Here is a 57,671-nt window from a genome sequence, read left to right as displayed (position 1 = left end):
ACCGCAGCACTGTGTATGGATCGGTTGGCGTGGGGCATCGGGAGCCCAACCGGAACGATTATACGCAATCAACGCCGGAGAGTCGCCCCAAAGCCGAGCGTCTAATTGATTATGAAGCAGGCTACAAGATTCAGACCGAGCAGATAGCCTTTACGGTTAATGCCTACTACATGAATTATCAGAATCAGCTGGTTTTATCCGGGCAGCTCAACGACGTAGGCGCTTATAACCGGGTAAATATTCCGGTCAGCTATCGCGCAGGTCTTGAACTCGAAGCCGGTATACGACTGGCCAAACAACTACGCTGGAACGTTAATGCCACCTTCAGCCGGAACAAAATCCAGAACTTTACGGAATATCTCGACAACTTCGATAACGGCCAGCAGGAAAGCCGTCAGTATAGCGAGACAGATATTTCGTTCTCACCGAATGCTATTGCCGGATCACAATTGCTCTTTACGCCCGTCAAAGGTCTGGAACTGGGCTTACTCTCAAAGTACGTTGGGAAACAGTATATGGACAATACCTCGAATGAAAACCGGCAATTGAACGCCTATTTCACGAACGACATTCGGGTCATTTACTCTATCAAGCCGAAATTTGCCCAGGAGATTGCGTTCACACTGTTGTTCAATAACGTTCTTAATGAGTTGTACGAGTCAAACGGCTACACATACGCTTACATTTCGGAAGGCAAGGTAACGGCCGATAATGGCTATTATCCGCAGGCAGGCCGGAATTTCCTGGCTGGGGTGAGAATACGTTTCTAAACCGGCTCTTTATGACATAGGGCTAGATTTGACTTTGCCTGGTAACAAAATCAAATCTAGCCCTATGTCAAAAAAAGTTAGCGGGTTAACCAGGCAATCAAACTTATCCAATTGCCCGTTCAAGATCCTGTATCAAGTCCTCAACGTCCTCAATACCCACGCTGAGCCGGATGAGGGTGTCTTTCAGGCCGTTCTTTTCGCGTTCTTCTTTAGGAATGCTGGCATGGGTCATGCTGGCAGGGTGCGTACATAATGACTCAACTCCGCCAAGTGACTCACCCAGTGAAAATACCTCAAAACTTTCCATAACCCGTACAGCTTCAGGGATCAGGTCGCCTTTCAGTTCGAACGATAACATACCCCCAAAGCCACGCATCTGCTTTTTGGCAAGCTCATGACCGGGGTGAGATTCCAGTCCGGGATAATAAACCTGGCTCACTTTAGGGTGTTGCTGTAGGTATTGGGCCACTTTCTGCGCGTTTTCGCAATGGCGCTGCATCCGAACGTGAAGGGTCTTAATACCACGAAGTACCAGAAAGCAGTCTTGTGGTCCCGGTACGGCACCGCAGGCATTCTGAATAAAAGCCAGCCGCTGCGCTGTTTCGTCATCGTTCAGCACGATAGCCCCCATTACCGTATCAGAATGGCCGCCCAGGTATTTCGTGACCGAGTGCATGACAATATCCGCGCCCAAATCCAGAGGATTCTGTAGGTATGGTGAAGCAAATGTATTATCGACAACGAGCTGGATAGTACGCGGTTTTGTAATAGCCGCAATTGCTTCAATATCGACCAGGCGTAGTAATGGATTGGTCGGCGTTTCGATCCAGACCATTTTTGTAGCCGGTGTGATTAACGCTTCGAGCTTAGCCGGATCTGACAAATCGACAAATTTGAAGATAAGCCCAAACTCACTAAAAACGCGTACCATAATCCGGTAGGTACCGCCATAGAGATCGTTGCTGGCAATGATCTCATCACCGGGTTTAAATAGCTTCAGAATGGCATCAGTAGCGCCCAGCCCCGACGAATAGCAAATACCATGCTTGCCATTTTCAAGAGCGGCCAGATTATTCTGCAATACGGTTCTTGTAGGATTCTGCGTTCGGGCGTATTCATAGCCTTTATGCTTGCCCGGCGACTCCTGCACGTAGGTCGACGTTTGATAAATGGGCGTCATGATGGCACCCGTTGTGGGGTCCGGCTCTATACCGGCATGGATGGCTTTCGTTCCGAATTTCATGCCCGAAGGTAACAAAAGTAAAGCGCACACAATGCGGGTATCTGTAAACGCCTTGCAATCTGTAGAGAGGATATCCCGCTTTGCCGAAACCACATCCGCCCTTTGGGAGTTTGTTAAGACGTGAAATCATCCATTCTTAAAAACCTTACAGGACCGGCTATTGCAGGCATTGTTATGTCTGTAACGCCAATCGTATTTACGTCTTTACTGACTTATTATGCCATTCTTCATGAAGCCGCCATTGCAAATTTTACGACCTGGCAGTGGGGTGTCATCACACTTGTCTGTGCCATCACCTCGGCCGCTTTAACACCACCGACGATGCTGGCCCTGATTTTTGGCTATTTTTTAGGATGGCAGGCTATACTTCCTCTTTTTACCATCAATCTGGGCGGCATTTTATTCATCAATCTGCTCGTTCGCTGGCTCGATCATGACCGGTTTCTCGAATTCCTGCGTCAGAATCCCAAAGCCCAATCGGTACTGGATCGCATTCTCAACAAAGAGTTAGAAGTTATTTTTTTCGCCAAGCTCTCCCCTATTCTTCCCTTTGGGCTCACAAATCTATTGTTTGCTCTTTCGGGCGCCCGGTTAAAAAATATTGTTCTGGGTGGCCTCCTGGGTATGATGCCTCGAACCTTACTGGCCATCTGGTCGGGGCACGAAGCCCGCGAAATACGAACATTACTGGAAAATCCGAATCAAAGTAGCTGGACCCAGATTATCGTGGTCTTTCTGGTTATTGTTTCGATTGCCGGGTTGTGGCAGGTCATTCAGCGTGCCTTGAAATAGCTTTTCTACACAAGTCGTTGGCCAGCCAACTCAATCAGGTGATTATGGCCAGTTTGTAAAACCGTCAATTCATAGCGACGGAGCAGTTTTGTTAGTGGAATGATATATCGGCCCGGCACGAGACGATCAAAAGCGCCCGTAAAAAAACGAACCTGAATTGGTTTCTCGTTAAGCAAATTGCCGATCTGGTTCAGATCCGGCCTGATAAGCCGGAACTGGGTCCAGCTTTGATAAACCAGATCGCGCTGCTCTGGCGTACCCAGCGAAATTTCAACGAACCGCATAACCGTCCGATTTAGTAAGCCCAGACGCGTTAGGCTATGCCCAAGCGAGTTTAGCAACGATAAATGAGTCAGCATATATCGGAAGAGCCAACGCCCAACAGACGAGCCCGTAGCCAGCCAATACCACTGATTATAGGTGATGCCATCCGGTGCAATCAGGATTAGCTGGTCGACACGGGTTGCAAACGCTTCGATCATTGTCAGGGCAAATCGTCCACCCAGACTAAAACCTATGATCGAAAATCGATCAATTTGCTGCGAGTGAAGAAAAGCTCCGATCAAACTTTGCCACGCGGCTTTGGTTAACAGTTGCGTATGGCCATAACGGCTGTGTCCGTGAAAGAATAAATCAATGGCAATAATCGTGTATTGTTGGCCAAGAAGCTTCTCAAGTCCTGCAAATACATGCCCCGTTTGTCCAAAACCATGAAAGGCGATTAGCGTAGCGGGGCCGTAACCAACTTGTCGATAAGCTAATTGGTTATTTTCAAGCGTAAAAAGTTTGATCTCGCCAACTCTATTCATACCGGCAAAGTTGCAAAAGAATGATGGAAAGCGTTAATCGCATTATAGACTTCATCTTTACCAATTACGATCGATGCAAATCTTCGCAAATCTGGCCGAATTCTCAGCACATACTGGTCAACCGCTGGGAGAAACGCCGTACAGGACCATTACGCAGGAAGCGGTTAATCTTTTTGCCGAAGCCACTGGCGATCACCAATGGATTCATATAGACCCAGAACGGGCAGCCCGCGAATCACCCTATAAAACACCCATTGCCCATGGTTTTCTAACCCTCTCCTTAGCTCCCCAATTGTTAGCGGAGCTCTATTCCATCGAATCGGTAAAAATGGGAATTAATTATGGAGCGAATAAAATTCGCTTTACGAATGCCGTACCAGTTGGTAGCAAATTGCGAATGAAAGCGTGGTTACATCATGTAGAACCACAAAATACGAACGAAAGTACAAAGGGCGTTCGAGCAGTGATCGAATGTGTATTTGAAGTAGATGGCGAACAGAAACCGGCCTGTATAGCAGAACTGATTGTATTGCTCTTCGAATGAACAGTATGCACGCATACTATTCATTCGACTTTTATTTACCTTTACAGTAGTAGGCTTTTCGCTTCGAGGTGTGCCACCGCAGCCGCGGACGGTCGCAGCCGCGGACGGTCGCAGCCGCGGACGGTCGCAGCCGCGGACGGTCGCAACGGCGGACCATGGTTTGTTTGCCTAATATTAGTAACCACCGTCCGCGGCTGCGGTGGCACACCTCGAAGCGAAAAGCCCAGGTATTCACAACAAGCGACTACGATTCACTAAAACCAAGAAATTCAGATGGCAACGGCAGCTCTGGAGTTACAGGGATTGAATTTTAATTTGTCAGAAGAACACCGGGCCGTACAGGAAGCTGCGCGCGATTTTGCGCACAATGAACTGCTGCCCGGCATTGTTGAGCGTGATAATGAGGCTCGTTTTCCAACCGAACAAGTAAAACGGATGGGCGAATTAGGCTTTCTGGGTATGATGGTTTCTCCTGAATACGGCGGTGGTGGCATGGATACGGTTTCTTACGTGCTGGCCATGGAAGAAATCTCTAAAATTGATGCATCAGCTTCAGTAGTCATGTCAGTCAATAACTCACTTGTCTGTTATGGGCTCGAAGCGTATGGTACTGAAGAGCAAAAGCAGAAATACTTAACCAGACTCGCCACCGGAGAAACTATTGGTGCTTTTTGCCTCTCGGAACCCGAAGCAGGCTCCGATGCGACGTCGCAAAGCACACTAGCCGAAGACAAAGGCGATTATTATTTATTAAACGGCACAAAGAACTGGATCACGAACGGCAACTCATCTGGCATCTGTCTGGTCATTGCCCAAACTGACCGTGAGAAAAAACACCGGGGCATTAATTGCCTGATCGTTGAGAAAGGAACACCCGGTTTTGTGGTCGGCAAGAAAGAAGATAAGATGGGAATTCGGGCTTCCGATACCCATTCATTACTGTTCACCGACGTTAAGGTCCCTAAAGAAAACCGCATTGGCGAGGATGGCTTTGGTTTCAAGTTTGCCATGTCGACCCTAAATGGCGGTCGGATCGGTATTGCCGCCCAGGCGTTGGGTATTGCAGCCGGGGCTTACGAACTATCCCTGAAATACGCACAGGAACGGAAGGCGTTTGGCAAGCAAATATTTGACCATCAAGCGATTCAGTTCAAATTAGCGGAAATGGCGACCAAAATTGAAGCAGCTCGTTTACTGGTTTACAAGGCTGCACGGCAAAAGGATGAGCATAAAGATTATGTTCAGGCAGCGGCTATGGCCAAGCTATTTGCGTCAGATGTAGCTATGTGGGCCACTACCGAAGCGGTTCAAATCCATGGTGGGTATGGCTATGTGAAGGAATTTCACGTAGAGCGTTTAATGCGGGATGCAAAAATTACTCAGATTTATGAAGGTACATCCGAAATCCAAAAATTAGTTATAGCCCGAGAACTCGTTCGCTAAGTATTTTCTTAGTAAAATAGAATTTTTCCAAAGACCTAGTGCGTGTTCAATACGAATTCGCACTATTTTTTTTATTTTTTGGAAACTTTTATACTTGTATTAGTTTTGTACAAATTATTAGTTTTGTGCAACTTTGAGCGCAAGTAGCATTCACACGCACTCTACTTTCAGCTATGGAAGACTACAATAAAATAATTGAATCGCTGGGCGTAAAATTTATTAAGGCCCGTAACATTCGGATTTTGCAGCCGATCACCATCAAAAACTTTTATGATGTTGAGAATACACTGCTGATCTTATATAATGGCGAAGTGTCGATCGGCGAAGACCGGGTTAAGGTTGAGGTAGGCGATATGCTGTTCATTCCGGGAGGAAAGCATGTCACGGTTACCTACGGAGACCCCACCAGCTCTAAAACTGTCTCGAATGAGGAGTTTATGACGCACCGGGAATCGTACTGGGAAGGGAATCACGATCCCAAGCTCATTGGCCATCTGCCTAATTCATTTGGCTATGTGTCCTTTGAGGCCAAGGTCTTCGATTCAGTAAACTTTTTCAACTCGCTTGATGTGCCTCCGTTCATCATTAAGCGCGAAGATCATCTGGCCAATACAATCGACCAGATTCTGGCTGAAGACATGACTGATCTGGCCGGAAAAGGACGTATCGTTAAGATCAAGACCGAAGAAATAGTCATTGAAGTTGTTCGGTACATTCTGAAAAATCGTCTGTTTGTTGAGCAGCTGGTTACCAATAGTACTTATTTTAAAGACCCGCGCTTAATCGATATTTTCGCTTATATCAAGGAAAATCTGGGGGGCGATCTGTCAAACAAGGTGCTGGCTAACGTCGCCAACGTTTCTGAAGATTATGTAGGACAGTACTTTAAAATGCTGACGGGTATCAATCCGCAGGATTATATAGAGTACCAACGGATGGAAGCGGCTGTGGGCCTTTTGCGTACAAGCAAAAAGAGTATCCGGGCCATTGGGGCTGAAGTAGGGTATAAAGATACCGCTTACTTCTGCCGTCGATTCAAGATGATGTTTGGTATTCCAGCTGGCAAGATGCGTCGTCGCGAATCGCTGATGAACGTCTAACGTCAGTTGCTGGATAAAAATAGACAATCCACTTTCATTGGGCAGATTGCAATCTATCCAATGAAAGTGGATTGTTGCCTTACTGCATATTAACTTCTATTGGCAGCGTATAGAAGACGGCAACAGGTTCTCCTTTTACTTCACCCGGACGCCAGCGAGGCATTTGCTCGATAGCCGCAATAATGGTTGTCATAAAGTCTTCCATTCCCTTCTGCGCTTTTTTGTCAAGTGGTTTTGTTGAGATCCGCACATCATGCACGCTGCCATCTTTGTCAACAATAAATTTGGCCGCAACCGGACCCGTATTTTGATTTTTCCGCATCAATGAACTCGGAAAACGAATATTTTCTGCCAGATAGCGGCTCAGGGCAGCTTTACCACCCGGAAATTCAGGCTGACGCTCAACGGTAGTATAGACTAACTGGCTGTGCGTTTGAGCGAAAGCACCCGTTGACGGAAGTAGGCCGGTCGTACCCATAAGGCACAAGAAGGCAATTACAAAAGTTTTCATGGATTAAGCTTGTACGACTGATTGGTTAAACGCGTGTACGATGGCCGACAACTCAGGCAACAACTCCGGATTATGTTCGATACCGTTTCCGACAACGATCACATCGGCACCGGCTTTCAACGCATTGTATGCTTTCTCACCGGAATTGATACCGCCCCCACTAGTATCGGGACATCAACTACAGCCCGAACAGCAGCAATCATGTCTGTCGGGACTGGCCAACGAGCCCCACTACCTGCGTCTAAATAAATTAATTGTAACCCCAGCATTTCTCCTGCCATTGCTGTGCAAGCGGCAACATCAGGCTTATCGTGCGGTAATGGGGTCGTTCCACTGATGTACGAAACCGTTGTTTGCGTACCACTATCGACCAGCATATAACCGGTAGATAATATTTCCAGACCACTTCTCTTGAGTAGCGGGGCCGCAATAACATGCTGACCAATTAGAAATTCGGGATTTCGGCCTGAAATAAGCGAGAGCAGAAGAATAGCATCGGCCGACGGTTCGATATGTAGTGGGTTCCCAGGAAACAGCACTACGGGTATGTCGGTGTGCTCGCGAATAGTAGCAATGATCTCTTTGTGTACGTAATCAGTAACTAAACTACCACCAACCAGAAAAAAATCAATAGAATGCTGGTTCGTACGATCTAATAGAGCCGAAAGCTCGTCTTGCTCGATCTTATCCGGATCGAGCAAGACAGCAAATGCTTTCCGGCCCAATGATTTATAAGTGCGTAGAGTAGTCTGCAGGCTTAGTGGGTGCCTTTTCGTGGTATTGGCTTCCAATCGTGGGGTCTGCGGTTGGGTTGATCGCATTATTCTGACGGATACGGGCTAAAAAGCCGGTTAGCTGCTCACGAGCAATATTTGTTAAAACGGTAGTTATCAAACCACCGATTAAGCCACTCGCTGCTGCTGTTTTTTGTGTCTTTTTCGCCTGCTGCTTTATTGCCTTATGAGTTGGATGCGTCGATGGTTCCTCTTCATCATACTCCTCTTCGTAGTCAATATCCTCATCTGGCTCGCCATATTTTTCGGCGCGTCGGTACTCATCTGACTTAGGCAGGATGGCATTTACGACCAAATATACGGCTAAACCAACACCCGCTACAAACGCGGCAGTTTTCCCGATTTCGGCTGCATCGTCTTTCATCGAATCAACACTATCAGTAATTGATGATTTGAATCGCTCGGTAGCAGCCATTAACTGCGCCCGACGAGCTGTCGTATCAGCAAAAGGAACCTTAGGATCTTCCATAATTTTTCTTTTCGACTTGGTATATGTAACTTATAATCAATTAGTTATTCAGGATAGCGACTACTTTCGTTCAGGCTCGCACGCGTTTTTTCCATTAACTCATGAATGGCTTCTGATTTTTCTTCTGCCTTTTTTTCCTGACTTTTTTTAATGGCTTTATAGGCCGCTACCCGTATTTTCGATTTAACAAAACCGCTGGCTGTAGCCCAAATTATTGTCAATAAAAGAAAAAAAACGGCTACTATCACAAAACCCATGTACCGGCTATTTGTCACCTCATTCAGGTACGCAGCCAGCAAACTAAATAAGAATATGATCGTCATCGTGCTTAGAAGTGCCAGCACAATACCATGAATACCGACCACAACTCCTTCTTCCACTTTGCCTCTTGTTTCAAGCGTAAATAGCTCGATTCGAGCCTCCAGATAGCGGAAGATATTTTCCCGAATTTCTTCCAGGCGTTCCAGCATGATTGTCGATGTTTAGATTTGCTCTGCGTTATTTACAAAAAACCGTCCATTTTGTTCAGAAATTGTCCATTTCTGACCATCTAATCGCTTTGTAATGCTGCCGTTAGCTCAAGATTGCCGGTGTATTTTTAAGGTCGTAATCCGTATCGGATTAGACTGAGGCATTTGTTGTTAATTTAATTGCGTAACTGTAAAAACGCTAGCTATAAACAAGACATTTTTAAGTAGGCCTTTCGCAAAGAGCCGGGCCACGGTTTATTTATCCATCAATAGTAACCGTGGCCCGGCTCTTTGCGAAAGACCTAGATCTATTAAATACAAAAGGTCTGGCAGATTAACTACCAGACCTTTTGAAAATCCTTACTTATAGGCGTCAGAAGGGTATACTGTCCATCTTAAATGATGACAGGTTTACGAAAACTTCCAATCACATCAAACGTTAGTTTGACTGGCGCAACTTGGCCTCTATCGTTTGTTGCGTATGCGGTACTGCGCGGAGACGCTCTTTTGGAATCAGTTTTCCGGTATCCTTACAGATCCCGTAGGTTCCATTTTTAATCCGTACCATAGCCGCGTCTAATTGCTGCGTAAATTTTTGTAGCCGAGCTGCTAACTGACTAAGGTTTTCACGTTCGCTGGTATCGGCACCATCTTCAAGCAATTTAGAATTGCCTGATGTATTATCGGTACCACTATCGTTGCGTTTGCTAAGTGTTTCCTTAATATAATTCAACTCACTACGGGTCGCTTCAAGTTTCTGACCGATCAGTTCTTCGAACTCTTTAAGGTCTTCTTCCGAGTAGCGTTTTTTTTCTTCCTGAACCATAGTTAATAGCTGTAATAAACAGGGTGTGTAATAATTCCCAAAATTAATGCTTTCTGACCTGATTTTCAATGTATCGACAGACAAGAATATCTTTTCTTATAATTTTTATTAAACTGCCATTTCTTTATATCCCCGATTTTTCTTTCGCACAGGCGAATATCAGGAAATTACAATTTTGGTGTTGACCTGAGTAGTGAATTATTATTGGGAAATAAATTTTAGATTAATTTGAGAAAAAATATACCTTTCATAATAATACATCGCTTTTAATTAATTTTGTGACACACTTCATCAATAGAAATGGTTTAACAGAGTGAAGTAAAACTATGGCCATGGCATACATTGAACCAGCCCCAATAAAAGATAAAGAAAATCCACTTGAGTCCATGATGTCGCGATTTGATGCGGCCGCCCGTCTTCTGGGCATTTCGGACGAAATGTATGATATCCTGAAAGTACCAGCCCGACAAGTTATTGTTGGGTTGCCCGTTACGATGGACAACGGCGCCATCAAAGTTTTTGAGGGTTATCGAGTTATTCACTCCAACATTCTGGGACCAGCCAAAGGCGGTATTCGCCTTGATCCGGCAGTAAATCTGGATGAGGTTCGGGCATTAGCCGCCTGGATGACCTGGAAATGCGCCGTCGTTGATATTCCCTATGGTGGCGCTAAGGGCGGTATTGCCTGTAACCCACGCGACATGTCGGCAGGAGAAATTGAACGCCTTATCCGGCAATACACGGTTGCTATGCTCGACGTGATTGGGCCTGACCGCGATATCCCAGCCCCTGACATGGGTACAGGACCTCGCGAAATGGCCTGGATTGTTGATGAATACTCAAAAGCGAAAGGCATGACTGTCAACAACGTAGTGACAGGCAAACCATTAGTGCTGGGTGGCTCCCTTGGCCGAACAGAAGCCACCGGGCGTGGTGTTACGGTAGCAGCACTGTCTGCAATGGACAAACTGCGCATGAATCCGTATCGGGCTACAGCTGCCGTACAGGGCTTTGGTAACGTCGGTTCGTTTGCGGCAGAACTTCTCCATGAACGGGGAGTTACGGTAGTTGCCATCAGCGATATTTCTGGCGGGTATTACAATGCATCGGGTATTGACATTACGGCAGCCGTAACGTATCGGAATGGGAATAAAGGCACACTCGAAGGTTTTAGTGGAGCGGAGAAAATATCAAATGAAGAACTACTCTCGCTGGCCGTTGATGTGTTAGTGCCAGCGGCCAAAGAAGATGTGATCACGGATGACAATGCGGCTTCAATACAGGCTCGCATGATCGTTGAAGGAGCAAACGGCCCAACCTCGGCTTCAGCCGATGAAATTATTAATAGTAAAGGCATTCTGGTTGTTCCCGATATTCTGGCTAATGCCGGAGGAGTTACGGTTTCCTATTTTGAATGGGTTCAAAACCGAATTGGTTACAAATGGACGCTGGACCGTATTAATCGCCGGGCCGACCGAGTGATGAAAGATGCCTTCGATCGTGTATTCGAAACCTCTCAACGGTATCAGGTACCTCTCCGTTTAGCTGCTTATATCGTAGCGATCGACAAAGTGTCCAGTACCTATAAATTCCGTGGCGGTTATTGATTTTCTCTAAAATGTATGATGTGTACTATATGATGTATAATTTTGCTCATTCATGATGCATCAGAAATACATCATATAGTTCACATCATATCTCTTTCCATGCGCTTACACCGCGAAGGTTACACCATAATGATTACCACAGGGCTGGTTTTGCTGGCCTTGAACCTACTGGCATATTTTTATCTATTCTCCGATAATTCAACTGCCATCACGCTATTAGCCATAGCCAGCTTAATTCTGTTTGGGCTGATTGTACAGTTTTTTCGTGTACCGACCCGGCAATTAACTGTTCACGAATCGCAGGTGATCGCACCAGCTGATGGTACTGTCGTAGTCATTGAAGAAACCAGCGAAGACGAATACTTTAAGTCTCCTCGGCGGCAGGTGTCAATCTTTATGTCGCCCTTAAATGTGCACGTAAACAGAAACCCCATAACGGGCATCGTCCGCTATTTCAAGTATTATCCAGGAAAGTATCTGGTAGCCTGGCATCCAAAATCGAGTACCGAAAATGAACGGACTACGATTGTCATTCAAGCTGCGAATGGCGCTGAGGTTCTTTTCCGACAAATTGCAGGAGCGGTTGCCCGGCGTATCATCTGGTATGTGAAAGAAGGACAACCTGTTAAGCAGGGCGACGAAATGGGCTTCATTAAATTTGGCTCGCGTGTTGATGTATTCCTCCCTCTTGACGCCGAAATCAATGTAAAGATCGGCGATAAAACAAAAGGAGGAGTCACTGTGCTGGCTGAATTAAAATAAAGCCTTCTGGATGCCGGAAGTTGAGCGATATGAACCAGGCATCCAGAATAAATACTATCGCTATACACGAAGGCTCAGCAATTCTCCTCGCTCTGTTTCAGTAACAACCAGGCCTAAATCACCGGCAGGATCGAATACGCAATTGGATGGATTCTGACCGGGCAATTTGATCTCTTTCTCCAGGTTTCCATCTGGCGAAAATACCCGGATTACACCGGCCCCATATACGGCTACGTATATATTCCCATCAGGCCCAACCGTAAATCCATCGGGCCCCGGAATCGAGTCTCCATCGGGAACGTCAATAACCGACGTCCATACACTGATATTCTCCCAGCTTAGACTCGTAGCATCCCAATACCCCTGCCAGATACGCTGCCGGTGGGTTTCACCGATAAGTAATGTCTGATTATCGGGCAGTATGGTCAATCCATTAGGGTAATTCAATCCGTCAGCAATAATCTCGGCCAATCCCTCCCGCGAATAAACGCCAACATACCCTGTCTCATCGTCGTCGGGGGCACCAGGGCAGGTAAAGAGTAAATTTCCCAGGTGGTCAAAATGCAGATCATTCGGCCATTGTAGCCGTTCAGCACCTATTCGATCGATGATCGTTTCTATTTGTTTCGTTTTACTATTTAACCGCCGAATCGAATGCTGGCCTGAATCGCAAAACCAGATATAACCATCACGAACTGCGGCTCCATTAGGTCGTCCTCCCGTCTTGATTCGCAGGGTTTCCCCAGTTGAATCCCGGCAAAATAACCCCTCTCCTTCCTGCTCTACGCACCAAAGACATCCATCTTCATCAAACACCGGACCTTCGGGAAAGCGTAATCCTGTTGCCAGTACACGTATTTCGTCCATACGTTCCTTTCATTTAATTCGATAAGTTTTTCAAGGTTGCCGTTGTCAACGGATCAGGTCATATAAACGACTATCCGTTCACATGAAAAAGTTCGAATGCCCGGACTTTGTTTAAGAAATCTTTTAAACGACATACTTTCTGCCTATAACATTCTGAAAAACAAAGCTTTTTAAAAATAACCGACAACCGTAATACATAATTTTACCAAGATTTATTTGTATCTTCATCCTCCATCTCAATTCATTCGTATGACATTCGACTACATTATTATTGGAGCGGGTTCAGCGGGTTGTGTACTGGCCAATCGACTTTCTGTTGATCCATCCCTGTCTGTACTTCTTCTGGAGGCAGGCGGTCCAGACAAAAAGATGGAGATTCGTATTCCGGCGGCTTATACAAAGCTGAATGGGACCGCAGTTGACTGGGGTTTCTGGACGGAACCCCAATTAGCACTTAATGGCCGCCGAATGTATCAGCCACGCGGTAAAACACTTGGAGGATGTAGTTCGACCAATGCAATGGCTTACGTCCGTGGTAACCGGCTTGATTACAACGATTGGGCGACACATGGAGGAAATAAAGGATGGGGCTATGCTGACGTTCTACCTTATTTTATCCGGTCGGAACACAATGAGCAGTTTAGTCAGTTAGATTCTTTTTATCATGGCCATGAAGGGCTCTTAAACGTGACCTATGCGACCAGGTACAAAACGCCCCTGGCTGGTGCTTTCGTTAAATCCTGTATTCAGGCGGGTATCCGCGAGAATCAGGATTATAATGGGAAAGAGCAGGAAGGAACGGGGTTCTTCCAGTTTACCATTAAAGATGGCAAACGCCACAGTGCGGCTTCAGCCTTTTTAAAACCGGTGCTAAGCCGATCAAATCTGACAGTAATCACACATGCGTTAACGAAGCAGATTTTACTAAAAAATGACCGGGCAACGGGTGTTGAATTCATAACGGGTAAAAATCAGACTCAAATAGCGACCGCAACCAAAGAAGTTATTCTATCAGCGGGAGCGTTTCAGTCTCCCCAATTGCTCATGCTTTCAGGAATCGGCCCAGTCGATGCATTGCGCCAGGGGAAAATTGCCGTAAAGAAAGAACTCAATGGTGTGGGGCAGAATTTACAGGATCATCTTTTTACGGGTGTCAGTAGCCTGTGTTCGCAACGGGGCGTTTCGTCAAATTTTCACCTTAAGCCGGTCAATCAATTGAAGGCTATAGGTCAATATTTTCTGTTCGGGAAGGGGCCATTTACGGTTAGCCCACTCGAAGCAGTCGCTTTTCTGAAAACGGACCCATCGCAGGATCGCCCCAATCTGCAGTTTCACTTCGCTCCGATTCATATGGGCGACGACTACACAACCGACGTGTACGACCTGACAACATACCCCACCACCGACGGTTATACGATCCTGCCTACCTTATTGAAGCCCAAAAGTGTAGGGTATGTCGGATTACGGTCAAATAACCCACTTGACGCCCCCTTGATCCAGCCTAACTACCTGGAGCATGAAGATGACAAAATGGTGCTCATCAACGGTATTCGGCAGGCATTAACCGTCATGCAGGCAGACGCCTTCGATTCGTACCGGCTTCGGATTCAGACACCCACCGATTATAGCTCCGATGATGCACTCTGGCAACATATCCTGCAACAGCTTGAAACAGTGTATCACCCGGTAGGCACCTGCAAGATGGGCCCAGATCAGGATGAAATGGCTGTAGTTGATACGAATCTGCGCGTTCGGGGAGTTGAGGGATTACGGGTCGTTGATGCCTCCATTATGCCAACCATCGTATCCGGCAATACGAATGCGCCTGTCATTATGATTGCAGAAAAAGCGGCTGATCTAATTTTAGGAAAACCAATGATGAAACTACCGAAACACATCCTTTCGGAGTCATAAACTATTTTTCAATTCGTTTTTGCAGCATTATATTTTTACTACGAATTAATATGCAAACCTCTATAAATTAGATCAATAGCTCGCTAATAAGTCTATATTTCGCTCAACAATCTCAAGCACGACAATATCGGGATGCTCATTCTGAACCAGGTCCATTTTAAACCGATTGCTACGCACCAGATAGGATTCCCCAAAATGATTCGGGATAAATTGATTCATGCTAAAACTAAACGAATCGCCAATTAATAATAGTTTAGGTAGAGTAGGTTTCTGTCCGATAAATCGCGAAGAGGGTAAGTTCATATCGGCATTCGGCGTATTTTCTATTTGCCGGGCGGCTAAAGAAGGAATTGGCGTAATTCTATAGACAACCGAATCTTTCAGCTCCTTATTTAAGGCTAGCATGGTTACTAAATCCCCTCCCATACCATTCGTTGCTTTCACTCGATAATCAGATAGCTTCGCATCGGTTAACTGAGGGAAGTCTTTTTTAACGTAATCAACAACAGTTAACGAAGCGATTAACGATCCGTAGTCATTCCAATGTGTATCAGTTTGCGAGTAAACGACATGGTTTTTTTTAGCCATTCGCAGCGCGTTACGGATATCAATGAATGGCACAGTCGTATGCCGAGTCAGGTATTGTTTAAATAAATCGAGATTAGACGGCCCATTCTCGTGAATGTAGTCGGGTAAATTTTCAGGATAGATAGTATAAGAATCAGGAGCAACGAGGACATATAATCGCGTTCCGTGTTTAGCTAGTTGCTTTTGAAAATGGCTTAATCTCTGGCCTATGGCATGCATAGAACTTTGCGACATTGGCAATAAGCCTCGATGTTTATCAACCGCATGATTGAGGCTATTTCCGGGATAAAACCAGCCGTGTTTACCAACTACAACTTTTTCGGGTAACGGCGATTGACCAAGGATTACTAATTTCCAATAGCTATAGACATGAAAAAGTGCATTACGCCACCCGAAATTCTCTTTATAATACTCATCAAATTCGTGAATATATGATTTAACATGAGGAAATCTAAACGTTGGAAACGGAGCAAGAATACGCTTTTCTGTACTTTTAAACCCGGCCGATAAGTCCAGGCATTGATCAATTATTGGGAATAATAGTAATGTTCCAAACCCAAAGGCAATCATAAAAAAAACGTACGTTTTTTTTATGATTGCCTTTGGGTTTGGCTTTTTAATTTTATGTGGAACTGAGCTAACCATACCTCGGCTTTATTACAAAATTTGATCTTCAGGCCCTCTATAAAAAGGCTTAAAATCGAAAATAAATAAACGGATTATATGTATCGGCAGCCAGATACATAATGGTTGTTACGAATAGGGCAAGCAGGCCAACTGTATACAATGAATCAGATACTAACCGGGCAGGAAAATAAGGAGCCCGACGCATCCACCATTGATGAAAACGATTATATATCGGTGTGGCCAGTAATATGCCCAATAGCAGTATTACTACTGTCTCTATATTCATAAAGTATGAAGGCGCGAACGCTTCAACGGTTACAACTGGGCCTACACCTATCATTTTCTGCAAATAGTTAATCGCATCAGACAAATTATCAATCCTGAAAAACACCCAGCCTACTAAGACCACCAGTAGAGTATAAACATGCGCAACAGGTGGCCATACCCGTAACAGTCGCTTACTGAGGCCAGCCCGCTCAATAAGCAGAAATAGACCATGATATAGTCCCCAGACGATAAAATTCCAGCTAGCGCCATGCCACAGTCCTGTTATGAAAAAAACTAGTAGCAAGTTACCATAAACACGAACCCTGCTTCTCCGATTACCTCCTAATGGAATGTAAAGATAATCTCTAAACCAACTTGATAATGAAATATGCCACCGACGCCAGAAATCCTGAACGGAATGAGCTATGTATGGGTAATTGAAATTCTCTTTAAAATCGAAGCCCAGCATCTTGCCCAGGCCAATAGCCATATCTGAGTAGCCAGAAAAATCGTAATAGATCTGGAGTGCATAAAATACAATACCCAGCCAGGCCGTTGCAGTCGAATAACTGGTAGTTGGCGCACTGAAAATGACATCAGCGACACCAGCAAATGTATTGGCTATCAGAATTTTTTTAGCCAATCCAATAATGAATCGTTCTGCTCCACTACCAAATTTTTCGATGGTTACAGTGCGCTTCGTCAACTCAGGCGCAATATCTGCATAACGGACAATCGGGCCGGCAATCTGGTGTGGAAACATGGCTACATACGTTCCATAATCCAGAAAATTCCGATTAGCCCGAATATGCCCCCAGTATATATCTAGGGTGTAAGAAATTCCCTGAAACGTATAGAAACTAATGCCAATTGGAAGTGCGATTTCGGCCAGATTAATTTCATCAGCGCCCGGTATCATCAATAATTTAGCAATACTCTTTAATGAGTTAAACAGGAAGTTAGCATATTTATAATATACTAACAAAGAGAGGCTTCCAATCAGGGAAAGTAACAGGCCAGTCTTACGTTGCCCCTGCTCAATAAGTCTCCCGGCAAAGAAATTAATAAAAGCAGATAGCAATAAAATCAGCACAACCAGAGTTTCACCCCAGGCATAAAAAAACAGACTTGCAAAAAACAAAAAAGCATTGCGCCAATCCCTGGGTATTATATAATAAATAACCAGAAAAGTTGGCAGATATAAAAACAGAAAAATAGCCGAACTGAAAAGCATAAACCTCTTATTTACAAAGCATAGAAATCGTCTCAGGCAAGTCACCTGATAAAGATTTCAGCACTAGGATATCTGTCAGAAACTGAAAAACATATTGCTTACTTTTTTTGAGTGAATAGAGAGTCATCACGTCCCGTGAAAACTTATTGCTCAAAATCTGTGAAAATTTTTCCCACAGCTGTAATTTAGTCCAAAAGTAATTTTTTTTGCAGGTACATAAAACAACCTGACTCTACAACAATCTTATGATTATGAGTACATTGGCAAAAAAAATATCACAAGTCATTGCTGTTTTTTGCTTAAATGTGCATCGTAATATTCAATTTTTTTTAAATAATACAAACAATTGGCATATTTTTAGTGACACTGCTTTTACTATAACGCTAACAATATTGGTGCACAAGGGATTAAGAAATTATAGGATTAATAGGCTCAGTTTGCACTATGCATCCCTGATACTGCTTTCTATCAGTGTAAGTTATTGGCTACCTGGTTGCACCCAGCTTGAATCGATCAATCAGCTTACAAAGCCAACTAAACCACCCGCTACTGACTGCACTACACCTGATTGCGTGACAGTTACCAAAGTCAATCCCACTCATAAACCACCGACAACAGTGCCACAGGGGCTTCCTATCCCTGTTTTTAGCCTGACGAACGATAGTATTGCCTATGGCACCAAAATCCCAATAAGTGCTACAGATATGCCCTCTGGAGCCCTGATTGAGTATTCATACGATAATGGAAAAGCATGGACCGTCGGCAATCAGGTTCCCGTTTTCAGTAGTAATGTTATTCTTGCCCGAACTCGTGTCAACGATCTGGTTTCTGCAGTAGCACAGGCAAATTACGTGCCTTACTTCCAGCGAATGCTGGTTATCGGTAATAGTATTATGAGTCATGGGCCAGCTCCCGAACTTGGCTGGTATAATACGAATGGTATGGCGGCCTCAGCTCCGGAGAAAGACTTTGTTCATTTACTGACGAGTCATTTAGCAACCCTATATCCCAAGGTGAGCATTAAACTCCAGAACGGCGGTAATTTTGAGCGTGAATTTGGACTGGCAACCTATAGCCTTGACGAATTTAATGAGCCTTTACAAGTATTTAAACCAGACCTGATTATCGTTCGTATTGGCGAAAACGTTGACGAAGGAGAGGTTCTGGGGGGCCGTAACTTTGAAAAACAATTTCGCGCGTTGCTCGATAAATTTGCCTCGTATGCACAACCCGCTAAAATCGTCTGCACAACCAGCGTATGGCCGCGCCCTCAGGCAGATGCCATTATCCGAAAAGTTACGCTCGAAAAAGGCTATCCATTAGTAGACCTAAGCGAAATGGTCCCTCAGAGTAAATACTTTGCCAGCCAGTACACCAATCCGGGCGTGGCGGCCCATCCCAACGATCTGGGTATGCTACGCATCGCTGATCTGATCTGGCAAAAAATCCCATAAGTCGTTCTAATAAAAAAAGCATCGCCACAGGAGCGATGCTTTTTTTATTAGAGGGGTATTTTCCTCAAAAGAATGATAACCGAATAACCAGCGGGCTGCCATAAATGTATTGTGAAACGCCCTGTGGATCGTTATAATTCAGGTTATAAAGTGCGGTTAGATTTACGCCAAACCGGCGGGAAATAGGCTGCGAATACGTAAGACCAACCAAAGGCGCCGTTACACCTACACTATTTGATCGGCTGGTTTGGTCGTCTTTAACCTGAATAGAGCTATTTTCTACCTCACCATGCAAATATAGATTTGGCAAAATAGACGGAATAAATTCATACATCGCAAAGCCTCTTACACCAAACTGGTTGTAGGTGGTCGGTGTATAATAAGGGGCTTTATAATGGGTGTAATTGTATGTTCCTCCAATACCGACAATAAGGCGCTCGGTGGCCTGGTAACCAACAACCGGCGACACACCTAAACTAAATGGATTGCCGAACCGGAAACCGTTAATACCCCCGCCAAACCGTAGTCGCTGCGAAAAGGGTAACGGCTGCCCATCTACAGTTTGTGTTTTAAAAGGATCTTTACCCTGATCACGGCGGTCTTCAGGATCTTCTGTGAGTTGCCCGAAAGCAACGCTACTGCTTAATAACGCTATGATAAACAGTAACTTTTGGATATGACTCATGATAGATTTATATAAAAAAGAAGCTGGCTTAGACTATGAATAAAACACGATTAGTTGACTTAGTTGACATCTTGCTATCCAGCGTCCCGAAAGTAACGAAATCAAAAGGTAAATTCTTTTACTTCGGGATCGTTTAGCAGATGTTTAATACATTTTTCATGATTCTTTACGGCTCCGTGCACCCGCCAATGGCCCGCGATTTCTGTTCCAATCCGTTGCTGATGCCTCAGTGTTGGTGAGAGGTTACACGTTTCAAAAAATGTTTCGTACTCATCCAGTGTCCGGTTTCGAAACTGGGTCACGATTTTATAGTCACGGGTCTGGTTAAACTTCTGAATTTGTTTGGTTAAACCAGTCAGCAACAAAAGTGAACACATAATAAGCACAAATCCTGTAATAGCAATATCGTAGTGGCCGCTGCCTACGCACATACCTAACGCCGATACCGCCCAAACAGTAGCTGCTGTCGTGAGACCTTTTACCCGATTATCTTCCCGAAAGATGATGCCGGCCCCCAGAAAGCCAATTCCATTGACAATGTTAGCAGCAATACGATCACCGGAATTCCCGATACGGCCGGAGATAAGCGTGAATAATGCAGAACCAACACAAATCATAATCATGGTTCGAAAACCCGCTGATTTGCCATGATACTCACGCTCAGCCCCAATCAGGCCACCAATAACCAATGCAGCAGTTAAGCTAATAATGTCTTCTATGACGAAATCCATTGCTTTCGTTACCTAATACGGCAGTAAATGCCTGGTTGTTGCATTTATCGACAAAAGGCTGATCAATCCTGGCAGAAGTCATCTTAAGAATATCGGTCCAGAGAAACCATATTTTCAAATAAACCGTTAAAATTTAGATAGAGTTTACCCTACTGACTTAGAATGACTCCAACCACGAACACCGAACAACAACAGTCGGTTGATCACCTTGACCCCAAACAGTTTATTATCATTAAGGGGGCGAAAGTACATAATCTGAAAGGAATTGATGTTGCCATTCCACGCAATAAATTAGTTGTTCTCACGGGTCTGTCTGGTTCCGGAAAATCATCGCTTGCCTTCGACACGTTGTTTGCCGAGGGGCAACGCATGTATGTCGAAAGCCTGAGCAGTTATGCCCGACAGTTTCTGGGCCGGATGGAAAAACCCGAGGTCGAATACATCAAGGGTGTTTCGCCAGCCATTGCCATCGAACAAAAGGTATCGACCCGAAACCCCCGCTCTACGGTTGGAACCTCGACTGAAATTTATGACTATCTAAAACTTCTGTTTGCGCGGGCCGGCACTACCTATTCGCCCGTATCAGGATATGAAGTGCGTAAAGATACGGTTACGGACGTTGTCAACTTCATGTACAGTTTTGAGGCAGGCCAACGGGTTATGATTTTGGCTCCGCTACGTATTCGGGAGGGTAGAACGCTGATCTATGAGTTGACGATCCTGCTCCAGAAAGGCTATACCCGAATTGTAGCCGATGGACAAGTCTTGCAAATCGAAGATTTTCTGGAAGGCGAAAATGCGGATAAAGTTAATTTACCCCACTCCTCTCTGGAAATTCTCATCGACCGCGGCACTGTTATCTACGACGATAATGGCAATCCCGACGAAGATAATCAATATCGTTTTTCCGATTCTGTTCAGACGGCTTTTAACGAAGGCGAAGGCACTTGCCGGGTAGAGATTGTTGGCCGGTCCGGCGAATTAGGCGAATCACGCGTTTTCTCCGATAAATTTGAATTAGACGGTATTGTCTTCGAAGAGCCGAGTGTAAACCTGTTTACCTTCAATAATCCATACGGTGCCTGCCGACGGTGCGATGGATTCGGAAAAGTGTTGGGTATTGACCCTGATCTGGTTATACCGGATAAAAATCTTTCGGTTTTTGAGGGAGCGATAGCCCCCTGGCGCAGTGAGAAAATGAGCGAGGAGTTTTTGAAGCCATTGCTTAAGAATGGCATTCGCTTCGATTTCCCGATTCACCGTCCTTATAAAGACCTTACTCCCGCCGAACAGGAACTGCTCTGGTCGGGCAACGCCTATTTCGATGGGTTGAATTCTTTTTTCGACTACGTTGAAAGTCAAACCTTCAAGGTACAGTACCGCGTGATGTTATCACGTTATCGAGGAAAAACAACCTGCCCGGAATGTCGGGGTTCGCGTTTGCGTAAGGATGCGGGCTATGTAAAGGTAGCCGGGAAGTCAATTACTGATCTGGTTTTGATGCCTATTACGCAGGTAACGGCATTCTTTCACGAGATACAGCTTCCTTCGCATCAGCAACAGGTAGCCAATCGCATCCTGATCGAGATTCGTAACCGGCTGAATTACATGGAACGCGTTGGACTGGGTTACCTGACCCTCAACCGTCTAACCAATTCGCTGTCTGGTGGCGAATATCAGCGCATCAAGCTCGCTACATCGCTTGGCTCGGCCTTGGTCGGTTCAATGTATATTCTCGATGAACCCAGTATTGGCCTTCATCCACGTGATACGAAGCGGCTGGTCAGCGTTCTGGAATCCTTGCGTGATATGGGCAACACGGTCATCGTTGTTGAGCACGAAGAAGAAGTAATGCGAGCCGCCGACCAGCTTATTGATATTGGACCTGATGCCGGTTCACTTGGTGGCCATCTGGTGTTTCAGGGAACGTGGGAGCAGATTATGCAGAGCGTAGGGCACGAAGCCTCGAATACGGAGAATGGTCATGAGCCTGCTCAATCTATGCAATCGCATACCCTCGATTTTCTAACCGGACGCGAGACGGTTGAAGTGCCCACATTCCGTCGAAAAGCGACGAACTTTATTGAACTGAAAGGAGCCCGTGAGAATAATCTCAAAGACGTAGATGTGCGGTTCCCGCTCAATACACTTACGGTCGTAACGGGTGTATCGGGTTCAGGCAAGAGTACGCTGATTCGAAAAGTACTCTATCCGGCTTTGATGCGGGAAAAGGGCGATGCAGCAGAAGAAGCCGGAAAATATGATAGCCTGGGTGGTTCACTCAGCCGCGTGTCGGCTATTGAAATGATTGACCAGAATCCAATTGGCAAATCGAGTCGATCAAACCCGGTAACCTATATCAAAGCGTATGATTACCTGCGGCAGGTTATGGCCGATCAGCCTCTTTCCAAATCACGTGCCTACAAACCAAGTCATTTTTCCTTTAATGTCGATGGTGGTCGCTGCGAAGTATGCCAGGGCGAAGGCGAAGTGAAAATCGAGATGCAGTTTATGGCCGACATTTACCTCAAATGTGAGGGCTGTGGCGGCAAACGTTTCAAGCAGGAAATACTGGAGGTCACCTTACAGGACAAAAATGTTTCTGACATTTTAGACATGACCGTGGATGAAGCCATCGACTTCTTCCGAAAAGCAGACCCTAAAATGGCCGATAAATTACGGCCATTGCAGGATGTTGGTTTGGGTTATATCGGCCTTGGTCAGTCGTCCAATACGCTTTCTGGCGGTGAAGCCCAGCGTGTAAAGCTGGCATCCTTCCTGGGTAAGGGTAATCCCAACAAAGGCAGCACGCTATTCATTTTTGACGAACCGACAACCGGGCTTCATTTTCATGATATCCGAAAATTACTGTCGGCGATCAATGCTCTTGTCGATCAGGGTGACTCGGTTATCATTATCGAGCACAACATGGAAGTCATTAAAAGTGCTGACTATATTATTGACCTCGGCCCGGAAGGTGGAGACACTGGCGGTTATATCACGTTTACGGGAACTCCCGAAGAAATGGTCAAACTACCCGAAGGAAACTATACTGCTGACTACCTGCGGGGAAAAGTATAGTATTCGTAGGTTCAGCGAGTTAGAGGCTATTATCTTTCTGTTAAGTTTAAGGACTTCCTGCCCGATCGGGTAGGAAGTCTTCAGGATTCTCATCAATTTTCCGCAAAAAATTCTATTCGGATGGGAATGCTAAACGCAGAAGTAGAACGCTTCGAGATCTGCCCAATTACAGGAGAACCAGCCAGTTACAATTTCCCCATGACCAATATAGACGGGTATGAGTATAAACTCAATACCCTAAATCCAGACACGGTCATTGTCATTTCTGGCAATCAGTTTGGCGACGATTTATTCGATGAGCTTCGGCCCGATGACGAAAATATTATGCAACTCATCAGGGAGCACAAAGACCCGATTTTTCTCATTCCATTTGAATTGTATTGAGCGCGTAAAGCTCAGGCGCTCACAAAGGTTTTACCTGAAATCCGGCATTGCGTAACAGTGTAATCAATCCGCTGGGGCCGGGCAGGTGGAGTGCACCAACAGCCACGAAGGTTGGCCGAAGTGCCATCAGCGTGGGCAGTTTGCCCATCCAGGTCTGGTTACGCTCATTCACCAGATACGACAGATCGCCGTATTTTTCTTCATACTCCTGGCTCAACTTCCACATACCGTTCAGATCACCAGCCAGGTATAAATCTGTCAGCCGCTTACTCTGGCCCTGCATTGTCTTTTTTTCCTTGACCATTCTGACCAGATCCGCGGCTTGTTTTTCAACGGGATCATGATCGAACAGGAAAGCCATTTGCTGCTCCATCGTTTCGAGCGGAGTCAGCACTTTTTTTCGCTTTTTCGCTTCCATAGCGAAATACAGATCGAGCGGTAGCCCGCTGAATTTACTGAGCGTATCGACTTCTTTTTCGGCGTAACTTAAGCTTAGCGTCGTGGCCGTCATTATAGGTTTCATCTGATTAAACATAGTCAGATCGTATCCCGTGTTCTTTTTAAATTCGTCGCTTACCAGCTGATAGTCAGCCTCTGAAAGCAATTTCTTCAAACTATTGTCGGGCATGATTGCCCGCATCGCCATACTCAGCATAGCCGCCGAATCGACGGTTGTTTCGACGACAATTCCCTGAGCCAAATTAAAAGCGTTTTGCACCGTAGGGGTTTTGTCGAGATAACTGTCCTTTAGAATATGATAGGTTCCAAACAGATAGGAAGGCTGTTTGAGACCATTGCCGGAAACTTCCCACAATAAGGATTGGGCAACGGAAAACCTGGGCAATAACAGTAGAACAAAAATGAAAAAACGCATGATAGTCTATGATAAATGGGTCAAAAAGCGAACCTTCTGTAAACCTCAATTCTTTCGGGCAGAAAGCTGTATTATTAATTTAATACAAAAAACAGTGCCGTTCACCCCTTAATTTCGTCGGTTTATCTATTTTTTTGAAAAGCCCAACTGGCACGTATCTACTTTTACGACTCCATCAGCTAAAGCTATTCTGGCAAAACCACCAGCCAGGTAATTTACTAACAACCGAATGAAAAACAATGTATTTATTAGGCTCTTTTGCCTATTTCTTGCTGTAACCAGTAGCGTTACGGTACGAGCGCAGGCCAGTCAGAATGCAACGAATCAGGCAGGTAGCATTGGCAAATTAGCCCCGGCACAACTCACCGTGAGTGGGTATGTAAAAGATGCAGCTAACGGGGAGGGCTTGATCGGCGTATCCGTTTATGTGAAAGAGACAGGCACTGGCGCAGTTACCAACAACTATGGTTTCTATGCCATAACCGTGCCACCGGGCACATATAACCTCGTTATTTCTTATGTAGGTTATGAAAAACAAAGCAGGACGGTAGCGTTGACCGACCAGAACGTTCGGCTCAATCTTGAGTTGAGCGAAGAAGGCAAGCAGCTACAGGAGGTAGTGGTTTCGACCAAGCGCGAAGACGATAACGTCAAGAACATTGCCATGAGCGTCAACCAGATTGACGTTAAAACACTAAAACGTATCCCGGCCCTGCTTGGTGAGGTTGATGTAATCCGGAGTATTCAGCTGTTGCCCGGCGTATCGACGGTTGGCGAAGGGGCTACCGGATTTAATGTTCGGGGCGGCAGTATCGATCAGAATCTGGTGCTCCTGGATGAAGCACCGGTCTATAATTCGTCGCACCTGTTTGGTTTCTTCTCGGTGTTCAATCCCGACGCGGTCAAAGATGTAAAGCTCATCAAGGGTGGTATTCCATCTAACTATGGCGGTCGAATTGCCTCCATTCTTGATGTTCGCCTGAAAGAAGGCAACGCCAAAAAACCGGAGTTAAACGGAGGCATAGGGCTGATATTTAGTCGATTATCATACGAACGTCCGCTTTTTAAAGGGAAAGGTTCATTTATCATTGCAGGCCGTCGTTCGTATGCCGATATTCTGGCTCAGCCGTTTTTGAACAAAGATCTGAGAGGGTCTAAATTCTACTTTTATGACCTGACGTCGAAAGGAAACTACCGGATCAATGATAAGAATATCGTGTATTTATCGGGCTATCTGGGTCGCGATGTATTTGGTTCAGATTTTGGATTTAACTGGGGCAACACAACCGTTTCGGCCCGCTGGAACCACGTTTTCAGCGACCGGTTATTTTTGAATACGACGGCTTACTATAGCAATTACGACTACTCGCTCGACTCCGATCTGAAGCGAAAAAAGCCGAATGACTTTTTCCGTACCGATTCCCGAATTGTCGATTATAGTCTGAAACCTGATTTCTCCTTATTCCTCGGGAAGAGCACCATTACCTTCGGAGGCCAGTCCATTTTGCACGATTTCCAGCCGGGTATGGCCACAGCTGCCAGTTCGGGCAGTATCCGGACGTTCGGGCTGGAAAGTAAGTATGGACTGGAAAATGCGCTTTACATCGGCAACGAGCAGCAGGTAACGTCAAAATTGCAGCTCCAGTATGGCCTGCGCTATTCATTGTTTAACTATATTGGGCCGGGCGAAGCCTATATTTTCCAAACGGATGTGCCTGTTGGCGAACGGCGAACGGTACTTACGACCGTCGATTATAAGGGTCGGAACACAATCCAGACTTATGGCAACTGGGAACCCCGTTTTGCCGCCAAGTATGAAATGGCAAATAATAGCTCGTTTAAGTTGAGCTATAATCGGCTGGCTCAATATATCCACCTTGTTTCGAACACAACGGCTTCAACGCCCTTAGATATCTGGACACCATCGACCAACAACATTCAGCCGCAGATTGCGGATCAGATTGCGGGTGGCTACTTTAAGAATTTTGGCCGATCGGGCCGCGAATTTGAAGCGTCGGTTGAAGTGTATTACAAGTGGCTCCAGAACCAGATTGATTACATTGATGGAGCGAACCTGATTCTGAACAAGTATCTGGAAGGCGATCTGCTGAGCGGCAAAGGCCGGGCCTACGGCGCTGAATTTTACGTAAAACGCAACACGGGCGTGGTTAATGGCTGGATTAGCTATACACTGGCAAAAACGGAACGGCAGGTAGCCGGAATCAACAACGGCGACTGGTATCCAACACGTTTCGACAAACGCCATACGCTGACCTCGGTACTGCTCTTCGATCCACCACAGGCAAAACGCTGGAACTTCTCGGCAACGTTTACGCTGGCCAGTGGTACACCTGGCACATTCCCAACCAACCGATTTGAGTATCAGGACTATACAACGCCTATTTATAACGGCCGTAACAACTACACGATTCCGGCTTATCACCGGCTCGATCTGGCAGCAACCTTGCAGGGACGGAAACGACCCGGTAAACGCAAAGACGATAACTGGGTATTTTCGGTCTATAACGTGTATGCCCGTAAGAATCCATTTTCAGTGTATTTCCAGCCAAACGCCGATAATCCTCGGGTAACCGAAGCGATTAAGTATTCAGTATTTGCGACGGTTATTCCATCCATAACATACAACTTCAAATTCTAGCGCCAGCAATTAAGGGACGAGTAAGTAAAGCAATCCATTAATTGACAACCTGATACGCGATTTTAGACAATGAAACGATACTCATTTTTATATAGGATTCCAGTTTTCCTACTCGCGCTATACGCAGTGTCGGGTTGCGAGACGGTTATTGATGCCAAGCTGGACACTGGCCCGATTCAACTGTCGGTCGATGCCACTCTCACCGATCAGCCTGGTCCGCAAACCATTCGGCTAACCCAAACGGCAGCCTATTTTAACAGTAGCACTCCACCGGCCGCCCTAAGCGCGACAGTGACGGTATCTGATGATGCAGGCAAGACATACGCATTCACTGACAACGACAACGACGGTTATTACATCTGGCAACCAAAAGTAGCTACCGACACGCTTGGGCACATTGGCCGCACCTATCAGCTCAACATTGCGTATCAAAATGAGGTCTATCGGTCTACCTCGAAGCTAAATCGTGTCCCTGCGGTCGATTCCATTACGTTTGTCAAGAAGAAATTGAATCCCTTGTCGAAAACGGAAGGTTACCGGGCCGAATTTTATTCACGGGATTTACCGGGTGCAACGGATTATTACCGGATTCGCTATTTTCGGAATGGCACCTTACAGAACAAAGCCCGCGACATTATTACCACACAGGATGGTGCTTTCCGGGGCAATGCGAACACGGATGGGCTAATGTTTATTCTGCCCATCCGGCGGTCAGTAAACCCAGATAGTTTATATGCGTTCGACGATGTGGTCAAAGTAGAAGTGCAGTCGCTGACGCTGGAAGCGTATGATTTCTGGGAAGAGTTACAAACTCAGATCTCGAATGGTGGGCTGTTTGCCACTCCTCCCACGAATGTGCCAACGAATATCGTCAATACGAATGCCAGCGGACGAAAGGCAGTCGGTTTCTTCATTACGTCAGCAGTGCGCAGTCGTACGGCACGGGTAGCAACCGAAAATCTACGACCTGACACGGATTAACAATACATACTAACAGCGATTGGGGTCATCAAGTCAGTTCGCCAACTGATTCGATGACTCCAATCGCTGTTTATCAGAATACTATTCGTTAGGAATCAACGGTTCATCGGAGGGATTTTTAGGAGCAACTACCGGGGTTTTCCGCTGACGTATCCGTTGCAAAACGGGTTTGAATGTATTTCGTTCAATGACCAGAACTACGGCCAGAAACAGCCCAAACAGAGCCAGATGATACGGGATCGCAAGCCACAGATTGGCAATCTGAACATACTGCGACGCATAGATCAATAATCCCGCACCTAGAATGTAGCCCACCGCCGATTTTACATGGTAGGGAACCGGGTAATACTTTTCACCAAGTAGGTAGCAGATGACCATCATGGCGAAGCTGGATGCCAGGAAAGCAATAGCGCAGCCCATGTAACCCACCAGAGGAATCAGAATAATATTGCCAACAATCGTAATCAGAGCACCAATAACGGTGATCAGCGTTCCAAACTGGGTTTTGTCACTAAGCTTGAACCAGAACGCAATATTGTAATAGACCCCCAGAAAAAGGTTAGCCAACAATAACAGCGGTACAATCGGTAAGCCTGATCGGTATTTTTTTGATACGAGTAACCCCACTACATCCAGATTCAAACTGACGCCAACCCAGATGAGCACACAAACGATTATAAACCACTTGGTGACGTCGGCCAGCAGTTTAGGCGAGTTTTTATCTTCAGCGCGTGAGAAAAAAAACGGGTCGGCGGCAAACTTGAATGACTGGATGACCAACGCCATAAAAACGGATAATTTCAGGCAGTTGCCGTAAATGCCCAGTGCGTCTTTACTCGTAAATCCCGGATAAAACCCTTCTGGAAGCCAGTGTTGCAGGAATAACCGGTCGGTCATGCTGTTGATCAGTCCGGCCAGACTGGTGAGCATAAGTGGAGCCGCATACGCGAGCATAACCCTTGAATCGTTTTTATTTATCCGGAAACGAAAGCCGGAGAACGCATCGCGCAACAGCAGAAAATAGGTAGCATTGCCCAATAAATTAGCCAGAATAATGTAGCCAGGACCAAGGCTGGGATAGTAGATCAGGTCGATGATGGGTTTCAACACCGACAGGTATTTCCCGTTATAAATATCCCGGCAAATGATCAGGAAGAATACATTCAGGGCTACCACAATGAGAATGTTGATAATTCGTGCCTGAACGAACCGGCGTGCCCGATTCTCGACCCGAAGCCGCGCAAATGGTATGGCCATAACGGCGTCGATTGCAACGATGATCGCGACCCAGATTACCGACAATTCCTGGCCCGGATAGTCCAGCCAAACTACGATCTGCGGAGTCAGTAGGATGATAAGCGTGGTAAATAATGCGCTGACGGCAATGACAATACTCAGTGTTTCATTAAACACTTTCATGCGATCATCGGGACGACGGGCCGCAAACCGAAAAAAGGCGGTTTCCAGACCCAGCGTATAAATAACCATCAGAATGGCTACCCAACTGTATAATTCGACGTTGGAAGCCATTTCGCCCGGCTGGGTAAACACGTAGGTTTGCAAAGGCACCAGCGCAAAATTGAGCATTCGCCCAAGAATAGTGCTGACGCCATACAACGCGGTGTCGCTGGCTAATTTTTTGAATGTACTCATTCCACTAATACCTGCCTGCTAATTAGGACGTTCATACCGTGGCTTTCGTGCCTCGGGCTGACAAAGTTAAGACGTTTGGTTATCTTTGTGCTTCAGGTCGAAACAGTCTCTTTGTTGTTTCGGCCAACTTGACCATTAATTTCAGAAACAGCACTATAGCTGATTCAACTGACAGCATGTCCCTCAAAATTTCCTCTGCGCTGATCTCCGTTTATTACAAAGACGGTCTCGAACCCTTAGTACGGCTTTTGCACGAACAAAATGTGCGGCTATACTCTACCGGTGGCACCCAGGCATTTATTGAACAACTCGGCATTCCTGTAACGGCCGTTGAAGACCTGACGGGGTATCCATCCATATTCGGGGGGCGCGTTAAAACGCTTCATCCGGCCGTTATGGGTGGTATTCTCTATCGTCGTGAATTACCCGAAGATCTTGCTCAGGCCGAACGGCATAAGATTCCTCCCATCGATCTGGCCATTGTTGACCTATATCCGTTCGAGGAAACAGTGGCGTCGGGGGCATCGGATGACGATATCATCGAAAAAATTGACATTGGTGGGATCTCGCTGATTCGGGCGGCTGCCAAAAACCACAAAGATGTGCTGATTGTCTCGTCGCGGAGTCAATACGCCGACGTAGTGAAACTGCTCACGGAGAAAAATGGCGCAACGGATCTGACCGACCGTCGGTATTACGCCAAAGAAGCGTTTGCCGTAACGTCGCACTATGATACAGCCATTCAAGCCTATTTCGCCGACGCTGATAGTCAGTCTGAGCCATCGATTGCAGACTTCAAAAATCTGCCAGCCAATCACCTGCGTTATGGCGAAAATCCACATCAGCAGGCAACGTTCTACGGCGATCTGGACGCTATGTTTGAGAAACTACACGGCAAGGAACTATCATACAACAATCTTGTCGACGTTGATGCCTGTGTGGGTTTGATCGATGAATTTCAGGCTTCGGCAGGAAGCACGTTTGCAATCATTAAACATACGAACGCCTGTGGTATCGCTACGGCACCAACCACGAAAGAAGCCTATCTGAATGCACTAGCCTGCGATCCGGTGTCGGCTTTCGGCGGTGTGATTATCACGAACACAACGGTAGATCTGGAAACGGCCGAAGAACTCAACAAACTGTTCATGGAGATTCTGATCGCGCCCGACTTTGCGCCCGAAGCCCTGGCGGTCTTGAAATCGAAAAAGAACCGTATTTTACTGAAGCGTAAATCGGTTGCGTTGCCATCGATCATGTTCAAAACGATTCTGAATGGCGTTCTGGAACAGGATAAAGACAATCAGACCGAAACATCGGAGCAATTCAAGGTAGTTACCCAAAAAGCCCCGACAGAATCCGAATTACAGGCCCTGGAGTTCGCCCTGAAGGTTTGTAAACACACCAAGTCCAATACAATCGTACTGGCCAATAAAGATCAGTTGCTGGCGAGTGGAGTTGGGCAAACGTCACGCGTAGATGCTCTCCGCCAGGCTATTGAAAAAGCTGGATCGTTTGGATTCGACCTGCACGGAGCGGTAATGGCATCCGATGCATTCTTCCCGTTTCCTGACTGCGTCGAAATTGCAGGACAGGCCGGCATAACGGCGGTGGTTCAACCGGGCGGTTCGGTCCGCGATCAGGATTCGATCGATTACTGCAATGCACACGATCTGGCGATGGTCACAACGGGAATCAGACATTTTAAACACTAATATTTTTTGACATGCTAACCCCGGAAGCCGCTTACTTTATCTGGGCTTCCGGGGCTGCATGACAAAAGCAGCGACTTATGCGACTACTTTATACAATCTGGTGCGCTGTTTATTTTATCACATTGTATCTGGTATTGTTCCCGATACAGTTTGTGTTTTTGCAGCGCAATGAATGGAAACCCGTAGCGCATAAGATCAATTTTATCTGGGGCTCGCTTTTTTTCATTGGCATCGGTATGCCCGTTCGCGTTGAGCGTCGGTTTAAGCCTGCTAAAAACCAGGTTTATGTGTTCTGTGCCAATCATTTCTCATATCTGGACATTGCGGCTATGGGCGTGATTGTCAGGAATTACTATGCCTTTGTGGGTAAAAGTGACGTTAAACATATTCCGTTGCTGGGTTATATGTTCGCCAAACTGCACGTTCAGGTCGATCGCGACCAGCCGAACAGCCGTGCTTATTCACTGGCGAAATCGATTCGTACGCTGGCTTCAGGTCGCAGTATCATGATCTTTCCGGAAGGGGGCATTCGTGCGAAAAATCCGCCCCAAATGCACCATCCATTCAAAGACGGTGCATTTATCATGGCGATTCAGCAACAGGTTCCGATTGTACCGGTTACACTGCTGAATAATTATAAAATTTTGCCCGACACGAAAAAGGTACGATTTCATTGGCATCCACTCCGCGCGATTATTCACCCGCCTATCGAAACCGCAGGGTTAACCCAGGACGATGTCGAGTGGCTGAAAGAGGAAACATACCGAATTATCAACACTGAATTAATGAGCGAAAAGAAAGTAGTGGCCTGACGATCACGCTTTCACCAGTCTCTCTTTTACGATGAAAGTAGATCAGGAAACGTTACATAAAATTGCCCATCTGGCACGTCTGGAAGTTCGTCCCGAAGAAGAAGCCGAGCTGCTCGACAGCCTAAACGGTGTGTTGACCTGGATGGAGCAACTCAACGAGGTCGATACGACAGGAATTGAACCATTGACCCATATTTCGGCCGAGACCAATGTCCTGCGAGACGACGTTATTGGCAATCATCTTCCCCGCGAACAGGCGCTCGCCAATGCACCCCAGCACGACGAGCAGTTTTTTGAGGTGCCGAAAGTATTAGAGTAGTTGCCGAATAGGCTCAGCCACTTGCTCTGGGTGAAAAACCAGACTAAAATGATCACCGGGTACTTCCACGAATGGTTCGGCAGGCCGGGCAATTATGTTATCACGGCGGGTATGAATTCGCAAATCAGGCGAAACTGTCAGGGGTGGCACCGGGGCAAATAGCGTCTGCAATTGCTGGTCGATATAGGTTCGACTCATACCCCTCATTCCTTCCATTAGGCTACTATACAAGTCGAGCGACTCGGCAAACGGATACTGTTTCCGAAAAAAATTCAGTAACAGACGGCTTTGTGTAATACCCGAATAGAGCAGAAACTTCAGCAAACGGTAATTATGCGTTGGTAACCTAATTTTCCGCTGGTCGGTACAGGACGATACCAGAATAGCTTTTGCGCTGATTAATTGCTTGATATGGATGGCAATCCATCCACCCATCGAATGGCCAATGATGACATCTTCGGCCTTGATTTCATAAAAATTGATCAGATACTGCGCCAGTAGCTCGACATTGATTCTCTTTGTAAGTTTCCAGCGTAGAAACTCATCGGCCAGATCTATTCGAACGAAGGTAGAAACGGGTAATAATGGGACGAGTTCGTCGAAAATAGCTGAGGTTTCGACATAACCATGAATAAGAAAAGTACGTGACATAGCTACTGGAGCTTGTAGAGCATCACCTTCTTCAGGCGACGCTAAACCGGCTTAGCGAAATTGATGCTTACCGATAAAGCTCAGGTTACGTCAAATTAGTTCACGCCAGCACCGGCTTAACAATCTTCCCGGCCACATCGGTCAGTCGAAACGGTCGGCCCTGAAACTGGTAGGTTAGTTTGGTGTGATCGAAGCCAAGCAGGTGTAGAATCGTAGCCTGAAGGTCGTGAACGTGAACCTGATCTTTAACGCCATAATAACCAATGTCGTCGGTTTCGCCATACGAAAACCCACGCTTAACCCCACCACCGGCCATCCAGACGGTAAAAGCATCGAGGTGATGATCCCGGCCCATGAACGGCAATACCTGGCCATCGCGATTTTCCTGCATAGGCGTCCGGCCAAATTCACCACCCCACACAACCAGGGTATCGTCCAGTAAACCACGCTGTTTGAGGTCTTTCAGCAAGGCCGTTACTGCCTGGTCAGACTCGTTGCATTTATTCTTGAGTCCAATTTCTATGGCTCCGTCGGCACTCGTACCGTGCGTATCCCATCCCCAATCGAACAACTGAACAAATCGAACACCGCGTTCGACCAGCCGACGAGCAAGCAGACAGTTTCGGGCAAACGAGCCTTTGTTTGGATCGACACCGTAGCTGTCGAGAATATACTGTGGCTCACTTTTAATATTCATGGCATCAGGTACAGACATCTGCATCCGAAAGGCCAGTTCATATTGAGCGATGCGGGTCAGTATTTCAGGATCTTTAACATCCTCATACTGTTGTTGATTGATCTGGCTAATGGCATCAATCGTTTGTTTGCGCACATTACGATCCATTCCGGCCGGATCTGATGCGTATAATACCGGATCACCATCCGTACGACACTGTACACCCTGATAAACCGTTGGCAGAAAACCGCTACCCCATATTGATTTTCCCGCATCGGGCTGCTTTCCACCCGATGCCAGCACAATGTAGCCGGGTAGATTATCATTTTCGGTACCAAGCCCATACGTAACCCACGAGCCGATGCTCGGTCGTCCTAGACGAGCACTACCCGTGTGCATGAGTAACTGGGCGGGTGCATGGTTGAACTGATCCGTATGCATCGCTTTCAGGAACGTTATGTCATCGACTACACCCTGTAAATGAGGCAGATAATCAGATACCCAGGCACCCGACTGGCCATATTGAGCAAACTTACCCTGTGGACCAAGCATTTTTGGAACGCCCCGGATAAACGCGAACTTTTTACCCTCAAGCAATTCCTGCGGACAATCTTTACCGTTGTATTTGGCCAGTTCAGGCTTGTAATCGAACAACTCCAGCTGGCTCGGAGAACCGGCCATATGAATGTAAATAACCCGTTTGGCCTTCGGTAAATACTGGGATGGATGCGGTGCCGTTGGCTCTCCCATTGGCAAAGCTGTACCAACCGTATTCGTCTGAGCCTCATTTTTACCAAAGAACCCGCATCCGCCTAAGATCGAGCTGAGGGCCATTGCGCCCAGCCCTGTTGAGCAGGTGTGCAGAAAATGCCGCCGGGTTTCGCGCTCGGCCGCAGCCTGCTGAAGTTCGTTGAGGAGTTTGTCCATAAATACTTGCTGCGGAAAAATCCGCGTTTAATCGCTCTGACGCCAGAGAACAGCAATCCAGGCTGTTTTCTGTTTATTCTTTCGTAACAACTTCATCCAGATTCAGCATGGTATTGGCGGTTACTGTCAATGCAGCCTGCTCGGGCGAAGCATCGGCCCTGGCCATCAACTTTTGAGCTTCACCCGGTTTCTGTCGGTAATGCGCTTCCGTACTGCGATAGAGCCGGGCTAGTATGCTCAGTTTTTTAGGAGGCAGATCCCGCAACATTAACCGACGAAATCCGGCCTGTATCTGCATTTCGGGCGACTGGCCATGCTTCTGCATGTAGCCTGCCAACTGTTGAGCCGCTTCCACATAGACAGGATCATTCAGTGTGACAAGGGCTTGCAAGGGCGTATTTGTTCGGAGTCTTCGTAACTGGCAGAACTCCCGACTGGGGCTATCAAACGTAACCATCGATGGATAGGGTGCCGTCCGTTTCCAATAAGTGTATAATGCCCGCCGGTGAAGATCCTCACCCGTACTCTGCTTCCAGCTTTCGCCATCGTAGGGCGACTGCCAGATGCCATCAGGCTGAACGGGCATAACGCTTGGCCCGTACATTTTTTGGCTCAACAGCCCACAGACAGCCAGTGCCTGATCGTGCACAGCCTCAGCCGATAGCCGCACACGTGGCCCCCGAGCCAGCCACTTATTAAAAGGATCTTTGGCTACCAGTTCAGGAGAAACCTCCGAACGTTGCCGATAGGTAGCTGACATCACGAGCCTTTTCAGGAGTTTTTTCACGCTCCAATGATCGGTTTCCATAAACTCAACTGCCAAATAGTCCAGCAACTCGCGGTGCGTCGGTGTAATACCCTGCGTACCCATATCCTCGACGGTTTCAACGATTCCGGTACCAAACAGTTGTTCCCAGAATCGATTAACGGCAACGCGTGCCGTTAGCGGATGCTCCCGACTGACCATCCACTTTGCCAGGCCAAGCCTGTTTTTAGGTAATTTAGGGTCCATTGCCGGAAAGTACTTCGGCACATCCGGCATTACGCGCTTCCCTTTTACCAGCCAGTTACCCCGCTGGAAAACATACGTTTCCCGCGCTAAATCGCCCGTACCATCGAGCATGATAGGCGTTTGTTCGGGGTTGGCATTCAGAATATCCAACAGTAATTTGTCACTTTCGCCGACAGCGTCCAGAGGCTGATTGGGCAACGATGGCTGAAATGATACCCATTTGATCTGGACCCAATCTTTGGGGGCAGTTGGACTATTGAGCGATACGTATAAATTGTGTTTACCTTTCACGGGTGGTAATGGTATTAACTGGATCGTATCATTGCCGGTACTCCCCGTTTTCGGCACACGAACAGTAGCCAGTACGGGACCAGCCAAATTATCCTGCCGAAAGGTGACAGTTGCATCAGGAGCCTTTGTGCCCCACGAAATCAGGAGCCTTGGGCGCCCTGTCAGCGTTACGTTTTTGATACGGGCCGAGCCTTTATCCTGAAAACCAAAATACTTGGCATCCAGCAACGACGCGTTTACCAATTGGTCGAAATCGTGCGAATTGATTTTCGGCTCCATCGTCCGGGCCAGCTTCGTAAAATAGTCGGCCTGTATGCTGGCCTGCTTAGGATTAGGAATACTTTTGGCAATAAACTGCCGCAGATTGACAAGTTTGAGCGAATCATCTGCTTTATAGAATCGCAGTGTCGGTGTATCACTCGTTACATCTTCGTCGCGGCTGTTGTTGAAGAAAGCGAGAAACTTATAATACTCTTCGTTAACAAATGGGTCGTAGGGGTGGCTGTGGCACTGCACACATGAGAAAGTTGTTCCCTGCCATACGTCCCAGGTCGTATTGACGCGATCCAGCATGGCTGCGACCCGAAACTCCTCGTCCTGCGTACCACCTTCATCATTGTTCATCGTATTCCGATGAAAGCCCGTTGCGATCAGCTGAGCGTCCGTTGGTTTCGGCAACAAATCACCCGCAATTTGTTCAATTGTAAATTGATCGAAGGGTTTGTCTTCATTGAAGGCCTTAATAAGCCAATCGCGGTAACGCCAGATTTTCCGACCGGGATCACGTTCATAGCCTTTTGTATCAGCATATCGGGCAAGATCGAGCCACATGCCCGTCCAGCGCTCGCCATAAGCCGGAGCGGTTAGTAATCGATCAACCACTTTCTCATAAGCATTGGCTGACTGATCGGTTGTAAAGTCAAGAACGTCTTTTTCTGAGGGAGGCAATCCCGTGAGGTCGAGCGATAGCCGCCGGATTAGCGTAGCCCGATCAGCCTCAGGCGACGGTTTTATTCCTTCCTGCTTTAATTTATCCAGAATAAAATGATCAATCTCATTTTTGGCCCAGTTCGTTTCGTCATTTTCAGCAATACCCAGTCGGCTCCAGAACGTGCCAATTTTCGGAATGTCAGGCTTCTCGACTGTCTGATACGCCCAGTGATCGCCCCATTCGGCCCCCTGATCGATCCATTTACTCAGGAGATCGATTTCATCCGGTTTCAGAGCTGGGTGATCGAGCGGCATTCGCTCATCGGGGTCATCGAGCGTCAATCGCCGAATCATTTCACTACCATCAGCATCACCGGGAATAATGGCCAGTTTGCCGGATTTGGCCGGTGCCAGGGCTTCATGCTTAAATAACAGCGAGAATCCTGAGGCTTTTTTAACACCACCGTGGCAGGCGATGCAATTTTTGTTCAGCAGTGGTTTAATCTGCGTGTTATAATCGACCCGTTCCTCAAAAATACCGAGAAACGACGAGAGCATAAACGCTACAGCGATGCCGACGGTACCCAGAATAATCCACTGACTCTTCATCTTCGATTTACGGGCAAATTGTGTGCTAACGAACTATTTACCGACTAGTCCTGTCTAGTTTCAATAAAAGACAAAAGACCCCAAATCCTCACCACTTATAATGAAGAGACTTGGGCATATAGCGTACGAAAATCACGGATAGATACAGTTTTAACGAAGATACAGCCTAAACCGTTCGTAAAAACAGCCAATTAAGGTCATTGAATCTGGAAGATAATCGATTCGTTTACTTCACGCGCACGTCTACCTGAGCGGTATCATCTTCGCCATTACTAGTCCCGTTACCAGGTACAGAGTCGGGATCGGCCTGGCCAGCGGCTAAAATCTGTGCACTACAAACACCCATCCCCGGCGCAGTAACTCTGGCCTTAAACTGCAATGTTCTACTGGTAGCAGCAGCCAGATTACTGACACTACCGGCAACGCCATTGCCGCTTAATGCCAGATCATTACTTGACTCAAAAACCTGCCCGCTGGGTAGGTAGGCAATAACAAACAGCGTAGAAGCATTGGCACCACCCGCATTGGAAATAGTCAGTGAATACGTGATCACATCATTCAGGCGGGGCACCCGATTATCGACGGATATGCTCAGGCTGATGTCTGCTTTAGTGGGATCAGGGATTGGCTGATTACTGACAACAGTAGGTAATGGAACCTGATTGGGATTGGGCGAAACAAATAAACCAGAACCACCCTGTTTGGTACGAAAATCCAGCATAGCCATATCATCCTGCCCATCTCCCGTACCGGAGTTAGCCTGGCTATCGGGGTCGGTTGAGAGCATCTGTGCAATTTCTGCAGCATTACTATATGTGCCACCAGCCGTCGGCTGAGCGACAAAACTGATAACCTGCGTTGCACCCGGACTAATATCCATGGCATTACTGGTCAGCACATTATTACTGAATGTTAAGCCTGTCGATGAAATAAACGCCAGATTATCGGGCAAGCGGTCCCGAATCACAATGTTTCGTGCCTGCCCTGGGCCGTTGTTCTGGACAAAAAGACTAATTGTAACGGGGCCGTTCAGGTCAGGCAGTCGTTGACTGATTCCCATGGCCAGACTAACATCTGCCTGACTGGCCGTGGCACTCGTCCGGAATAAATTGGAAGGTACAGCCGGCAGGAATGGCGACGTAGCTACAACCCGAAGCTGAAAGCGGCTTCCCAGTCGAAGGGTGTCAGGAACTTTTAGTTTTATCGGACTTGCCGAACCACTGCCTAATGTAGACCAGTAACGGCCAAGCGAATCAAGCAACTGCACTTGCCATTGGTTATCGCCCGCAAATGAACCGAGCGTTGAGAAAGGCACATACAGACTATCGCCGGGGCGGATATAGTCCGCTACGGTTCCTGTAACAGCGAATTGAGTAGGCGTAACCGGCTGCGTGTTTTGGAAAAAGCTGTTACTAAGGCTATTATTCCAGTTGCGGGCAAACCGGGAAAGCCCCATATCGGCGGGAATAGATGCCGGATTTAAGTAATAGCGCGGGTGTGTTGCCGGGCGTGAGCTATTTTTGAAATGCACATCTGTATTGCCCGCATTGCGATTAACAATCGTATCGTTATAAGGGCCCTGATACACGTTCAGGCCCGGTGTATCAATAACTCGCTGCTGTTCGGTAACAACGGCAGGGCGAAAATCTGTACCATCGAATGAGGCACGGGCCACCATCCAGGGCATATTACGCCCCCCAAAATCCTGCCTTGATTTCTGGATAACCCCAACTAATCGATCATAGTATTGCGGAATACTGGTCGTTCCATCGGGAAAGCTGTATTCGGCCTCACCCTGATGCCATAATACAGCCCGAATGCCTGCAATGGAATTGTAGTAATGAAGTACGTTCTTAAGGTTGGTATAGGGTTGCAGGTTAGGCCAGTTTTCGGCACAGAAATATCGATTACAGGTTGGAATGCCATTCGCCGTATTGTACCAGTTTTCGGCCGTCGACCCATCCCATCCGGCTACGTAAAACGCCACCGGCACATTGTAGCGATTCACGATGTAGTCGCCTAATTCGCCCCATCCCCACGAACTTTCAGCCATAGGAAAAATTTTCCGGCCAGCGGTCAACGGCTGGAATATGGGCACGGGCATGGGATCACCAGACGCGACAAGCGCCTGCGCGCCAGGCGGATAGGAGTGGTTGATCGAATCAATGGCACTAACCCGGTCAGTAATGGCTCCAAGGTCATTATCGCCAATACCCAGGCCCCGCGAATTTGACTGTCCGGCCGTAACGAACACTTCACCAATACCGACAGGTTGTACGGTCCCCTGTGCGATTACGGTATTCCCAATCAGCGTTCGTACGGTCAGAATGTACCATCCGCCTGAACCTGTAACATACCCCAGAAAAACATTATCTGTCGGATTTGTTTGAACCACCTGCCAGCCCGTAGCATTTCCCTGCCCAGCCGAAACGGGCGTTAGCGAAGCCTCTACCCGATCGACGGCACTGCTCAGTCGCCCTGATAAATACAGTCGCCCATTCCCGTCGCTCCCGCGCTGAACAACGAGTCGCGACATTGGGTGTGTAATCTGAAGCTGGGCAAAAGCAAAAAAGGGCCATCCAATAAACAGTAAGACCCATTTTGTAAATGTCGACATGAATAATCGTAAATGCTCCTGCGAAAATAGGCAGAAAGTTGGTAACGGTTATTGGTATACTCAGAATGGTACGTTACGGTACGTATATGCTACCTAAAAACGCATCAATAACTAAGAAAACCACCGCTTCGCAACGGGGCCGGTGGGTATGTCTATATGGGCGCTGACGCCCTGACCAGGTTGTGTTTGCCAAAGGATTTTCCCGTTCAAAATAGCGACCCTCGACTCTATACTACCAAGCCCAAGGCCAGACCCACTGCGCTTTATCTGCTCATAATCAAACCCTTGCCCATCATCGGAGTAGATCAGAAATAGCCGGTCTTTCTGACCCTGAATAAATAGATCGATCTGGTGCGCGTTCGCATGTTTAAGCGAATTGCTCACCAGTTCCTGCGTTATTCGGTATAACATCACTTCTATATCCACCGGAAGGCGGGCTATTGTCCGTAAATCCGGGTTAGCCGGATTGTCTGCTAACTCTGTTCCGTCTGCGGCCGACTCACCCGGTGCATTCGTCAAAATCAGGTGCATTGCGATTGTGCCGGTTGCGTTAATGCGCGAGAACAGTTCCTCTACAGCAGCAACGTAACCATATCGCTCCAGCGTTTGCGGATTTAATTTCCGAAGTAGATTACGCACATCACTTATCGTGCTGTTAATCAGCGTAAAAATGTTATTCTTCAGAACCTGCACGCCTGCCGTATTCACAACATTCGCGTGCGTTGCCGGTTGAGATGTTTCAACGGAGGCTTCATTGATGTACTGGATCAACCGGGTTGTATAGAGTTTTAGGGTTGCAAGACGAGTTCCGATCTCATCGTGCAGATCCCGGGCAATGTCTTTCTTAACCTGCTCCTGAATTTCATACGCCAGCCGTAACCGATCCGTCTCCTGCTGGCGTATGCCATTTTCACGCTGTCGAATCCAGCCAAAGGTTACCAGGACAAGCATTAATGCGATCAGTATGTAGAACGCCGGTGTTTTCCAGAAAGGCGGCTGAATATGAATCGCCAGTTTTTTAATCCGGCTACTCCAGTGCCCATCCCGATTGGCGGCTTTGACCTGAAAAATATAGTCACCCGATGGCAGATTGGCATAGCGAACGTAGTTTTTTTCGCCCGCTGATACCCATTGTTCATCATAATTCATTAACTGGTACTGGTATGAATTATGACCATTACTAAAGTAGTCCAGAGCAGCAAACTCCATCGATAGAGTGTTCTGATCATGGGCTAGTTCAATCCGGTCAATTTCACCAACGTAGCGGTCTGACAGCAGTGAATCTTCATTAACATTGAACGAGTAAATATGGACATTCGGGCTGAACGACGAATTGCGGTACATATCGGGACGAAACCGGTTAAACCCTTCTACACCCCCAAAAAACAATTCTCCGTTAGCCAGTCGGATAAAGGCATTGCCGTTAAATTCATTGCCCTGTAAACCATCACTTAAGGTGAAATTTTTGATGGCTCCCGTAGATGGATCAAGCCGCGAAAGACCCCGGTTTGTGCTCAGCCAGATAACATTATTAACATCGGCCAGCGAGCCATATACAAACGAATTGGCTAAACCCTGCTGGTCTGAATACAGCTTAAGTTTGCCCGTTTCAGGCTTCAAAGCAGCTAGTCCCCGATCGGTAGAGAGCCACATGGTCTGGCGCAGTGTATCGGCGCGAAAATGAAGCACCATACTCCCTTTTAAGCCCGATCGAATGAGTTTCCAGGGCGACAGCTGATGCTCTGGCAGCTGATACCAGTAATACCCGTTCAGGTAAGTACCTACCCATAACTGGCGGGTTTTGGTATCGTACCAGAGGTTAAAAATGTTCTCGCCAGCGAGATCAGGAAGTTTTGACCAGCTATGGCGAACAACATTTAGGGCATACAGACCATCTTCAGTAGCGGCAACGAGCGTACTGTCGTTAATGCTCACCAGATTACGCACATAATTGTCGGTCACCTGGCTAGCTGAGGGTTGAAACAGAATTGGCTCGAAACGATCGGTTTCCGGATGAAACGCCATAACTCCACCCTTTATACCAACCCATATGCGCCGTTTTGGATCACGATACATGCATCGCACGAGTTTATGCGTTGGCAAATTGTATTCGCTCGCATCGGTGAAGTAGCGTTTAATAACATGATTTGTGCGTGGGTCAAGTACGTTAATTCCCTCTTCCGTTGAGATCCAGAGTCGATCAAAACGTTCTTCCATAAAGCCCCGAACCGTGTAGTTGCTCAATTTTAGTTCGGCAGGCATATTATCTGTCGACTGGCGTTTGCTCATGCCCCCAAACAAAAAAGCATTGGGTATGATACGGGTCAATCCGTCCGGATCGACATTAGCCCAGATAATGCCCAGATTATCCGAATAAACTTTACGAATCTCAAACTCGCTCAGTTGCCGGGTATTGCCCGTCACATCGTTGACCTGACCAAACAACCGCGACCGCTTATCGAAATACAATACCCCATTGCGTTGCGTACCCAGCCAGAGACGACCAAGCTGACCGGGAGCAATACTATAGATGGCACTGAGGGGCTGGTTGCCAAAACGATCGTATACCAGCGCCGTTTGATGCCGATAATCGAACCGGATCAATCCTGTATTTGTCCCAATCCAGGCAATGTTGTCAGGATCAATAAAAAAGGAAAAAACAGTTTGTGGAGAGCCAAACTGATTGTCGGGCCGGCTACTAAAATAGTGGAAAAATGTTCGATCATGGAGGTTATACCGTATCAGACCTTGCGGAGCATGGAGCCACACATCGCCCGCCGGGGTAAGCACAGTCGAGCTCGGGAGATCGTATTCTTTGGTTGGGTGAATGGTTGATGCCAGAATTGTCTTTCGGTGGTTTCTGTAGTCGAATCGCACTAAACCTTCGGCATCGCTCAGATAAAGCAATTCCGTTTTATCGACAAAAAAAGGCAGTGTACGGCTATTTATCGGCTGGTGCTGGGCGTCGGTTGCCAAAAAGCAGTCGAAGCGATCATGTTGGCGATCATACCGATTTAATCCTTCTTCGGTGCCAACCCATAAATTACCATCAGGGTCTTCGATAATACCAAAAATATTGACCCCCCGAATTGCCCCAGAGCGATGGACTCCCCGCTCACCTACTGAAGGGCGATAGGTGCGAAATTGATGACCATCGTAGCGATTAAGGCCATCCTGTGTCCCGAACCACAGGAAACTACGGCTGTCTTTCAGCATGTAATAGACTGAGCCCTGCGTTAATCCGTCATTAACGCTGATATGGTCAATCTGAAAGTTCGGCGTGGTTGGTTTGGTCAGATAATTTATCTGCGCCCAGGCATACTGACTTAACATACTCCAAAGGAGCACCAGATAAGCGGCTCGATGAAGTACCTGTCGAATCATTAATAATAAAGAGGTTAAGATAAGCAACTGTAAATGAGTTAAGTATTTACCTATTTTCCAAGTGATTTGGTAGTTTAGACTGATTTAACCATACGCTCCTTCATCGCTAGCCAACTCCATAGTCTCCTAAAAAATCGATTGGACTCACTAGTCTTGTTGATAACAGGATTGCCCCTTGTATTTTCGGTATTCCGAACCGTTATTCGTAGGAAGTTGCCGTTAAAATTCATCAACTGCTCATAACCCATGCGTTATATTCACCTCATTCGATTATCGCTTATGCTTAGCTCTTCTGCGGCTCTGGCTCAGTCAGGAAGCCACAACACCAATGAACCTTTGGCTTACCCTAAAGCCCGAAAAACCGATCAGACCGATACCTACCACGGCACTACTGTTGCCGACCCTTATCGCTGGCTCGAAGACGATCGCTCTGCCGAAACCGCCGAATGGGTAAAAGCGGAAAATAAAGTTACATTCGACTATTTGTCGCAAATTCCGTACAGACAGCAACTTCAAAATCGACTTGAGCAGATTTATAACTATCCTAAATACTCTGCACCAAGCCGTAAGGGCGAATGGTTCTATTTTTCGAAGAACGATGGCCTTCAAAATCAGGCAGTTCTGTATCGGCAGAAAGGTCTTGACGGAAAACCGGAATTAGTAATCGATCCCAATAAACTTTCGGCCGATGGTACTACACGACTAGGCGCATTTTCGCTCTCGAAAGATGGTAAATACGCCGTCGTTGGCCTTTCCAAAGGTGGCTCCGACTGGCAGGAATACCAGGTTATGGAACTGGCTACCAAGCAATATCTGTCAGATAAAATCGAATGGGTAAAAGTGTCGGGCACCGCCTGGCAGGGTGACGGATTTTATTACAGCCGCTACCCTAAACCCGAAGGCAGTGCACTGGCCGCCAAGAACGAAAATCACCAGGTTTTCTACCATAAACTAAACACGCCCCAAAGCGCCGATCGGTTGGTTTATGAAGATCCTCAACATCCTCAGCGATTCCACATTGCCAGTACTACCGACGATGAGCGGTTCCTGTTGCTCAGTGTGAGTGATCGGGGCAAGGGAAAAGACGGAAATGCGTTGTTTTTCATGGATGCCAAAATCGATCAGAAATCGTTTTCGCCCGTTGTAGAAGACGTGACCGACTTCAGTTATGGCGTGGTCGACAACGATGGGGATCGGCTGTTGATTCTGACCAATGAGAAAGCGCCCAATAGTAAAGTCATTGCCTACGACACAAAAAAGAAGGCTTTTTCGACGCTTATTGCGGAGAAACCAGAACCTATTGCCGAGAATAGCGTCAGCGCAGCCGGCGGCAAATTATTTGTCGAATACTCGAAGGATGTTACCTCAAACGTAGAGGTGTTTGACTATACCGGAAAGCGGGAAAGCGATATTCAACTCCCAGCCATCGGTTCGGCAGGCGGATTTGGTGGCGAGAAAGACGATAAGTTTGTATTCTACACATTCACATCTTTTACGTTTCCGCCAACGATCTACCGGTACGATATTGCCACCCGTAAAAGCACGATTTTCCGGGCTCCCGAAGTAGATTTTAAGCCAACAGACTACGAAACCAAGCAGGTTTTCTACACCAGTAAAGACGGAACCAAAGTGCCCATGTTCCTCACCTATCGTAAGGGGTTGAAGCTGGATGGCACGAACCCAACACTTCTGTATGGCTATGGCGGATTCAATATTAGCCTACCCCCGGCATTTAGTCCGCTACGAATTCCCTTCCTGGAGCAAGGTGGTGTTTATGCCCAGGCAAACTTACGCGGTGGTAGCGAGTATGGAGAGAAATGGCACGAGCAGGGCATGAAGCTGAAAAAGCAGAATGTATTTGACGATTTCATTGCAGCCGCCGAATACCTGATTGCGCAAAAGTACACCAGCCCGGCTAAACTGGCTGTTCAGGGTGGGTCAAATGGTGGGTTGCTTGTTGGAGCGGTTATGAATCAGCGTCCCGAACTGTTTCGGGTCGCGATTCCGCAAGTGGGCGTCATGGATATGCTCCGATTCCACAAATTCACGATTGGCTGGAACTGGATTGCCGATTACGGTAGCAGCGATAATGCCGATGAGTTTAAGGCCTTGTATGCCTACTCACCAATTCATAATCTGAAAACGGGTGTCGCTTATCCGGCTACCCTTATCACAACTGCCGACCACGACGACCGGGTTGTACCGGCACACTCGTTTAAGTATGCAGCCACCATACAGGAGGTTTATAAAGGCCAGAATCCGGTGCTGATCCGGATTGACACTAACTCCGGGCACGGTGCCAGCAATACCAAAAAGAATATTGAGACCACGGCCGACATCTATTCGTTCATCCTCTGGAATATGGGTGTGAAGAGCCTTCGAGAAATCGCCAGTAAGTAATTCTATTCAATGAAAAAAGCCGCTCCTGAATCAGGAGCGGCTTTTTTCATTGAATGATGAATATCCTTAGAATTTAAGGGTAAGCCCTAATTTAAGGGTAGCAAGACTAGAACCCAGTTCAGCAAAAGCACCTAATTTTTCGCTGAAAAAGTAACGACCACCAATGTGAATAGGCACATACACCGTTCCATAATTGTCGAAACCAGCACCACCATAGGAAAAAGAAAAGTAGGAAAGCCCTAAACCTGCATACAAATCCGCTTTATCGGTACTCAGGTTAAGCAGTTCATTGAAGTGGTAGGAACCACGAGCTCCAATATCAAATGAGCTGTAATTGTAAGTAGCTACGCTTCCATAGCTTCTATAACCAATCACACCACCTACGGTAATATTAGGCGCTACACCAAAATCGGCAGCTGCATTAAGACCGATGCCACCACCACCTGAGTAGTAGCCATAGCCACCTACACCAATACCGAGGTTTATGAACTTAGTACCTTTGTCAATCGCCATTTGCGCAAATGACTGTGTGCCCGCGAGAAGGGCTATAACTAGCAAAATCGAAAAGTGAATTTTTTTCATGTGGTAAACTGATTTATGTAAAACTGGGAACAAATTAAGGTATATTCGTTTCGCTTCGCAAATTCCCTTGTTTAGGCTCTTATTAATCGGTAAGAGTAACAGATTCTCTACCACAAATCAGCAAATACCAGCTTTTGGTAAACAAGCTGTAAATCAGCCCCTTATAAATACATTTTCAAAAAATAGTTACGATTTCTCATTAACGTATCGACGAAAGACCATCGATACGTTTGAGTGATCGGTAAGGCAGAAAATACTGCGTATCAGCTACTTTTCACTCTATTAAATTTATAGGATAAAACTAATAAAGCGTTAAATTCATGCCTTTGTCAACATCGACCTTAAGTACGATTGAAAGCCTGAATCCTGATCGTCAACAGGCGTTTTCTTGCGTAATTTTTATAGCGTAAACGCTCCATTTCCTGGCACAATCTGCGCATAGCTATGAATCGACCAAAGGTGATAAAAAATGGATCATCGGTTATTAAGTTGCCATTAAAAAGAAGCTAACCCACTGTTATTGAGCTTATTTTTAGTAATTTGCTTCTTTACTTGGTGGAATAAGGAAACGCCGACTCATGATGAAGTCGGCGTTTTTATTACGGCTGTCATTGCTTTCCCCTGCCTACGACTAAAGACTTTACTACTACCTACTATCCTATATTTTTTTTGCAACGACGGGTAAGCTCTCCACGTATTCATCAATAAGGCGCAAATCAACTGCTGCCCAGAGAAATCAACTATGTTATATGCACAAACACCGGCACACATTGAGGCCGGTGCTTTTTGTTGAATTCATGCGAAAAGGCTATACACACGATATCGTTATCAATTATTTTTTTAGCAACGCAACCCTTCCGCAACTTTTAACGTACTGATTTGTAGAACTCTGTATAGCAAAAGTCTCTGCTTTTTTACGAAGACACTTTTGCTCGATTCCGCGAATTACAACGATTAGAATTACATAAATCAAAGATGGGTAAATCAAAACGCCCGGTCGCTAGAGCCGGGTTGTTTTTACTCAGGCAGAAAGGCACTAGATGAACATTAACCCGCTAACTTCCGGCATACCTCATCCAGCGCGGCTTCATCGCCAACATTACCGGGGAAAACGACATACTTAATCCCCGGAAATTTGCTCTCCCTATCCATTTGCCAGACCGGAACCCCAGGAATTACAGCTCCAAGAACCACCGCTTTTTCTGAAGAAAGCCCTTTGGATGCCAGATCACTGGAGGTAATTCCTCCTTTGGCCACAATAAATTTCGGCCGGACCGTAAGGCTTTTCATGATATTGACCAGAAAATCGGAAACCGAAGCATTGATTCGCAAACTACTTTCAGAATCAGTACCTACCGCTAACTGGCGACTGGTATGAATCACCACATTCTTTCCGGCAGAAAGCCACTCATCCGTTTGTCGGCTAATTGCTGTTGCCTCCAACTGTGGTTCTACTGATTGCAGGATCTCTGCTACATTCACTTCGATGGATTGATAGTTGCCATTTTTCAGAAGCCAGTTAAGCTGGCTGGTTGTTTTAGGAACATGCGATCCTACCACAACGAGTGCTCCATTGACAGAATTTGTGGCCTCTTTGGGGGGAGAAAAAATTTTACCGCTCTCCATACCAGCCCGGATAGGAACCAACGTTGCCGAACTGCGGTATAGAAACTTTTTCCCCGACTTCTCTGCCCATATCAAGCCCATTGCAACGACCTCCAGATCCCGGTAACTGGCAGCGTTGACAATATAAATCGACCCGTTGGCACAGGCCATCAATTTTTCCTTAACTACCTGCGGCCCACCCACCCGGATATCGTCAATTGATAGGGAGCCCACATCCGCTGCCTTTACCCGTCCTTTGGTTTTTTCTTCTACCCATAGTTTCAAATCAGCGTGCTTGTATCCAAACACCACATCGTGAGCGAAAGGTGTATCCGACACGGGTACTAACTCCTGATTTTCAACTAGGTAATGCACATCACCAATCGTAAATCGCCCGCCTTCAATAAAGGCTGGCACCAATACGATTGTAGCCTCTGTCATGTCCAGCATGCTGGCGATAGAATCCACTTCAGCCGGGAAATGGCCTCTCAATGTAGAATCACTTCGGCTGATAACGACAATCTCCCGTCCGCTAGCGTTAACAGCTTCTTTTAAGTTATAGCCAATTTCGTGCGCAAGTTCAACCGCTTCCTTCTCGGGCAAGCTGCGCGAATTGGTGAGAATAAACAAAATTGGCGGTTTCCTTTTCAATTCTTCTGCAATCAGTCCTACACGCCACGACGTAAGCACGGTTACATCATGAGACGTTTGTGTACCGGTAGGATCATCGTCGAGCACCACAATGGTTTTACCACTCGCACTAAACTCTTCGCGAATGGATGCGAGCATCTCCTCCTTATAATCGGGAGGTAACTGGCCCATTTTCTGACTTATAGACACATACATTTTTCGAGCTTTTATGCATTCCTTGCGTCTGAAAGCAGCTGAAAAAGACGCGTTGAATTTCGGATTTTACAGTAATTAATAGGAGGTTTTCGGTTAAACCTACTTTCTATGGATTTAAATCTATGCAACTAATTATAACGGGTGGAGCAGGCTTTCTGGGCCAACGACTGGCGAAAGCACTCTTAAACAGTTCATTCATCTTTGATGAGTTACTTCTGGTCGATATAGTGATGCCAGCTAATCCTGGCAATGACACCAGGATCACTTGTCAACAAGCCGACCTTTCGGAAGGCGATGAAGCCCAAAACCTGATCACAGCTAAAACCGGAATCATTTTCCATCTTGCTGCCGTGGTAAGCAGTCATGCAGAAAAAGACTTCGATCTGGGCTGGAAAGTAAATCTCGATATTACCCGGCAGCTCCTGGAGGCATGCCGTCATCAACGTCAGGGTATTCGGTTTGTGTTTGCCAGTTCCCTTGCCGTATATGGGGGTTCGTTGCCAGCTATCGTCAATGAAGCAACCGTGGTGACCCCTCATTCGTCTTATGGCGCCCAAAAGGCCATTGGGGAACTGCTGATTAATGACTATACCCGTAAAAACTTTGTGGACGGGCGGGTATTGCGTTTACCAACCATTTGCGTTCGGCCCGGCCGGCCTAATCTGGCAGCTTCCTCGTTTGTCAGCAGCATCATTCGGGAGCCCATTAACGGCGAAGAGGCTATTTGTCCCGTAGCGCCTGAGCTTCCTGTTTTAGTGTCGAGTCCTGATACGATCATTCAGAATATTATCAAAGGAGCATCTCTGGATGGGGCCGTTTTTGGAGGATGGCGCACGGTAAACCTGCCGGGAATTAGTGTAACCGTACAACAGATGCTGGAATCGCTTGAGCGCGTTACGGATAAAGAAACGCTGGCCAGGGTCCAATTCAAGCCTGATCCGGCTATCAATGCAATCGTACTCAGCTGGCCTACGGTAATGGACAATACCAGGGCGCTGGAGCTTGGGTTCGCGATAGACAGCCATTTTGATCAGTTTATCACTCAATTCATCGCTCAGAACAATGCGTAGCTAATGTCCAATCTTTCTGTTCCCATTATTGGGCTAACCATTGCCGCTTTTGTCCTTATTTTTCCGGTAATCCGTCGGCAATAAACTACCGGCTTTTCATGACCGGAAACTGAACCGCTTTTGAAAAATTTTGTGTACAGGAATCCACTTTATTCAGCCAGTAACGAACCCAATTTTGTTCAAACTTATTACCGTTTATCCCCAAACCTGTCCGCTGGTACTAAATGCATGGCTGCCATGCAACATCAGGCTGGTTTACAGCTTCTTTATTTCGGAAGCCTGTAGGTTTCTTCTCATAAAGGTTATAGGAAACGTCAGCTTTGCTAGAGCTGACGTTTTTTGCGAATTATCTATATTGTAGGACTTTCGCTCCGAGGTGTACCACCACAGATCAATAGCTTAGAGGCCATCCTGTAGAACCTTTAGTATGGCCATATTTCATTTACGAATAATAACGCAGGTACAACTCCTGTAGCCTATCTCGTGTGCGTTTTAAGCGCATCTTCACGGCACTCTCCGAAATGTTATATTGATGACTTATCTCTTTAATGGATAATCCCTGCTCATGTTTCAGACGCAGTAATTTCACTTCCTCAGCTGATAATTCACTCATTACCCCTTCCAGCAATTGGAGTTGATTATCTACTGATTCGGGAGAGTCAGGTTCCGATACACCATTAATAACATCATCCGATAATGTTTCGGTGCTGAGTCGCTTATTTAAGCGGAGCTGATCCAGGCAATAATGGTGCGAAACCGAATATAGCCAGGTCGAAAATGTCGACCGGTTCTGAAAGGTATCTAGCTTATTAAATACTTTGATGAAAATGTCCTGTGTGTAGTCCTGGGCCGATTCGGAATCTTTAGTAATAGACAGGCATTTTTGATAGACTTTGCCGACGTATCGACTATAAAGCATCTCAAAGGAATCATCTGAACTGGTATCCTGGTAATGTTTTACCAGTTGCTCATCGGCTAGTTTAGCCTTTCTCATAAGAAGTGCGTAAATAACTTTTCAAGTATGGGTACGTATAGTTTACGATAACAAATATAACCTGGATTTATTAAGTCAAATGGTGGTTACACATCAAAATGTGTTTATACACCTATTGTAAGTACATTATATACGATTATTGTTTTAACTATTTATTAATAAAGTATCATAAAGTATTAGCAAAGTACTTTTATGTTTCCAGAAAGAATAAAAATCAGTTTTTAAAAAAATTAAGAATCAAGTATTTAAATTTATTAATCGGTAGTTTTATTAAGCTATATATCAAGTTGATAGATAGGCTATGTCCCTTCAATGTCAACAAGGAGACCCAGCGTAACTAAGTATAAGCAACCATTTCTGGGCAATACCCGTATTGAGTTAAATTCTGTACTTTAGCTATAATTAATTCAACCATTTAAAGATACCCATTCAGGCCCAGGTATAGTTTACAAAAGATATGAAAGGAAAACCTGTTTGGATGTTGGTCTTTTCCATAGCACTTATCACTATAAGTGCTATGGGGCAAAATCTTATTCCAAATGGAAGTTTTGAAAGCTATAGAAACTGCCCTCGCCAGGACAACCTTCTTTCCGAAGCAATACCCTGGTATAATCCTACCAGAGCAACCCCTGATTTTTATCATGAGTGTTTTCAGACTGGACAGATGGCCTTGCCACCTCATACAGGAAAAGGATTAGGGCATCTGTTTTTAGATCGGGGCTGGTCTGAATACATGTCGGTACCTCTCCTGAAGCCATTAATAGCCAATGAGTGTTATTACTTTGAGATGTACATTGCCCTGGAAACACCGAGTAAGTTTCTTACCCAGACGCTCGGCGCTTATTTTTCTGCTCAGCCTATTCAAACGGCAACAACCGATTTACTCAGCGTCAATCCGCAATTTATTGATAGTCATCTCACAACCAGCACCCCAGCCTTGAAGTGGCAGCAAGTATCAGGCACTATCAGCGCGCGAGGAGGAGAACAATATGCAACCATTGGAAGCTTCTACAAAGAACCGCCTTTATTAGGCTTTTATTACCTTTTCGTTGATGATATTCTACTTGTACCGATCAAGCTTGATTTAGGCAGGGATACAACTTTATGCGGTAAAAACAGTACCTATCGGCTTAATGCGCAAACGCCCGGTGCTACCGATTATCTTTGGAATGACGGCAGCACCCAGCCTACACTGCTGGTAAAAAAGCCAGGAACCTACTTCGTTAAAGTAACGACCGCCTGTAAAATTCTGCACGATACAATTTCGATTGACTATGCTCTTGATTTTGATCTGGGCCCCGATACTACCCTATGCAATGGCCAAACGCTTACGCTGAAAGTCCCCCCGCATTTAGCTTCCAGGGATTACTGGCAGGATGGGTCTTCGCAAAATACATTTCTGGTTACGCAGGCTGGCCAGTATAGTGTTCGGGTCACACAGGCGAACTGCATCGTTACGGATAGCATCCGGGTTCGCTACATTGAGCCACCACAGCTAGATTTAGGAGCAGACAAAGAGCTATGTGGCGCTCAGCAGTTCACAATTAAACCCATTGCCGTTAACGGTCAATTTGCCTGGAAAGACCAATTTCTAACGCCGGAAAGGACCGTAAATAGCTCTGGAGTCTTTTTCGCAACCGTTCAGAATGAATGTGCGACGGTTACAGACTCTATCGAGATCTCCTACGGTGCCTGCGACTGTGTTTTATACACACCTGATTTGTTTACACCCAATGGAGACGGATTGAACGATGTTTTTTTAGCGTATAGTTGTGGCGATATTACGATCAACTCGCTCTCTATCTTTAATCGGTGGGGTGAGCTAATTTATACAACCAGCCAGGCACCTTTTCAGTGGGATGGTTACTTCAACGGTGCCGTTTGCCAGATAGGGGTATATACGTGGCGAATTCAATACCAATTGAGCCAGCATCATGTTGTGAAACCCGGGCAAAAACAAGGATCAATTAGTCTGCTTCGTTAAGCGCTCTAAAAGAGCAAGTTTGCGAAAAATCAGTCAAGTTCCCTCATCGATTGTAACCACTTTTTTTATAATTATAATCTATCGGTCAATTAAGATACCACTACTTGGCAGAAGCGGTACGGTTAACTATTTTGCGGTTAGCTTATCTTTCTTCACACATTCTGTCAACACTTCATGTAACACCTTTACGGTAGCATCTTCGCCAACTACTCGTCTGGAGGTGAATAGTGGAACGAACCATGAATCAGGCGTACGTTTAAGCCGAATGACCACCGACAGCCCAATTCAATTAACGACAACCGAGAAGGTCTTAACTGTTAACAGGACAGATTATATTGCCTCAGGCCGGGCGGTTCTCCGTAAAGACCGAGGCCGACAGGTCGGATAAAGTCTTTGCTGCCGATTAAAAGTCAAAGTCGTTAAATGAAGTCGCACACTCTATTCACCGGCACAAGCACTTGCCCGGAGTTCCATCGGCCGAACAAGCCTTTAAGCAGGGCGTCGACGTCGGTAAGATGCAGCCACGTTATTAGAAAAAGTAGAAGAATTGACTTTATATAGCATTCGATTGAAAAAATCACTCAACAGCAGCAGGCGGAGATCCGCCAACTAAAACAGTTGGTCACGCAATTAGCTAAAAAGAGATAAAACACTGAATTGACTACACTTCACACTAGTTGACAGCCCATACAGCTCGTGTCGATTTAACTACTTTGGCTATAAGCGTATATACCTATGTGTTGTGGCACATAAATATCTTATGGGTAAACTAAAATTAATGCAAGCCGTTAATTATCAAATATATATACAAATCAAACCCTATTGACGTCTGGGCCTTTTGAATTTTCCGGCTCGAGTCGTAACGTGATTTTAGGGCCTGGCATTAAGGGGCCTAATCAGCACCAGTAAAAACAGATTAGGCCTTGTACTTGTGGTCAAAAAAGCCATTAACAGGTAAAAGATTAGCTATCGTATAGGTCAATGATTTTCTGGATTTGCTGAATGAAAATAGCTATTTTAATCAAAAACGTATAGGACTACCCGTTAATTTAGACTAATTAAATAATTATACATTTTTAGTATGTAGATACATTTCTTCGTCAGTGTAGAAAATACTCCTCAGATCCCAAATATACAATCCGTCACCGATACATATAAACCATGGATAAAACATGGATTTTATACTATATACGTACTAATTAATGGGGCTGGATTGGCTTTTCGCAACATTTTCCATGTGTTTGTAAATGGAATTGGCGGAGACAGGCACACTTGAGTAAAAACCACTGGCAAACATTTTGTGTATCAAATTTTATCCAGCCTACCTTCTCTACTCATAGAGAAACGAGTTAAGCCTCAACTATTAACTGTTTTATGCGACAGAGACTGCTTATTGTGGGTGTAGCTATAAGCTTCACCATATGTCTGTTTGGGTACTTTTCAGCACTAGCGAAACTCGTAAGCTATTGCAATACAACATTATACACGTCCGAGCACATTGAAGCACTGCTGAAAACAAGCGCTGTCTTAGTTTACACCTACGCTGGATTTGACTTTTTCAAAAAAAGACTTGCTCAGTAATCGATACAATTACTGGTCAATAAGTTAGCATGAACGTTGGCAATAGGCTTGTCCATGAGCAGCTTATTCTCCATGCGTTTCCCACAAGCGTGAATCTTATTATTAGTTAATAGTACTCAATTTCCTATCATTCACTACCATCCATGAATAAGCCAGCACACCAAACCGATCAGACAATTAAAATTCCGGGAGTCGTTAAGCCAATCCCTATTGGACTTATAACGCATTGCAAAGGTTATGGTAACTATACCTTAATCTATCGCCTTGGAGAAAAGTATCCCATTGTTTCCAGCTGGACGCTGAAGCTGTTTGAAAAGCAATTACCCAGCTTTCTAAGAGCCAATAAATCCACCTTGATCAATCATCGTCATATTATGTCAATAGAAAGACTCGATGGTCGGTCATTGGAATTTATGTTAGCCAATGAAGCGCCCGTAATGGTTGCCCGTCGACGGGTGCAGGGCATTCGAGCGAAACTGGCGCAGCTTCAAAACCAGAAGGAAAGTGCGGCATCGTTTGCCCGATTGGCTTGATTTTAATTACCAAATCCTTCAACGAGTAACCTTTTAATCCAATTAACCCAACTCTATGAAACACTTCTTCTATTTACGATCAAGCTACTGGCTTGCTTTATTGGTTTGCTCCATTTCGATCGGCTCATGGGCACAGTCAGGACCTTTTAAAGGGGCCAATACAATTGTCTTATCTACGAATCTGGCGGATAAGGATGCCTACCAAAGCATCACTGAAGTGCTGCGGTCACAGCATATTTCCTTTACCGCCGACGGGGATGTTTTGTTAATGCGTTCGGAGAGCAATTCAACACTGGCTGGCAAAGGATATGTATTTAAAGGGCAGTTGTCGGTTAATACAGGAATTGTAAAACTGACCGGTCGGATGCTGGATACTAGTTACGAAGGAAACGAATCAGTTTCAGAAAAAAGCGTTCTCATTTCTTACACTAAAGGCCATGCATCTCTACAGCGAATGGGCTTTTTGTATATGGACGATCTTGCCAGAAAATTACAATTAGCCCTACAGGGGGCAATTATGTATAAATATCAAAAAGATCCAATATAGTTGTTCAGGAACGGTTGTGGCTTCCCCTTGTTTTACGTTTGTCCCACCTCGTAACAAATGGCAATAATCAACTATAATAGTTTTATAGGTTGACAGCATACCTTATCTGCTTCAGCTAGTGCCTTCTTATAGCACTTTCCAGAGTTATCCACAGTCTACTCGCTTTATGTGGATAACTCTGGAAAAATGAGCCTGAGTCTTTGTGACATCATTAATTAAAATTGATATTTTTATTTGGCAATGAGCGAGTTATGCCTATTATTGTGGCATAATTATTGCCTATTCTATAGAGTTGGATATAAATCATGAAAACTTTTCTCATCCCTGTTCGGCTACTGGCTGGACAGGGATTTTTAGTTCTGCAACTAGGCTTTAGTTAGGGGTACCACCCTGCCACGGTTCGAGCAGGAAATCCGCCAGGTCAGCACCAGCCATTTTTTCATCATCAGTGGCATTGTCCTCCAGATAGGTGGATACGGTAATGTGAAAGCCCTGAGCCAGGAGTTCACCCGCAACCCGGTTCCAACGCTCAAAGGCACTCCCGTCTGGCGAGAGGTCAGGAAATAACTCTATTTTTCGGCCGCGTAAGGGTGCCAGCCGCTCTGCATTTAGATAGGATAACGCTCCAACAGCCAGCCAGACAAAGCCGGGGAAATAGGGTGTACAGATTACAGCCGTTTTTGGTGCTTCGACAATCGCTACCGGCTGATGAAGGGGTGCTGTCAGCAGTTGCGGTAAGCCAAACAGGCAGGGCGACTTCTGAACCTGGTTCCGTTCATCCAGATAAGCCGTCAGCCAGGCTGGGTAAGGCCGGTTCTGCTGATCGCAGCGTCGGGCATAGGCCGAATGAACCCAGCTGGTTCGGCTGCGTTTTTCGCCCTCTTTGATGATGTATTTGACGGTATGAAACGTTTCATCAAAGAGCTTGATCTGACCACCGCGTATGCGGTTTAGCTCATCGATGAACCAGAACACACAGGCCCCCGGCCAACGGGACGACGTACCAATCTGGAACCGTTTTAGTAAATCATCGGCTACCTGATCTCCAAAATGACGACGTAAGAGCCAGGCAAACTGATTCCGTTCGTACTTCGTTAATGATTGCTCCAATACCTCTTCAGGAATGGTACAGAGTTGATTTTGAGAAGTTACCTGCGATACCGGCCGTGTTTCGGGCAGATCGAACAGGAAGGCCGCCACTCGTTCGGCCTGGTCAAGGGTAGCTCCCTGTTGCTGAATAAGCCAGGTAACAATATGCTGCTTCGATCCGCCCTCAAACTTCTTTTTAGCCGCCTGCTTAAACCAAATTTTTGGTATCGGGCTAAGGCTATTCCGGGCCTTCATCTGCTCAAAATAGGACAGCCCGGAAGCTTCTTTGTGGTAGGGGTTCAAATGATAACCACAGTTGGTTTCCCGATCGCATCGTCCATAGATATCGGGCAAGGGT

At 46.2% G+C, this 57,671-nt stretch carries 43 protein-coding genes and 1 pseudogene (2 of these 44 cut by a window edge); 21 read left to right on the top strand and 23 right to left on the bottom strand.

The window, feature by feature from the left end; translation table 11 throughout:
* Nucleotides 1-770, top strand: partial view of a TonB-dependent receptor gene (locus G8759_RS02490; protein WP_167204904.1) — the final stretch only. The gene continues 1,627 nt to the left of window position 1, outside the view; only the last 770 of its 2,397 coding nucleotides appear in the window; the start codon falls outside the window, past its left edge; its stop codon occupies nucleotides 768-770.
* 103 nt (nucleotides 771-873) lie between these two features.
* On the opposite strand, the gene G8759_RS02485 is transcribed toward G8759_RS02490, so the two are convergent.
* Nucleotides 874-2,013, bottom strand: coding sequence for a cystathionine gamma-synthase (locus tag G8759_RS02485; RefSeq protein WP_167204902.1), 1,140 nt, complete (start codon nucleotides 2,011-2,013; stop codon nucleotides 874-876).
* A 120-nt stretch (nucleotides 2,014-2,133) separates the two neighbouring features.
* On the opposite strand from G8759_RS02485, the gene G8759_RS02480 reads away from it, so the two are divergent.
* Nucleotides 2,134-2,805, top strand: a complete 672-nt coding sequence (locus tag G8759_RS02480; protein ID WP_167204900.1) for a TVP38/TMEM64 family protein — start codon at nucleotides 2,134-2,136, stop codon at nucleotides 2,803-2,805.
* A gap of 5 nt (nucleotides 2,806-2,810) precedes the next feature.
* On the opposite strand, the gene G8759_RS02475 is transcribed toward G8759_RS02480, so the two are convergent.
* On the bottom strand, nucleotides 2,811-3,614 hold the full coding sequence (locus G8759_RS02475) for an alpha/beta hydrolase (protein ID WP_167204898.1): 804 nt from the start codon (nucleotides 3,612-3,614) through the stop codon (nucleotides 2,811-2,813).
* Nucleotides 3,615-3,687: 73 nt separating this feature from the next.
* Between G8759_RS02475 and G8759_RS02470 the strand changes: the two genes are divergently transcribed.
* The 3 genes from G8759_RS02470 (at nucleotide 3,688) to G8759_RS02460 (ending at nucleotide 6,701) form a co-directional block, all read left to right on the top strand.
* A complete protein-coding gene (locus tag G8759_RS02470; RefSeq protein WP_167204896.1) occupies nucleotides 3,688-4,158 on the top strand; it encodes a MaoC family dehydratase in 471 nt (156 codons plus the stop codon).
* Nucleotides 4,159-4,431: 273 nt separating this feature from the next.
* A complete protein-coding gene (locus tag G8759_RS02465; RefSeq protein WP_167204894.1) occupies nucleotides 4,432-5,601 on the top strand; it encodes an acyl-CoA dehydrogenase in 1,170 nt (389 codons plus the stop codon).
* Between the two features lie 173 nt (nucleotides 5,602-5,774).
* Nucleotides 5,775-6,701, top strand: coding sequence for an AraC family transcriptional regulator (locus tag G8759_RS02460; RefSeq protein ID WP_167204892.1), 927 nt, complete (start codon nucleotides 5,775-5,777; stop codon nucleotides 6,699-6,701).
* Nucleotides 6,702-6,780: 79 nt separating this feature from the next.
* Here G8759_RS02460 and G8759_RS02455 read toward each other — a convergent pair whose 3' ends face one another.
* The 5 genes and pseudogenes from G8759_RS02455 to G8759_RS02435 all read right to left on the bottom strand — a co-directional run bounded on the left by G8759_RS02455 (nucleotide 6,781) and on the right by G8759_RS02435 (nucleotide 9,771).
* Nucleotides 6,781-7,212 (bottom strand): energy transducer TonB, encoded by a 432-nt coding sequence (locus tag G8759_RS02455; RefSeq protein ID WP_167204890.1) that lies wholly within the window; start codon nucleotides 7,210-7,212, stop codon nucleotides 6,781-6,783.
* 3 nt (nucleotides 7,213-7,215) lie between these two features.
* Nucleotides 7,216-8,033, bottom strand: a pseudogene (locus G8759_RS02450) (geranylgeranylglyceryl/heptaprenylglyceryl phosphate synthase).
* On the bottom strand, nucleotides 7,942-8,475 hold the full coding sequence (locus G8759_RS02445) for a hypothetical protein (RefSeq protein WP_167204888.1): 534 nt from the start codon (nucleotides 8,473-8,475) through the stop codon (nucleotides 7,942-7,944). Before G8759_RS02445 ends, G8759_RS02450 begins: the two are co-directional and overlap by 92 nt.
* A gap of 44 nt (nucleotides 8,476-8,519) precedes the next feature.
* Nucleotides 8,520-8,945, bottom strand: coding sequence for a phage holin family protein (locus tag G8759_RS02440; RefSeq protein WP_167204886.1), 426 nt, complete (start codon nucleotides 8,943-8,945; stop codon nucleotides 8,520-8,522).
* A 439-nt stretch (nucleotides 8,946-9,384) separates the two neighbouring features.
* Nucleotides 9,385-9,771, bottom strand: a complete 387-nt coding sequence (locus tag G8759_RS02435; protein WP_167204884.1) for a TraR/DksA family transcriptional regulator — start codon at nucleotides 9,769-9,771, stop codon at nucleotides 9,385-9,387.
* 332 nt (nucleotides 9,772-10,103) lie between these two features.
* Here G8759_RS02435 and G8759_RS02430 point away from each other — a divergent pair, with 332 nt between their 5' ends.
* Both G8759_RS02430 and G8759_RS02425 read left to right on the top strand, forming a co-directional pair.
* Complete coding sequence (locus G8759_RS02430; protein WP_197933080.1) at nucleotides 10,104-11,378, top strand: Glu/Leu/Phe/Val family dehydrogenase; 1,275 nt, start codon at nucleotides 10,104-10,106, stop codon at nucleotides 11,376-11,378.
* A 99-nt stretch (nucleotides 11,379-11,477) separates the two neighbouring features.
* A complete protein-coding gene (locus G8759_RS02425; protein ID WP_167204880.1) occupies nucleotides 11,478-12,140 on the top strand; it encodes a phosphatidylserine decarboxylase family protein in 663 nt (220 codons plus the stop codon).
* Nucleotides 12,141-12,200: 60 nt separating this feature from the next.
* Here G8759_RS02425 and G8759_RS02420 read toward each other — a convergent pair whose 3' ends face one another.
* Nucleotides 12,201-13,007, bottom strand: a complete 807-nt coding sequence (locus tag G8759_RS02420) for an SMP-30/gluconolactonase/LRE family protein (protein WP_167204878.1) — start codon at nucleotides 13,005-13,007, stop codon at nucleotides 12,201-12,203.
* A gap of 249 nt (nucleotides 13,008-13,256) precedes the next feature.
* Between G8759_RS02420 and G8759_RS02415 the strand changes: the two genes are divergently transcribed.
* The gene (locus G8759_RS02415) at nucleotides 13,257-14,921 is read left to right on the top strand and encodes a GMC family oxidoreductase (RefSeq protein WP_167204876.1); all 1,665 of its coding nucleotides are present in this window, start codon (nucleotides 13,257-13,259) and stop codon (nucleotides 14,919-14,921) included.
* A gap of 72 nt (nucleotides 14,922-14,993) precedes the next feature.
* Here the strand turns inward: G8759_RS02415 and G8759_RS02410 are convergent, their stop codons facing one another.
* Nucleotides 14,994-16,079, bottom strand: coding sequence for an alginate O-acetyltransferase AlgX-related protein (locus G8759_RS02410; RefSeq protein ID WP_167204874.1), 1,086 nt, complete (start codon nucleotides 16,077-16,079; stop codon nucleotides 14,994-14,996).
* A gap of 124 nt (nucleotides 16,080-16,203) precedes the next feature.
* Nucleotides 16,204-17,637 (bottom strand): MBOAT family O-acyltransferase, encoded by a 1,434-nt coding sequence (locus G8759_RS02405; protein ID WP_167204872.1) that lies wholly within the window; start codon nucleotides 17,635-17,637, stop codon nucleotides 16,204-16,206.
* Nucleotides 17,638-18,209: 572 nt separating this feature from the next.
* On the opposite strand from G8759_RS02405, the gene G8759_RS02400 reads away from it, so the two are divergent.
* Nucleotides 18,210-19,091: an SGNH/GDSL hydrolase family protein gene (locus tag G8759_RS02400; RefSeq protein WP_232074107.1), complete on the top strand. Its 882-nt coding sequence runs from the start codon at nucleotides 18,210-18,212 to the stop codon at nucleotides 19,089-19,091.
* Between the two features lie 64 nt (nucleotides 19,092-19,155).
* On the opposite strand, the gene G8759_RS02395 is transcribed toward G8759_RS02400, so the two are convergent.
* Nucleotides 19,156-19,776, bottom strand: a complete 621-nt coding sequence (locus tag G8759_RS02395) for a hypothetical protein (RefSeq protein ID WP_162389459.1) — start codon at nucleotides 19,774-19,776, stop codon at nucleotides 19,156-19,158.
* A gap of 101 nt (nucleotides 19,777-19,877) precedes the next feature.
* Nucleotides 19,878-20,507: an MgtC/SapB family protein gene (locus G8759_RS02390; RefSeq protein ID WP_167204870.1), complete on the bottom strand. Its 630-nt coding sequence runs from the start codon at nucleotides 20,505-20,507 to the stop codon at nucleotides 19,878-19,880.
* A 162-nt stretch (nucleotides 20,508-20,669) separates the two neighbouring features.
* Here G8759_RS02390 and uvrA point away from each other — a divergent pair, with 162 nt between their 5' ends.
* Entirely contained in the window at nucleotides 20,670-23,588 is a 2,919-nt protein-coding gene (uvrA, locus tag G8759_RS02385; protein WP_167204868.1) for an excinuclease ABC subunit UvrA, read from the top strand.
* Between the two features lie 126 nt (nucleotides 23,589-23,714).
* Nucleotides 23,715-23,972 carry a hypothetical protein gene (locus tag G8759_RS02380; RefSeq protein ID WP_167204866.1) on the top strand — a complete coding sequence of 86 codons (258 nt, stop codon included), beginning with the start codon at nucleotides 23,715-23,717 and terminating at the stop codon, nucleotides 23,970-23,972.
* A gap of 19 nt (nucleotides 23,973-23,991) precedes the next feature.
* Here G8759_RS02380 and G8759_RS02375 read toward each other — a convergent pair whose 3' ends face one another.
* On the bottom strand, nucleotides 23,992-24,846 hold the full coding sequence (locus tag G8759_RS02375) for a TraB/GumN family protein (protein ID WP_167204864.1): 855 nt from the start codon (nucleotides 24,844-24,846) through the stop codon (nucleotides 23,992-23,994).
* A gap of 229 nt (nucleotides 24,847-25,075) precedes the next feature.
* Between G8759_RS02375 and G8759_RS02370 the strand changes: the two genes are divergently transcribed.
* Both G8759_RS02370 and G8759_RS02365 read left to right on the top strand, forming a co-directional pair.
* Nucleotides 25,076-27,505, top strand: a complete 2,430-nt coding sequence (locus G8759_RS02370; protein WP_167204862.1) for a TonB-dependent receptor — start codon at nucleotides 25,076-25,078, stop codon at nucleotides 27,503-27,505.
* Between the two features lie 69 nt (nucleotides 27,506-27,574).
* Complete coding sequence (locus G8759_RS02365; RefSeq protein WP_167204860.1) at nucleotides 27,575-28,486, top strand: DUF4249 domain-containing protein; 912 nt, start codon at nucleotides 27,575-27,577, stop codon at nucleotides 28,484-28,486.
* A gap of 81 nt (nucleotides 28,487-28,567) precedes the next feature.
* Here the strand turns inward: G8759_RS02365 and G8759_RS02360 are convergent, their stop codons facing one another.
* Nucleotides 28,568-30,139, bottom strand: coding sequence for an oligosaccharide flippase family protein (locus G8759_RS02360; protein ID WP_167204858.1), 1,572 nt, complete (start codon nucleotides 30,137-30,139; stop codon nucleotides 28,568-28,570).
* Between the two features lie 176 nt (nucleotides 30,140-30,315).
* Here G8759_RS02360 and purH point away from each other — a divergent pair, with 176 nt between their 5' ends.
* The 3 genes from purH to gatC all read left to right on the top strand — a co-directional run bounded on the left by purH (nucleotide 30,316) and on the right by gatC (nucleotide 32,985).
* Nucleotides 30,316-31,854 (top strand): bifunctional phosphoribosylaminoimidazolecarboxamide formyltransferase/IMP cyclohydrolase, encoded by a 1,539-nt coding sequence (gene purH, locus G8759_RS02355; protein ID WP_167204855.1) that lies wholly within the window; start codon nucleotides 30,316-30,318, stop codon nucleotides 31,852-31,854.
* A gap of 77 nt (nucleotides 31,855-31,931) precedes the next feature.
* Nucleotides 31,932-32,666 carry a lysophospholipid acyltransferase family protein gene (locus G8759_RS02350; RefSeq protein ID WP_167204853.1) on the top strand — a complete coding sequence of 245 codons (735 nt, stop codon included), beginning with the start codon at nucleotides 31,932-31,934 and terminating at the stop codon, nucleotides 32,664-32,666.
* Between the two features lie 31 nt (nucleotides 32,667-32,697).
* Nucleotides 32,698-32,985: an Asp-tRNA(Asn)/Glu-tRNA(Gln) amidotransferase subunit GatC gene (gene gatC / locus G8759_RS02345; RefSeq protein ID WP_167204851.1), complete on the top strand. Its 288-nt coding sequence runs from the start codon at nucleotides 32,698-32,700 to the stop codon at nucleotides 32,983-32,985.
* Here gatC and G8759_RS02340 read toward each other — a convergent pair.
* The 5 genes from G8759_RS02340 to G8759_RS02320 all read right to left on the bottom strand — a co-directional run bounded on the left by G8759_RS02340 (nucleotide 32,977) and on the right by G8759_RS02320 (nucleotide 44,082).
* The gene (locus G8759_RS02340; RefSeq protein ID WP_167204849.1) at nucleotides 32,977-33,636 is read right to left on the bottom strand and encodes an alpha/beta fold hydrolase; all 660 of its coding nucleotides are present in this window, start codon (nucleotides 33,634-33,636) and stop codon (nucleotides 32,977-32,979) included. The two genes, gatC and G8759_RS02340, sit on opposite strands and share 9 nt — an antisense overlap.
* A gap of 100 nt (nucleotides 33,637-33,736) precedes the next feature.
* Nucleotides 33,737-35,239 (bottom strand): DUF1501 domain-containing protein, encoded by a 1,503-nt coding sequence (locus G8759_RS02335; RefSeq protein ID WP_167204847.1) that lies wholly within the window; start codon nucleotides 35,237-35,239, stop codon nucleotides 33,737-33,739.
* A gap of 73 nt (nucleotides 35,240-35,312) precedes the next feature.
* Nucleotides 35,313-38,081 carry a DUF1553 domain-containing protein gene (locus tag G8759_RS02330; protein ID WP_167204845.1) on the bottom strand — a complete coding sequence of 923 codons (2,769 nt, stop codon included), beginning with the start codon at nucleotides 38,079-38,081 and terminating at the stop codon, nucleotides 35,313-35,315.
* A 226-nt stretch (nucleotides 38,082-38,307) separates the two neighbouring features.
* Nucleotides 38,308-40,698, bottom strand: coding sequence for a sialate O-acetylesterase (locus G8759_RS02325; protein ID WP_167204843.1), 2,391 nt, complete (start codon nucleotides 40,696-40,698; stop codon nucleotides 38,308-38,310).
* Nucleotides 40,699-40,809: 111 nt separating this feature from the next.
* Complete coding sequence (locus G8759_RS02320; protein WP_232074106.1) at nucleotides 40,810-44,082, bottom strand: sensor histidine kinase; 3,273 nt, start codon at nucleotides 44,080-44,082, stop codon at nucleotides 40,810-40,812.
* A 246-nt stretch (nucleotides 44,083-44,328) separates the two neighbouring features.
* Between G8759_RS02320 and G8759_RS02315 the strand changes: the two genes are divergently transcribed.
* A complete protein-coding gene (locus G8759_RS02315; protein WP_167204841.1) occupies nucleotides 44,329-46,482 on the top strand; it encodes a prolyl oligopeptidase family serine peptidase in 2,154 nt (717 codons plus the stop codon).
* A gap of 66 nt (nucleotides 46,483-46,548) precedes the next feature.
* Here the strand turns inward: G8759_RS02315 and G8759_RS02310 are convergent, their stop codons facing one another.
* Nucleotides 46,549-47,064 carry a hypothetical protein gene (locus G8759_RS02310; protein WP_167204839.1) on the bottom strand — a complete coding sequence of 172 codons (516 nt, stop codon included), beginning with the start codon at nucleotides 47,062-47,064 and terminating at the stop codon, nucleotides 46,549-46,551.
* A gap of 1,047 nt (nucleotides 47,065-48,111) precedes the next feature.
* On the bottom strand, nucleotides 48,112-49,515 hold the full coding sequence (locus G8759_RS02305) for a four-carbon acid sugar kinase family protein (protein WP_167204837.1): 1,404 nt from the start codon (nucleotides 49,513-49,515) through the stop codon (nucleotides 48,112-48,114).
* Between the two features lie 122 nt (nucleotides 49,516-49,637).
* On the opposite strand from G8759_RS02305, the gene denD reads away from it, so the two are divergent.
* Nucleotides 49,638-50,585 carry a D-erythronate dehydrogenase gene (gene denD / locus G8759_RS02300; protein ID WP_167204835.1) on the top strand — a complete coding sequence of 316 codons (948 nt, stop codon included), beginning with the start codon at nucleotides 49,638-49,640 and terminating at the stop codon, nucleotides 50,583-50,585.
* 442 nt (nucleotides 50,586-51,027) lie between these two features.
* On the opposite strand, the gene G8759_RS02295 is transcribed toward denD, so the two are convergent.
* Complete coding sequence (locus tag G8759_RS02295) at nucleotides 51,028-51,579, bottom strand: RNA polymerase sigma factor (RefSeq protein ID WP_167204833.1); 552 nt, start codon at nucleotides 51,577-51,579, stop codon at nucleotides 51,028-51,030.
* Nucleotides 51,580-52,096: 517 nt separating this feature from the next.
* Between G8759_RS02295 and G8759_RS02290 the strand changes: the two genes are divergently transcribed.
* The 3 genes from G8759_RS02290 to G8759_RS02280 all read left to right on the top strand — a co-directional run bounded on the left by G8759_RS02290 (nucleotide 52,097) and on the right by G8759_RS02280 (nucleotide 56,224).
* Nucleotides 52,097-53,563 carry a gliding motility-associated C-terminal domain-containing protein gene (locus tag G8759_RS02290; RefSeq protein WP_232074105.1) on the top strand — a complete coding sequence of 489 codons (1,467 nt, stop codon included), beginning with the start codon at nucleotides 52,097-52,099 and terminating at the stop codon, nucleotides 53,561-53,563.
* Between the two features lie 1,724 nt (nucleotides 53,564-55,287).
* On the top strand, nucleotides 55,288-55,677 hold the full coding sequence (locus G8759_RS02285; RefSeq protein WP_167204829.1) for a LytTR family DNA-binding domain-containing protein: 390 nt from the start codon (nucleotides 55,288-55,290) through the stop codon (nucleotides 55,675-55,677).
* Between the two features lie 55 nt (nucleotides 55,678-55,732).
* The gene (locus G8759_RS02280; protein ID WP_167204827.1) at nucleotides 55,733-56,224 is read left to right on the top strand and encodes a hypothetical protein; all 492 of its coding nucleotides are present in this window, start codon (nucleotides 55,733-55,735) and stop codon (nucleotides 56,222-56,224) included.
* A 372-nt stretch (nucleotides 56,225-56,596) separates the two neighbouring features.
* Here the strand turns inward: G8759_RS02280 and G8759_RS02275 are convergent, their stop codons facing one another.
* Nucleotides 56,597-57,671, bottom strand: the 3' portion of a protein-coding gene (locus G8759_RS02275; RefSeq protein WP_232074104.1) for a DUF6371 domain-containing protein. 137 nt of this gene lie beyond the right edge of the window; the window shows 1,075 of its 1,212 coding nt (coding positions 138-1,212); its start codon lies beyond the right edge, outside the window; the stop codon is at nucleotides 56,597-56,599.

Source organism: Spirosoma aureum (assembly GCF_011604685.1).
Lineage (GTDB): Bacteria > Bacteroidota > Bacteroidia > Cytophagales > Spirosomataceae > Spirosoma > Spirosoma aureum.
This window is presented reverse-complemented; position numbering and strand designations above follow the sequence as displayed.

What these genes read in the sequence shown, in the direction of transcription:
- G8759_RS02295 (WP_167204833.1), bottom strand. Translation starts at nt 51,579, where the DNA reads ATGAGAAAGGCTAAACTAGCCGATGAGCAACTGGTAAAACATTACCAG.
- G8759_RS02320 (WP_232074106.1), bottom strand. Translation starts at nt 44,082, where the DNA reads ATGATTCGACAGGTACTTCATCGAGCCGCTTATCTGGTGCTCCTTTGG.
- G8759_RS02405 (WP_167204872.1), bottom strand. Translation starts at nt 17,637, where the DNA reads ATGCTTTTCAGTTCGGCTATTTTTCTGTTTTTATATCTGCCAACTTTT.
- G8759_RS02285 (WP_167204829.1), top strand. Translation starts at nt 55,288, where the DNA reads ATGAATAAGCCAGCACACCAAACCGATCAGACAATTAAAATTCCGGGA.
- G8759_RS02350 (WP_167204853.1), top strand. Translation starts at nt 31,932, where the DNA reads ATGCGACTACTTTATACAATCTGGTGCGCTGTTTATTTTATCACATTG.
- G8759_RS02420 (WP_167204878.1), bottom strand. Translation starts at nt 13,007, where the DNA reads ATGGACGAAATACGTGTACTGGCAACAGGATTACGCTTTCCCGAAGGT.
- G8759_RS02310 (WP_167204839.1), bottom strand. Translation starts at nt 47,064, where the DNA reads ATGAAAAAAATTCACTTTTCGATTTTGCTAGTTATAGCCCTTCTCGCG.
- G8759_RS02360 (WP_167204858.1), bottom strand. Translation starts at nt 30,139, where the DNA reads ATGAGTACATTCAAAAAATTAGCCAGCGACACCGCGTTGTATGGCGTC.
- G8759_RS02330 (WP_167204845.1), bottom strand. Translation starts at nt 38,081, where the DNA reads ATGAAGAGTCAGTGGATTATTCTGGGTACCGTCGGCATCGCTGTAGCG.
- G8759_RS02440 (WP_167204886.1), bottom strand. Translation starts at nt 8,945, where the DNA reads ATGCTGGAACGCCTGGAAGAAATTCGGGAAAATATCTTCCGCTATCTG.
- G8759_RS02325 (WP_167204843.1), bottom strand. Translation starts at nt 40,698, where the DNA reads ATGTCGACATTTACAAAATGGGTCTTACTGTTTATTGGATGGCCCTTT.
- G8759_RS02415 (WP_167204876.1), top strand. Translation starts at nt 13,257, where the DNA reads ATGACATTCGACTACATTATTATTGGAGCGGGTTCAGCGGGTTGTGTA.
- G8759_RS02365 (WP_167204860.1), top strand. Translation starts at nt 27,575, where the DNA reads ATGAAACGATACTCATTTTTATATAGGATTCCAGTTTTCCTACTCGCG.
- G8759_RS02305 (WP_167204837.1), bottom strand. Translation starts at nt 49,515, where the DNA reads ATGTATGTGTCTATAAGTCAGAAAATGGGCCAGTTACCTCCCGATTAT.
- G8759_RS02390 (WP_167204870.1), bottom strand. Translation starts at nt 20,507, where the DNA reads ATGGATTTCGTCATAGAAGACATTATTAGCTTAACTGCTGCATTGGTT.
- G8759_RS02335 (WP_167204847.1), bottom strand. Translation starts at nt 35,239, where the DNA reads ATGGACAAACTCCTCAACGAACTTCAGCAGGCTGCGGCCGAGCGCGAA.
- G8759_RS02340 (WP_167204849.1), bottom strand. Translation starts at nt 33,636, where the DNA reads ATGTCACGTACTTTTCTTATTCATGGTTATGTCGAAACCTCAGCTATT.
- G8759_RS02410 (WP_167204874.1), bottom strand. Translation starts at nt 16,079, where the DNA reads ATGATTGCCTTTGGGTTTGGAACATTACTATTATTCCCAATAATTGAT.
- purH (WP_167204855.1), top strand. Translation starts at nt 30,316, where the DNA reads ATGTCCCTCAAAATTTCCTCTGCGCTGATCTCCGTTTATTACAAAGAC.
- G8759_RS02290 (WP_232074105.1), top strand. Translation starts at nt 52,097, where the DNA reads ATGGGGCAAAATCTTATTCCAAATGGAAGTTTTGAAAGCTATAGAAAC.
- G8759_RS02455 (WP_167204890.1), bottom strand. Translation starts at nt 7,212, where the DNA reads ATGAAAACTTTTGTAATTGCCTTCTTGTGCCTTATGGGTACGACCGGC.
- G8759_RS02380 (WP_167204866.1), top strand. Translation starts at nt 23,715, where the DNA reads ATGCTAAACGCAGAAGTAGAACGCTTCGAGATCTGCCCAATTACAGGA.
- G8759_RS02430 (WP_197933080.1), top strand. Translation starts at nt 10,104, where the DNA reads ATGGCATACATTGAACCAGCCCCAATAAAAGATAAAGAAAATCCACTT.
- G8759_RS02475 (WP_167204898.1), bottom strand. Translation starts at nt 3,614, where the DNA reads ATGAATAGAGTTGGCGAGATCAAACTTTTTACGCTTGAAAATAACCAA.
- G8759_RS02445 (WP_167204888.1), bottom strand. Translation starts at nt 8,475, where the DNA reads ATGGAAGATCCTAAGGTTCCTTTTGCTGATACGACAGCTCGTCGGGCG.
- G8759_RS02425 (WP_167204880.1), top strand. Translation starts at nt 11,478, where the DNA reads ATGCGCTTACACCGCGAAGGTTACACCATAATGATTACCACAGGGCTG.
- G8759_RS02370 (WP_167204862.1), top strand. Translation starts at nt 25,076, where the DNA reads ATGAAAAACAATGTATTTATTAGGCTCTTTTGCCTATTTCTTGCTGTA.
- uvrA (WP_167204868.1), top strand. Translation starts at nt 20,670, where the DNA reads ATGACTCCAACCACGAACACCGAACAACAACAGTCGGTTGATCACCTT.
- G8759_RS02395 (WP_162389459.1), bottom strand. Translation starts at nt 19,776, where the DNA reads ATGAGTCATATCCAAAAGTTACTGTTTATCATAGCGTTATTAAGCAGT.
- G8759_RS02470 (WP_167204896.1), top strand. Translation starts at nt 3,688, where the DNA reads ATGCAAATCTTCGCAAATCTGGCCGAATTCTCAGCACATACTGGTCAA.
- denD (WP_167204835.1), top strand. Translation starts at nt 49,638, where the DNA reads ATGCAACTAATTATAACGGGTGGAGCAGGCTTTCTGGGCCAACGACTG.
- G8759_RS02460 (WP_167204892.1), top strand. Translation starts at nt 5,775, where the DNA reads ATGGAAGACTACAATAAAATAATTGAATCGCTGGGCGTAAAATTTATT.
- G8759_RS02435 (WP_167204884.1), bottom strand. Translation starts at nt 9,771, where the DNA reads ATGGTTCAGGAAGAAAAAAAACGCTACTCGGAAGAAGACCTTAAAGAG.
- G8759_RS02375 (WP_167204864.1), bottom strand. Translation starts at nt 24,846, where the DNA reads ATGCGTTTTTTCATTTTTGTTCTACTGTTATTGCCCAGGTTTTCCGTT.
- gatC (WP_167204851.1), top strand. Translation starts at nt 32,698, where the DNA reads ATGAAAGTAGATCAGGAAACGTTACATAAAATTGCCCATCTGGCACGT.
- G8759_RS02315 (WP_167204841.1), top strand. Translation starts at nt 44,329, where the DNA reads ATGCGTTATATTCACCTCATTCGATTATCGCTTATGCTTAGCTCTTCT.
- G8759_RS02465 (WP_167204894.1), top strand. Translation starts at nt 4,432, where the DNA reads ATGGCAACGGCAGCTCTGGAGTTACAGGGATTGAATTTTAATTTGTCA.
- G8759_RS02280 (WP_167204827.1), top strand. Translation starts at nt 55,733, where the DNA reads ATGAAACACTTCTTCTATTTACGATCAAGCTACTGGCTTGCTTTATTG.
- G8759_RS02485 (WP_167204902.1), bottom strand. Translation starts at nt 2,013, where the DNA reads ATGAAATTCGGAACGAAAGCCATCCATGCCGGTATAGAGCCGGACCCC.